The sequence below is a fragment of the Mesorhizobium sp. PL10 genome (assembly GCF_053714315.1).
The window spans coordinates 225,898-279,137 of sequence record NZ_JBSKBR010000001.1 but is presented as its reverse complement, the minus strand read 5'-3'; the positions used below and the strand labels follow the sequence as shown (position 1 = coordinate 279,137).

Below are 53,240 nucleotides of genomic sequence, written 5' to 3'. Positions count from 1 at the left end.
CCGTTCGACCATGCTGCGGCGGGCAGGGTCGGCAAGCGCCTGGAACATCAGGTCGAGTTGGGCGGGATCGTGCAGCATCGCGATCAGCCGTTGTTGTAGGGGAAGAATTTGAAGTATGGCTGCGCTTCCTCGATCACCCGGGCAAAGGACGGCCGCTTGAGCAGGCGGTCGTGGTAGCGTTTCACCGCCGGATACCTGTCGCCGAACGGCTCGACCTTGTTGGCATAGAACAGCGCCGGCGAGGCCGCACAGTCGGCCATGGTGAAGGTGTGGCCGGCCGCCCAGATTTTCGAACGCATCTCCTCCTCGACGATCGCATAGGCGTTGCGCAGTTGCGCCCGCGCCTCCTCGACCCCGAACGGATCGGTCTTGTCCTGCGGCCGCAACCTGTCGCCGACGATCTTCTGCATCGGCGCCTGCACGTAGAAATCGTAGAAACGGTCGGCCTGGCGGACCTGGAGAGCGAGGTCGGCCTCGGCCGGGATGAGCTCGACCGGTCCCGGATAGTGGGTAGCCAGATATTCGATGACGATGGTCGATTCCAGCACCGTGCGGTTGCGCGCATCGTCACGCAGCGCTGGCATCTTGCCGGTCGGCGACACCTTCAGGAACGCCGCCCGCGACTGCTCGTCGCCGAGATCGATGAGGACCGGCGTGAAGGGCGTCTCGTTCTCGTAAAACGCAATCAGCGGTTTCCAGCAGAACGATGCCAGCGGATGGAAATGGAAAGTCAGGGACATTTTTTGCTCGTCTGTTTTTCGAGTTCGCCATTGCTGGAGTTGCCGCGCCACCGAACACTGAAGGAATTACTTAACTATTGTCAAAGGTGGAGTGTGTGTCAAGGTTCCAACTCCACCGGCCGTCAGGGCTTGGTATGCGCGACGATGGCGGCAACAATTATCGGCCAATCGACGGGATGCAGTTCGTGGCCACCGCCTTCGATGCGGACCAGCCGTCCACCGGCGACGGCATCGGCAAGGGCTGCGCCGTGCTCGAACGGAAAGATCGGATCCGATGTCCCGTGGATGACGAGCAGCGGAACCTTGATCTCGCGCAGGCGCCCTTTCAGATCCTCGCCACCTTTCAGCATGAAATGGTTGGTCGCGCTCAAAAAGCCGCCGGATCGGTCATAGTCCTGTTCGATGAACGTCCGCATCGCCTTCTCGTCGAACGGATGCGCGGTGCTTGCGATGGCGTGGGCGTCCTTGACGATGAAGTCGATCACCTGCTCGCGGTCCGACCAGTCGACCTTTGTGCCAGCGGTCGAGTGCTCCATATAGGCTTCGGTCGTCCCCGGCAGATGCGATGTATCGATCCCCACCGGCGAACTGCTGATCACCGTCAGTGTGATGACACGTGAGGGATGTTTCAACGCCAGTCGTTGCGCGATCATGCCGCCCATCGACATCCCCACCACATGCGCTTTCGCGATGCCATAGCTGTCGAGGACACTGACGGCATCGTCCGCCATGTCGTCGAACGTATACGGTGGCTCGCCCGGCGCATATTTGGTCGACAGGCCGGTGTCGCGGTTGTCATAGCGGATCACGAAACGACCTTCGCCGGCGAGTTTTTTGCAAAGCGCCTCCGGCCACCACAGCATCGAGGCCATGGCGCCCATGATCAGCAGCATGGCTGGATCGCCGGGATCGCCAAACGTCTGGGAGACGATTTTGGGTGCTGCGGCCTTTGTCATGGGAATCTCCTTCGCCTATGCTCAAACTGATTGCGTTTTGCAATCGATTGCACGATAATAAAACTGATACGATAATGCAACTGGTTTTTACGGGGAGAGTCGGATGAGAACCGAACACCGCTCGGGATGCCCTATCAATCTGTCGCTGGAGGTGTTCGGCGACCGCTGGAGCCTGATCATCCTGCGCGATATGATTTTTGGCGGCAAACGCCACTTTCGCGAGCTGCTCAACGGCTCGATCGAGGGCATCGCTTCCAACATCCTGGCCGACCGGCTGAAGCGGCTGATGGAACTTGGCATGCTGACAAAGGCTAACGATCCCTCGCACAAGCAGAAGGCGATCTACAGCCTGACCGAGATGGCAATCACGCTGGTGCCGATCATGGCCTATCTCGGTGCCTGGGGCCGCGTCTGGCTGCCGGTCAGCGAGGAGCTGTCGATCCGCGCCGAACTGCTGGAGAAGGGCGGTCCGCCAATGTGGGAGCAGTTCATGGACGAGTTGCGGCACGACCATCTGGGCACGCCGATCGCAGCGGCGGGGCGGCCTTCTGTCCGTGCCACATTGCAGGCCGGATACGAGGCGGTGGTGGCGCGCAAGGCGTCGAGCGCCGCATAGGCCGCCGCCTGCTGACCAACTTATTTTCCCATTTATGGGGCGGCTCTGCTATCAAGGGACTGAAAAACATAATTTATGGGATTGGATAACGCTCTTGGTTGAGAACTCTAAGGATACCGCCCGCGCGCGGGCAGATATGCGTTTCAAGAAGCAGGAAGAGGCAGCCACGGTGCGGCAAAAGGCGATGGCGGAGTATGTCGCCGAGGCCGACGCCCGCCAGGCCAAGACCAACAAGCTCCGGGCATTGCGCCTTGCCAAGGAAGCGGAAGATCTGGCCAATGCGCCCGCCGCCCCGGTCAAGAAGCCGGCGCGGGCCAAGAAAAAAATCGCCTGACGATACCCATAGTCGATGGCAGATTGGGGCGGGCTGAGCATATCGGCCGGAATGCCGGTCAACGGCACGCCGCTGTAACCTCCGCCATTCCGCTTTCCCGCACGAAGCAATTTCAACCGTAACCGGGATTTCGCATCTCGCGTGTCAGGCCGATGATCGACGCGCGTTTGAACAGGAGACTGCCATGACCGCTTTGACCCTCGAAAAGGCCAAGCAAATCATCGACGCCGCTTTCGCCAGGGGCGCCGAGCTGAAGCTCAAGCCGCTCGGCGTCTCGGTGCTCGATGCCGGCGCCCATCTCGTCGCCTTCCAGCGTCAGGACGGCGCCTCGTTCCTGCGCCCGCAAATGTCGGCCGGCAAGGCCTATGGCGCGCTCGCCATCGGCATGGGCTCGCGCCGTGTCGAGGCCTTCGCCAAGGAACGGCCGCATCTCGTCGCCGGCATTTCCGACGTCTCGGGTGGTCGCGTCCTGCCGGTCGTGGGCGGCGTGCTGATCCGCGATCATACAGGCGCCGTCATCGGCGCTGTCGGCATTTCGGGCGATACGTCGGACAATGACGAGGCCGCCGCCATCGCCGGCATCGAAGCGGCTGGGTTCACCGCCGATCCAGGCTGAGGCTGAGCTCTAATTCAGATTGATATCCCTGCTGGCCGATCGCATCGACACCGAGAAGCCGGCCAGCACGTCGAACAACGCGATTACCATCAGCGTGAAGAAGACGGAGTGGGCCGCGCCCTTCACCAGCAGGAACTCGACCAGGAACGCCACGAAGACCAATGTCGACAACAGATGGTCCATGATCGAGGCGTTCGTGGTGCGCACCGACTTCACCATTTCGAGGAACAGGAAGATCAGTCCGATCACCACCATCAGGTCGCCGAGCGTCATCGAAAACACCCCGCCAGACATCATGCGGAATGAGAAGATTTCGGTCGCCCACGGATCGTCGCCGCTGCCGAATATTCCGAGGAGTCCGAGATTGTAGGCCACGAAGGGCACGATCAGCAGCGGGATGGCACCGAACATCAGGCGTCTCCTCTAGCAATTCCAGGAAAGTGTGAGCGGTCCGGAATTGCGTAAACAATGGGGGCACCTACTGTAGAATGCCCCGCAAGCACGCCGTCAAGATTTTTAGCTAACAGCCGTGAACACGGTCGAAGACCGGGTGCAACAACCGTGTCACCCGGCTCAGCGCCTGAACTGCCCGGTGCGCACGGCAGCGCCGATGGCGTTGAGGATGATGCTGCCGGCGGTCATCGAAGTGATTTCATTTACGTCACGCGCGGGCGCGATCTCAACGATGTCCATGCCGACGACCTGCCCCTTGGCGAACAGACCCTTGATCAGCTCGATCGTCTGCCGGTAGCTGACGCCGCCAGGCGACGGTCCCTCGACCGCCGGCATGACAGCGGGATCGAGGCCGTCGGCGTCGATGGTCAGGTAGTAGCGGCCGCCGTCCGGGATGCGGTTGAGCAGCGCCGCCGTGCCGATGTCCTGCCATTCATTGGCGGTGATGATGTTGGAGCCGTAGGCGCGGGCCGCCTCCACCTCCTCAAGCCGGGCGCTGCCCTGGCCACGGATGCCGAGCTGGAAAATCTTGTCGATATGCGCCATCTCCGACGCGCGGCGGATGGGGCTGGAGTAGCCTTCCATTACCCCGTTGACGTTGTCGCGCCAGTCGAGATGGGCATCGATCTGCACCAAGGTGATCGGCCCTTCGCCGTCAAGCGCCCGGAAGATCGGGATCGGAATGCCGTGATCGCCGCCGAGGGTGATCGGCAAGGCGCCGGCGGCGCGGATCTTGCGGATCGCCGCTTCGGCCCGCTCACAGTGGCCGCCGGCGGCATCGCCGGGGACATCGCCGACATCGACCACCTTGACGGCCTGTCCGTCGAACAGGGTTCCGCCAATATCGAAATCATAGCGGTCGAGTCCGAGGCTGATGCGTTGCGAGGCGCGCCGCACCGCGGTCGGCGCGTTGGTCTGGTCGTTGATCGTCTCGTCCATCGTGTAGGGACTGCCGTAAGGCATGCCGATGATGGCGACATCGGCCTTCAGCGCATCGAGATCCTCGACCAGCGGGAAGTTCAGGAAGGTCTGGAAGACGTCGCGCGGCGCTATGGTGAGCCTGGTCATGCGGTTTCCTCTGTCGCCCCACCATGGTGCAGGCAGGTGCTTCAGCCGCAATCGCGGCGACGCAACGCAATACAGCACCGCCATGGCGGCGTGTATCGCCAGCGACGGTCCGACCTTTGGCATAGAGATTGGCCCGAAGCTGCCGGGCGACCGCCAAACGCAAAAAGACCGGCCAATGGCCGGTCTTTTTGGCATTCAAACACTTCGAAAAGCTGGTCTCAGCTTTCCTTCGGCGTCAAAACCTGGCGGCCGCGATACATGCCGGTCTTCAGGTCGATGTGGTGCGGGCGGCGCATTTCGCCGGAATTCTTGTCCTCGACATAGGTCGGGGCCTTGAGAGCGTCGGCCGAGCGGCGCATGCCGCGCTTGGACGGAGAGGTTTTTCGTTTCGGAACGGCCATGGATATGCTCCACTACATGGTCAAAATGCCCCGATAGCCCTCGTGAAAGGGCCGCGTCAGGGCCATAATCTGAGAAAGTCGGGTGCCTATACACGCCCTGCGCCGTTTTGGCCAGCGCCGGCACGATTTTTTTTGAGTCGGCGGCGGTTCGTCCTAATCAAGACACCCGACATATGCGCCGGAACGGCCGGCACGGCGCTCGATCAGCGACGCCAGACGCCGCAAGCCCGGACCGGGCTTGGCCGGATTGCGGGCGATCGGGTTGGGCAGGGACACCGCGAGAAGGGCGGCCTGCCGCCGCGACAGCTGTTTGGCTGAAACGCCGAAATGATGCTGCGCCGCCGCCTCGATGCCGTAAATGCCCGGACCCCACTCGGCGATGTTGAGATAGATCTCCATGATCCGGCGTTTCGACATCACCGCGTCGAAATAGACGGCCAGCGGCAGTTCGACCACCTTGCGCACCGAACCTAGCGGCCGTGACCACAGGAAAAGGTTCTTCACCGTCTGCATGGTGATGGTCGAGGCGCCGCGCGTTGCCTCGCCGGCCAGCGCATCATCGACGACGCCGCGCAATTCGCCGAGATCGACGCCGCGATGGAAGCAGAACTGCCCGTCCTCCGACATGATCACCGAATTCGCCAGCACCGGCGACACATCGTCGATCGAAACCCAGCGCCGGTCGTAGCCGGAAAACGTCGCCAGGTCTTTGACCATCAAGGTCGATATCGGATGCACGAAGGACGGCAGGTAAAGGAAGGTCAGCACAATGGGTATCGCCGCCAGCACGGCGGCGGCGACCAGGCAGCGTCGTGCCAGGCGCTTCAGACCGGCGCGGTTCACGCGCCTCGGTCGCGCCATGTCCAGCCCTTCGATTTCATGATCGACGATCGGTTCAGTCAAGCCGCCCCACCCGCGCCAGTCTCCCGCCTCCGGCATAATGGCGCGAGGCTTCTTGCGCAACGTCTGAGTGTCGGCTACCGCTCCCGGCCATGACGAATGACGAGCAAATGGCTTTTGAGGCCGCACTTTTGGTGCGGGCGGCCGCGATCGAGACCGAGCTCAGGCTGCTGCTCGACGGCAGCACACTGGCCGGCGAGATCGTCCGGCCGCAGCGCCTGATGGCGGCCATGCGCCATGGCGTGCTGAACGGCGGCAAGCGGCTACGCCCCTTCCTGGTCATGGAAAGTGCCGCGCTTTTCGGCGCCGATGGCGAGGCGGCGTCGCGCGTGGCGGCGGCGCTGGAATGCGTGCATTGCTATTCGCTGATCCATGACGATCTGCCTTCCATGGACGACGACGATCTGCGCCGCGGCCAGCCGACGGTGCACAAGGCCTTCGACGAGGCCACCGCCATCCTGGCTGGCGACGCGCTGTTGACGCTGGCCTTCGACATCCTCGCCGATGAGGCGACGGCCTTGCCGGCGGACCGGCGCGTAGCCCTGGTGCTGGCGCTGGCGCGCTCGGCCGGCGCCGGCGGTATGGTCGGCGGCCAGACGCTCGACCTCGATGCCGAGCGCAACAGGCCCGACGAGGCCGGCATCATCCGGCTGCAGGCGATGAAGACCGGCGCACTGATCCGCTTCGCCTGCGAAGCCGGCGCGATCATTGCCGGCGCGGCACTGCAGGACCGCGACAGGCTGGCCGAATTCGGCTCGGCGGTCGGCCTAGCCTTTCAGCTCGCCGACGACCTGCTCGACCTGACCGCCGATGTCAGCCAGATGGGCAAGGCGACCGGCAAGGACGCCGCCGCCGGCAAGGCGACGTTGGTGGCGCTACACGGCACGAATTGGGCGCGCAGCCAGCTCCATGGGCTGGTCAAGCAGGCGCATGAATTGCTTGAGCCTTACGGTGAACAGGCAACCTTGCTGAAGGCTGCGGCAAGTTTCGTGGCAATCCGCAACAACTGACGTCGCGGCCAATTGGATAGCTGAAAACCGTTCTCGAAATTTGTCCGTTTTCACTGCCTTAATCAGGGTCACGCGATCGCCCCGAACCAAGTGGGTGCGCTATCTGACCTTGACGACCACCTTGCCCTTGGCACGTCCTGTTTCGACGTAAGCCAGAGCCTCCTTGGTTGCTTCAAAGGGGAAGACCCTGTCGACAACCGGGCGGATCGCCCCATCTTCGATGAGGGACGTGATTTTGCTCAGTTGCTCACCTTGCGCCCACATGAACAGGAACGAAAATTCCACGCCCCGGCGCTTGGCTTTGGTCCGGATACCGCGACTCAGCAGGCGCAGCAGCAGCCTTAGCATCAGGTTCAGTCCCTGCTTCCTGGCAAATTCGGGATCCGGCGGACCGGAGATGGAGATGAGCTTGCCGCCCGGCTTCAGTACATTCAGGGACTTTTCAAGCGTCTTGGCATCCTGGCTGTTCACCACGACGTCGTAGCCCGACAAGACTTTCTCGAAGTCGTCTTTCTTGTAGTCGACGACGACATCGCCGCCGAGACCCTTGACCAGTTCGGCACTCGCCGCGCTCGCCGTTGTCGCAACGGTCGCGCCGAGGTGCTTTGCCAGTTGGATAGCGAATGTCCCTACGCCGCCCGAGCCAGCCTGGATGAAGACTTTTTGGCCTTTCTTCAGGCCAGCCCTCTCGATGAGAGTCTGCCAGGCGGTCAGACCCACCAGAGGGATTGAAGCCGCTTCTTCCATGCTGAGGTTCGCGGGCTTCAGGGCCACATCGGCCTCATCGATTGCGATGAGTTCGGCGAATGTCCCGATCCGGCCGTCACGCGGCCGCGCATAGACACCGTCGCCGGGTTTGAATTTGCGGACTTTCGAGCCCACCCTGACAACCCGCCCAGCCACGTCGTGGCCGAGGATGAAGGGCCGGCGATAGGGCAGGATGAGCTTGAATTCGCCGGTCCTGATCTTGCAATCCAGCAGGTTCACTCCTGCGGCATGGACCTCGACCAGGACATCATTGTCCCGCAGCTCCGGCTCCGGCATCTCTGCCAGCCGCAGAATGCCTTTCTTGTTATACTTATCGACAACGAATGCCTTCATGGCAGTGACTTTCTGAAAGTGTCTGTTGGCGTGCCGTTTAGGCGTGAAATTCTCCGTCTCACCGCTGTTCAGACCGGCAAGCGGAACTGCTTGCGCAAGGTCTTGTCGAACATCGCCGCGGGGGCGAAGCGGCGCAGCAGGCTGACCTGGCGCGCTGCTTTTCCTGCGGTATAGCGCCGTCGCGGACGGGCATCGGTCGCCGCCTTGACGACCACATCGGCCACCACTTCCGGCCGATCGGCTTTGGGCATCACATCGGCAAGCAGCGCCTTGAGCCCGGCTCGCGCCTGATCGTATTCCTTCAGGAGAGAATCCGGCTCGATACCGTTCTGGTCGAAGACGGTACGCACGAATGCAGGCTCGATGACCGAGACGCGAATATTGAAGGCACGCACCTCGTGATCGAGCGATTCCGAATAGCCCTCAAGCGCGTGCTTGACCGCCGAGTAATGTGCTGAATATGGCGCGGGTGCCAACCCCAGAATCGAGCCGATGTTGATGATGCGCCCTTCGCCTTGCCGCCGCATCCACGGCAACACCGCATTGGTCATGCGGATGACGCCGAACAGATTGACGTCAAACAGGGCTTCCACCTGTGCCACCGAGGATTCCTCGGCGCCGCCGAGCAGGCCGATACCGGCATTGTTGACCAAGAGGTCGATCCGCCCGGTCTGCACCAGCACGGTTGAAAGGAGGGCGCTTACGGAGTCGCCGTCGGTCACGTCGCATGTCAGCATGGACACCTGCGCCGGACCGTTGCCGGACTTGCCGCGACTTGTCCCGAAGACGGTATATCCTGCCCGCGCCAAGGCCTCGGCGCTGGCGCGGCCGATGCCCGACGAGGCTCCGGTCACGATCGCGGTTCTTCCCGAAAATGCACCCATTTGATACTCCATAGACATGAGGGCTGGCTTTTTGCCGTTGGTTGAATTACAATCGTAATATCACATTACGCTCATAATGCAATAGCAGAGAGGAAGGCCGCCATGCGCTACGAAAAGGGCCGAAAGGATGCATCACGCGATCGGATCGTGGAGGTCGCAGCCCGGCGTTTTCGCGGTGACGGCATAGCTGCGTCCGGACTGGCAACCATCATGGGCGACGCCGGCCTGACGAACGGAGCCTTCTATCCGCACTTTCGATCCAAGGCGGAGCTTGTGCGTGAAAGCCTGGTGGCGGCTATGGAGATCCAGTCGCGGCAACTGCAGGAAGCATTGGCCGCCGGTGGCCCGGAGATGGGCATAGCAGCGTATCTGTCAGCCGAGCACCGGGATAATCCGGGAACGGGTTGCGCGTCGGCCGCTCTGTTGCCGGAACTCGCGCGTCAGTCACCCGAAACGCGCGATGCCTATACCGAACACCTGCTGGTTCTGGTGCGCCAGTTGTCTGCTGCGCTCCCGCGGACCGAGGATCCGGAAAGCGCCGCCATGGGTGTCTTCGCGACCCTCATCGGCGCCCTTCAGTTGGCTCGCGCGGTGGCAGGGACGGAATTGTCGGATCGCATCCTTGCCGCAGGAGCAGATGCTGCGCGCAGGCTGATCCAGACACCTGAGGGTGGGAAGGCAATCCTAGAGGTCGGCGGCGGCAACGGCGACAGCCCGTGACATCGTCATGGCGGGTCGCACACAGGAAGGGTCTGCTTTGGAGGCTTGCCGAACCGCTATTCGCTCCGTGATTTGAAGCACGGGTCTAATGCAGATGCCTGAGCTTGTCGGGATTGCGCATGACATAGACTGCCGCGATCTTGCCCTCCTCGATTTCAAGGGCGGTCGTCTGCAATTCGCCATCGGCTTCCCGCGTAACGAACCCCGGCAATCCGTTGACGAAGCCGACGCGCACCAGCGTCGAGCGATTGTCGCGCAGCCAGGCCGCGACCTGCCTGTACTGTTTCATGACCGCGTCGAAGCCCAGCACCGGGGCCAAAGCCGCCGGACGCTTGCCGCCGCCATCGGCGTGCGAACTGACATCTTCCGTCAGCAGTGCGCCTAGCGCCTTCATGTCGCCGCTTCGTGACGCCGCGAAGAAGGCTTCGGCGATTTCAAGGCCGCGTTGCTTCTCCACCTTGAAGCGGGGCCGCTCCTGGCGGACATGGCCTCGTGCTCGGGCGGCAAGCTGCCGGCAAGCTGCGGAGTCGCGCTCGATAGCTGTGCCGACCTCCTCGAATTCCAGCCCGAACACATCGTGCAGCAGAAAGGCCGCACGCTCGAGCGGCGAAAGCCGCTCCAGCGCCAGCATCAGCGGCAAGGTGACGTCCTCCAGATCGTCCTGTTCCACGACCGGCTCGGGCAGCCAGGGGCCGATATAGGTCTCGCGCTGGCGCCGCGCGGATTTGAGCTGGTCGAGGCAAAGCCGCGTCACCGTGCGGCGCAGGAACGCTTCGGGCTCGCGCACCTGCGACCGGTCGGTCCTCATCCAGCGGATGAAGGCCTCCTGCACGACATCCTCGGCGTCGGTGACCGACCCCAGCATACGGTAGGCGACCCGCATCAGCTTCGGCCGCAGCGGGCCGAAGCCCGCTGCCGCATCCTCGGTTTCAGCCTGAGTCATCAGGCGGCCGCCGCCTTGGCGCTGGAGCGGATTGCCGCAGCGTCAGAGTAGAGCCCGAAGCCGACAGCGATGCGGTTCCAGCCATTGATGATGTTGATCATCAAGGTGAGCTTGACCTGTTCTTCCTCAGTGAAATGCGCCTGCAAGGCTTCGTAGGCGCTCTCGCGATCCTTTCCTTCGCTAAGCCGCGTCAGCGCCTCGGTCCAGCCGAGCGCGGCGCGCTCGCGATCGCTGTAGCAAGGCGCCTCGCGCCAGGCCGGCAACAGATAGATGCGCTGCTCGGTTTCGCCATTCTCGCGCGCTTCGACGGCATGCAGATTGATGCAATTGGCGCAGCCATTGATCTGCGACGCACGAAGCTTCACCAACTCGTTCAAGCTGTGCTCAAGGCTGGCGGCGACGGCGAGTTCGGTCGAGCTGCGCTGCCATTGCTTCATCAGCGCAGGGGCAGCGGCGAACAGATTGATCTTGGCGGTCATGATTGGGCTTCCTTCTGTTGGAGTACGACATCATGACGAGACGGGATCGGCTGGTGTGACATGCGGACGAATTTTCGCCCAACAGCTGATGCGCGCTGGGATGACGCCGATCCGAGCTTCACAGCCTTGCCTCGGCGAAGATGCGGGACGCCCATTCCAGGAAAGCGCGTAGCCGGGGCGCAAGCTGTCGGTTCTGCGGATAGAGCGCCGATAATGGTGTCGGCGTCGGTGGAAAATCCCGCAGCACCTCGACCAGTGTGCCGTCCGCCAGATCCTTTTCCAGCCGATAGCGTGGTGCTTGCAAAAGGCCAAAACCCAGGCGCGCCAGATCGGCCGCGGTGTCTGAATTGTTGACCCTCACCCGGCCCGGCAGTGCAACCCGACGCACCGTCGCGCCGGTGGTGAACTCCAGCGGCAGCACGTCGCCGGTGCGCGAGGAGACGAAGCCGACGGCCTGATGGCCCTCCAGCGCCTCGGGCGATGCTGGCACCCCGTGGCGCTTCAGATAGGTCGGGCTGGCGCAGGTGATTTCGCCGATCATCGCCAATCGTCGCATGATCATGCCGCTATCCTGCAGGTCGCCGGCGCGAATGACGCAGTCGACGCCTTCGCGCACCAGGTCGACCAGCCGGTCGCCCTGGCCGATCTGGAGATCGATCTCAGGGTAGCGCTCAAGGAAGGCGGGCAGCTCGGGCAGCAGGAACCTCTGCGTCAACAGCGGGTGCGCGTCAACGCGCAGGAGGCCGCGCGGTTCGGTACTGCGAAATCCGGCCTCGGCGTCTTCGACTTCGCCCAGGATCGAAAGGCAGCGTTCGTAATAAGCCCTCCCATCGAGCGTCGTGGCGACGTGGCGCGTGGTTCGGTCCAAGAGCCTCGCGCCCAGATGATCTTCCAGCTGCTTGATCGCTTCGGTCGCGGTCGAACGCGGCAGGCCAAGATCGGCCGCTGCCGCGGTGAAACTGCGCCGCTCCACCACGCGCACGAACAGCTGCATCCTGTCGAGTCGATCCATACCGTATTGTTCGCCCAATCCGAATACTGCTGTCAACGCCAGGCTGATTATCCGGCGAAGACGACAATCTATATCGGCGCCAGCACAACGATTGGAGATCAACCGTGGACAAGTTTCACGCAAGAACGGCGATAGTGACCGGTGCTTCCAGGGGCATCGGCGCGGCGATCGCCAGACGGCTCGCCAAGGACGGCATTGCGGTCGTCGTCAACTATGCGCGCGGCAAGGACGAGGCCGAGACGGTCGTCTCGGTCATCGAAGCCGCCGGCGGCAAGGCGCTGGCGGTCCAGGCCGATATCGGCGAACCCGGCGGTATGGGTGTTTTGTTCGATGCTGCCGAAAAGGCTTTCGGCGGGACCGACATTCTCGTCAACAACGCCGGCTTGATGAAGCTCTCGCAGATTGCGCAGACCGACGACGCGGCGTTCGAACGCCAGGTCGCCATTAATCTCGGCGGGCCGTTCCGCGGCATGCGCGAAGGCGCGCGGCGCCTGAAGGATGGCGGCCGCATCGTCAATTTTTCGTCGAGCGTGGTAGGCTTCTACCAGCCCGCTTATGGCGTCTATGCCGCAACCAAGGCCGGCGTCGAAGCCATGACGCATATTCTGGCCAAGGAGCTTGGCCCGCGCCGTATCACGGTCAACGCCGTCGCGCCCGGGCCGGTCGAAACCGATCTCTTCACCGACGGCAAGAGTGCTGCGCAGATCGAGGCGATCACGAAACTCATCCCGCTCGGCCGCCTTGGCCAGCCCGATGACATAGCCGGGCTCGTCGCCTTCCTCGCCGGCCCGGACAGCCACTGGGTCAACGGCCAGATCATCCGCGCCAATGGCGGCGCGATCTAAGGATGCCGCACGACCGCCGGCCGTTCCGCGTCCATATCGATCCGTCAGACGACGGCGCGGCCATCGTCAACGGCGTCGCCGACCGCGTCAGGGCGCAGCTTCTGGAGCGCATCTGCCTTGCCGACCTTCTCCACCCGTCGCCATGACACCCAACCCGAAAGGAACCTAAAAATGCCCTTTGCCAACTTCAAGACGCCGCAGGCCGCCCTCACCAAGGCGCAGAAGGAAGACCTCATCCACAAGACCACGCAGATGTTCGTCGAGTATTTCGGCGAAGGCGTTCGCCCCTACACAATGGTGCTGATCGAGGAAGTCGCCGACGGAGGCTACGGCCGAGCCGACGAAGTCTTCGTCATTCCTGATGCCTACCGGGCCAAGGACGCCTGAGTTCGGGATATCGCATCCCGTCCATGCTTGGCACCCAGGAATGCAATGGATCCGGCGCGAACGAAATTTTAATGTAAATCAAGCGTAATCCCGACCATTAAAATGATGCGTATATGTTGGGGTTGCGCGTGCCGGAATACTCTTCCTTCATCCGTTCGATCCGGATCCGCTATATATCGGGATTGCTGATCTTCGCGCTGGCCTCCGCCGCCGTGATGTTTGCGCTCAATCGCGTCAACTCCTTTCGTCACGACGTCGACGCACTGAGCAGCAATCTCGTCGTCTTCACCCGTGATCTGCGCAATGCCTCCAGTTTTGCCGAAACCGCCAGCACCGCCTGGCGCACGGAAACCCGCGACGGCCTTGCCGCCGCCGCGCGCGGCCATTCGCAACGCCTGACCGGTGAGATCGAAACGCTCTCGGCCCAGCTTGCCGCGATCAAGCCGAGCCTGTCGGCCAGGACCCTCAACGAACTCTCCTCCGCTTCCGTCAACGGCGACTTGTTCTGGTCGTCGCGCGATATGGTGCGCAACTTCAACCTGATGTCGGCGGCGCAAAAGACCGACGAATGGAGTTCACGCGAAATCCTCAACCAGAACGATCTGTTCGTCCAGCCGATGCTGGTGCGGGTGCGCACCGCCCTGGACAGTGAACGCCATCTGGCCGACGCCTCCAGCGACCGGCTGCTTTTGTGGGCAAGCGGGCTGTTGTGTGCGGTTCTTGCCATTGTCGCCTTGTGGATCTTCCGGCCGATGGAAAAGGCGATCCGCCGCGCTTTCACCGAATCCGCCGCATCCTTGTTCAAGGCCGAAGCCGCCGATCGCGCCAAATCGGAATTCCTGGCCAATATGAGCCACGAGATCCGCACGCCGATGAACGGCGTGCTGGGCATGGCCGAGCTGCTTGCCAAGACCGACCTCACCGCGCGCCAGAAAACCTTCACCGACGTCATCGTCAAATCCGGCAATGCGCTGCTTACCATCATCAACGACATCCTCGATTTCTCCAAGATCAATGCCGGCCAGCTGACGCTCGATCCGGCGCCCTTCCGCCTTGCCGAAGCGGTCGAGGACGTCGCCACGCTGGTGTCGGCGCGCGTCGCCGAAAAGAACCTCGAGCTGATCGTGCGTGTCGACCCGCGCCTGCCCGCCCACGTCGTCGGCGATGCCGGACGCTTCCGCCAGATCGTCACCAATCTGCTCGGCAATGCGGTGAAGTTCACCGAAAAGGGCCATGTTCTGATCGATGTCGGCGGCGAGGTAGTCGACGGTCTGGTCCAGCTCAAGGTCCGCGTCGAAGACACCGGCATCGGCATTCCGGCCGAGAAGCTGGAGAACGTGTTCGAGAAATTCGCCCAGGTCGACGGCTCGTCGACACGCCGGCATGAAGGCACCGGGCTCGGCCTTGCGATTGCCGCCCGCCTCGTCGACCTGATGGGCGGCAAGATCGGTGTCGAGAGCGAAATCGGCCGCGGCTCGGTATTCTGGTTCGCCGTGCCGCTGCCGGCGCATCAGCAGGACACCCGCGACGAGATCGTGCCGGTCGACGTGACCGGCGCCCGAGTGCTGGTCATCGACGACAACCCGGTCAACCGCGAGATCCTGCTGGAACAGCTCAGAAGCTGGAGCTTCGACTGCGCGGCTGCCGAAAGCGGCGCTGTCGGTCTCGCCTTCCTCGACCGGGCCAGCCAGCTCGGTGCCGCCGTCGATTGCATTATTCTCGACTACCAGATGCCCGGCATGAACGGCGCCGACGTCGCCAAGGCGATTGCCGCAGACAGCCGTCTCTCCGCCATCCCGATGGTGCTGCTGACTTCGGTCGACCAGATCGATTTCGGCAAGATGGTCATCGATTTCGGCATTGCCGCGCATCTCACCAAGCCAGCGCGCTCGGCCATCCTGCTCGGCACCGTCATCTCGGTCATCCAGAAGGCCCGCGCCCAGATCGGCAAAGCCCAATTCGTTCGCGAGCCGGTTGTCGCGCAGGCAGCACCCGTGGCGCCGCCAGCCTTCACCGTCATTCGCGGTCCGGTGATGCCTGCGGCCACGGTGCCCGAATCGGTGACCACGCCGAACGGCCCCATCGATATCCTGATTGCCGAGGACAATGATGTGAACCAGCTGGTTTTCGGCCAGATCCTCAATGGCCTTGGCCTCAGTTACCGCATCGCCGGCAATGGGCGCACCGCCGTCGAGATGTATCGGGCGCTGCGGCCGAAGCTGATCCTGATGGACGTCTCCATGCCGGAGATGAACGGCTACGAGGCGACCCGCGCCATCAGGGCGGCGGAGGCGGCGACAGGCAACCATACGCCGATTATCGGCGTCACCGCGCACGCGCTGAAGGGCGATCGCGACAAATGCATCGAGGCCGGCATGGACGACTATCTGCCCAAGCCCGTTTCGCCCGACCGCCTCGGCAGCAAGATCGGCACCTGGCTCAGCGAGACTGTGGCGAAGACGGCTTGATCAAATCGCCGCGTCCAGACGATAGCGGCGCATCCAGTTGAGACTGGTTTCGTTCGAGAGCCTCGCGACGCCAGGCTTCACATCCTCCGCGTTCGGCGCCTGAACGCCGAGCGCTGCGCAGATGGCTATCAACGTAGCCGCCGGATCGCTTGAAAGCCGCTCATAGCCAATCCGCAGCGGTATTATCCCCTGCTCCGCAAACCATGTGTTCCAAGCCTTGTCATAGGCTTCGAGTTTGGCGAGCTGATGCTGGATCCGCTCGAAATCGTAGCGGGGTTCCTGCGGCGGCGCGGCCCGTTCGATCTCGGTTCCGTCAGGCGCGATATGCCAAAGCCCGGTCTGCTCCGCCTTGATCAGGGAGACCGCCTGCGCCAGCTTGTCCTCACGCGAAAGGTGGATGTAGAGGACACGGCCGAAAGCCTTTTCAAAACGCGCTTTGTCCGATGGCAGTGCGGGGAAAATCCCGTCGAGGATCACCGAAAGCTCATCCAGATTTTCCCGCATCAGCCGCAGGCCGAAGACATCTGTCCGGCCCTTCCCGGCCCTGATCGCCGCCTGGAGATACGCGACATCGAAGTCATGCGCGCTCATCGTCTCGGGACGCGGCAAATGCCACTCTTCGGCCCACTCGGTTACGTCCTGCCGCCGGTAGAACGAGTGCGGATCGCCGGCCGTCTTGGTCGATGCCAGCAGGCCGCACAGCAAAGTGCTCCCGGTTCTGGGCGTGCCGCAGATTATGTAGCCGTCTAACATGCACTACCCTTGTCGCTCACCAGAGCCAAGGCAAGCCCGGCCACTTCAGAGCCGGCCTATAGCTGAAATTCCTCCTTGATGCGACGGGCGCATTCGAGCGGCGTGAGTTGGCTGCTGTCGACTTCGAGATCGTACTCGATGCCATTGTGGACGCGAGGAAATTGCCAGCGTGCCAGTCCGGGCAGCCTGTCGGCCCGCGCCGCCTCGCGTGCCTCCAGCACCTCCAACGGCGCCATGACGCCGACCAAATGCAGATCGAAGCCCGACAACAGCTCGACATAGTCCGCTATCTCGTCATTGAAGATCACGTCGTCGACGATGAGATCGTTGCCTTGTCCGGCCATGGCGGCGATGGCATGGCGCATGCCGCGCATGGTGCGCTTGCCGACCGGTCCGCTTCTGATCACCACCGATGGCTTGCCGTCTTCCAGCACCGTCTCGAAGGAAAATCCTTCGGCATGATCCTGAAGCGCCTCCGGCAGCATGTCGATGAAGGCGTCCATCTGGACATGCAGGAAGGGCGCGGAGGTGATTGTCTGCAGCGCCTTGGCGATCGAGCTCTTGCCGGCGCTGCCGACACCATTGAGCAGGACAATTCTGGCTGTCATCTCTCAAACCTTCCAAAGAGCCGCCGCGTCTCCTCGCATGCCTACCGGTTGCGTACCACAATGCACGCGCCGCCGACGCTCTGCAGCTTCTGGCAGATGACATTGGCCGCAGCGCGGTCGTCGACACCGATCCTGACCGCATAAATGCCCCGCCGGCCGATCGGCGTGCGCACCCGGCTGACAACCGGATCATGCCCGGACAGCAGCGCTGGAAACCGGCTCCGCACCCGCAGCCATTGATTGATCGCCGCACCACGGCGGAAATTGCCGGCCACCTGCACGCCCCATGGCTTCACATTGATCGAGGCCATGGCGACTGTCCTCGACATGATCACCGGCAGCTTGCGGCAAGCCACGGCAAAGCTCATTTTCGCATCGAGCGGCTCGACCTTTCCGGCGTAGGCGCTGTCGGAGAATTTGTCGACCGGCTCGCCCATGACGTCGAAGACGTAAGCTTCGGTCTCCATCGGCAGGAAACCGCCGGACCCAAGCCAGCGCGACACCCGGTTCTCGCCGGCATTGTAGGCCGCCGCGGCCAGGCCGAGATTGCCGTAGCTGGTCTTCATTTCGGCGAGATATTTCGCCGAGGCCGGGATCGCCTGGTCGATGTCGAAGGGATCGGCCAGCCCTCGCATCTTGGCTGTGCCAGGCATGAACTGGGCGATGCCTTCGGCGCCCACCGGGCTTACCGCGTTGGGGTCGAAACGGCTTTCCTTCCAGATCAGCCGGGCGAAGTAATCCTTGGGCAGGCCGTTTTGTTCGGCATGCGTCTCGATGAGATCGCAGACGCGGCCGATCAACCGTTTCGCCGCCGAGCGCGATTGTGGTGGATCGGCGAGTGCCGGTCCGGCGCAACCCAGCCCGCAGAGCAGGACCACACCGGCTTTGAGCAGCTCGCGCATCGGCCTATTCGGCCGCGGCCTTGCCGTGCTGTCCAAACCGCTGCTCGATATAGTCGGCGACCATCTTTTCGAAATCGGCCGCGATCGACGGACCGCGCAGCGTCGCCGCCTTCTTGCCGTCGACGAAGACGGGTGCCGTCGGCGTCTCGCCAGTGCCGGGCAGCGAAATGCCGATATCGGCATGTTTGGATTCGCCGGGGCCGTTGACGATGCAGCCCATCACCGCGACCTTGAGATTCTCGACGCCGGGATATTTTTCGCGCCACACCGGCATATTCTTGCGCAAATCGGCCTGGATGTTTTGCGCCAGCTCCTGGAACACGGTCGATGTGGTACGGCCGCAGCCGGGACAGGCGGCGACGATCGGCACGAACTGGCGAAAGCCCATGGTCTGCAAGAGCTCCTGCGACACCTGCACCTCGCGGGTGCGGTCGCCATTCGGCTCCGGGGTCAGCGAAATGCGGATGGTGTCGCCAATGCCTTGCTGCAACAGAATGCCCATGGCGGCCGACGAGGCGACGATGCCCTTGGAGCCCATGCCGGCTTCGGTCAGGCCGAGATGCAGCGCATGGTTGGAGCGCGTGGCAAGCTCGGTGTAGACGGCGATCAAATCCTGCACGCCGCTGACCTTGGCCGACAGGATGATCTTTTCGCGGGCGAGGCCTATCTCTTCGGCGATTTCGGCCGACAGGATCGCCGACTGCACGATCGCCTCGCGGGTAACCTCCTGCGCCGTCAGCGGAAAGCCCTTCGCCTGGTTTTCGTCCATCAGCCGGGTCAAAAGCTCCTGGTCGAGCGATCCCCAATTGACGCCGATGCGCACCGGCTTGTCGTGCTTGATCGCCATTTCGACGATCGCCGCGAACTGACGGTCCTTCTTGTCCTTGAAGCCGACATTGCCCGGATTGATGCGGTATTTGGCCAGCGCTTCGGCGCAGGCCGGATGATCGGCGAGCAGTTTGTGGCCGATATAATGGAAATCGCCGACCAGCGGCACATTGATGCCGAGCCGTTCGAGCCGTTCGCGAATGCGCGGCACGGCGGCGGCGCTCTCGTCGCGGTCGACGGTGATGCGCACGATCTCGGAACCGGCCCGGTGCAGGGCCGCGACCTGCGCCACGGTCTGGTCGATATCAGCGGTGTCGGTGTTGGTCATCGACTGCACGACGACCGGCGCGCCGCCGCCGACGATCACGCCGCCGACATCGACGCCGACCGAGGTGCGGCGCGGAAAGGGGGAGGAAAAATATCCGGTCATGGCCGGCCGCCTCTTGATCACCCGAGCGACGCGTCCATGTCGACGCAGCCGCTCAAACAGTTATCAGCGCATTGCGCTGAGGTTCGGGCATGAGGTGGAGGAGCAAAGATGGCTTGTCAATGGCGAGCAGCCGGTAGCCTCGCCAAATCGAAGTGGCGCGGCGACCCGTCACAGACGGTGTCGACCGGCCAACAGTGTCAGAAATAGTAACAAGAACAGACCTCCGGCGGCGTGTCGCCACCGGAGCGATGGATACGCGCCTGGACGGCGCGTCTAATCCAGGAAGGGCGTCAGTGTGTCGTCGGTTTCGCCTTCAGTTTTTCAATCTCGTCCTTGAGTGCCAGCTTGCGTCGCTTGAGATTCACGATTTCGAGGTCGTCGACCGATGGATGATTCATCGCATCGTCGATCTCGCGTTCGATATCACCGTGTTTCCGCTGCAACTCATCAAGATGGGATGCAAGAGACATGATTGGTTCTCCCTTTCATGGTTTCCTCGATTGCAGCCGTCAAAGGCACGTCCACCGCAGTCAGTCGCATCTGTGACGGCACCATGACACTCTGCCACCATCCGGCGGCGATGTCGAATGCTGCGTGGTAGCATTCCACGACAATGTGAAATGTGGTATGGGCTGCGCGCCGGCTACAAAACCCCGCCGGTCCCGCCCAATCAGGCCCATCATTGGGCGCCGCAGACGTGCAGACGGTAGATAATGTCCGAACAGGAACAGGCTGATATCCGCCTCGAATTTTCTCGGCTGAAACAAGAGCATGCCGATTTCGACGCGGCCATCAATGCGATGATCGCCATGGGTTGTGATCCCTTGCAGATCCAACGCATGAAGAAGAAAAAACTGTTCCTCAAGGACCGGCTGATGGCGCTGGAAGACAAGATCATTCCGGACATCATCGCCTGAGCGATAGCCTCGGAGCCTGGCCCTTTATCCCGGCATCGAAAGCCTTGCGGCGCGTTCACGCAATAGTGCAACAAGCTCGTCGGTCTTTTGCTTCGCGGTGTCGATCGGAACCACCAGGCACATCGTTGCCTCAACCTTGCCTGTGACGGAAAACACCGGGGCGGCCAGGCATTTGGTGTAGGCGTCGACCAGCCCCGAAGTGATGCAATAGCCGGTCGTCCTGGCCGTCGCGATATCGGCGATGAAATCGTCGAGCTGCAGCCTGCGGCCATCCGGCAGCAAAAGGTCGTCGTCCGATACCATGTCCTGGATAGCAGTCCTCTCAAGCCCGGCCAGAAGCAGCCGCCCCGATGCCGTCCATGGCAGCGGGATCTGCAGGCCGGTGGCGGAGCTGATGCGGAACGGCCTGGTGCCAGGGCTGGAATGGACGATGGTGTAGCGGCCGCTTTGCAGCATGCACAATTCGGAGGTCTCGCCGGTCTCGCGCGACAGATTGTCGACCTCCTGCCGGCCTCGGCGGAGCAGGTCGTTGCCGCGGACATAGTCCATTCCGTAGAGGTAGAGCTTCTTGCCGAAATAGACCCGGTTGCCGTCGCCCTCCATTTCCAGGAGACCCGCATCGACCAGCGAACGCACCAGCGTGTAGGTGGTGGAGCGCGGCGCATTCACCCCCTTGGCGAGGTCACCAATGCCGATGGCGCGCTGCGTGACATGCAGGAACTCCAGTATCTCCAGCACCCGGTTGAGACCCTTTTCGCGCGAACCGGAGGTCTTGTCGCCGGCGGTGCCGGGCTCAGGCCGGTCGGTGATGTCATTGCCGTCTTGCATTGTTGATTCCCGGTGTTAGTATCTGTCTTGTATAGGATACATGTGTCTTTTGTAAGAGACAATCTGATCGACCGACGCATGTATCTGCAAGGGGAACACAATGAACAGGAGGTCGCAGTGAACGACACATCCAAGCGAGATTTTCTGAAACTGGGAATGGCCGGGCTGGCGACAGCCGGCGTGATGACAGCGGTCAGCGCCGAGAAGGCGGCCGCGCAGGCCGCATCCGACAGCGTGCTGCGCACCGCGCTCGACCGCGGCAAGCTGATCGTCGGCACCGGCAGCACCAACGCGCCGTGGCACTTCGAGAACGACGCCGGCGAACTGGTCGGCATGGACATCACCATGGGCCACATCCTGGCCAAGGGCCTGTTCGACGACCCGACCAAGGTCGAATTCGTCATGCAGGATCCGGCGCAGCGCATTCCGAATGTGACCACCAACAAGGTCGACATCACCATCCAGTTCATGACCATGACGGCGCAGCGCTCGCAGCTGATCAACTTCTCCAGGCCCTACTATGTCGAGGGCGTCGCTCTGCTGACGCTGCCGACCGCCGAGAACAAGACCTTCGACAAGCTGCTCGCCGGTGGCGCGGCGACGCGCATTTCGATCCTGCAAAACGTCGATGCCGAAAACTCTGTTCACATCGTCTTGCCGCAGGCGCAGGTGATGCAGATCGACACCCAGGCCAATGTGCTGCAGGCGCTGGAATCGAAACGCGTCGACGCTGCCGCTGTCGATCTGTCGACAGTGCGCTGGCTCGCCTCACGCAACCCGGACAAGTATTTCGATGCCGGCAAGAGCTGGTTCTCGATGCTGTACGGCGCGGCGGTCAGGCAGGGCGATCTCGACTGGCTGACCTTCGTCAACCAGACCTTCACCATCGCCATGTTCGGCCACGAGACGGCGCTCTACGATGCCGCGTTCAAGGACTATTTCGGCCAGGAGCCGCCGGCCCGTCATCCCGGCTTCCCGGTCATCTGACAACAACCGGCGGAAGGGCCGGCGCCCTTCCGCCTCCTTCTTCTCGGCAGCCCTCGGGCATTGCGGGAGACGCATGGGCTACACGCTCAACTTCAACCTGATCTGGCGGCATTTCGACAAGCTCTGGGGCGGGCTGCTGCTCAGCCTCGAGCTTGCCGTGATCTCGATCGCCATCGGCATTGTCATCGGCCTGGTGCTGGCGGTCTGGTACGTGTCGGCCGGACGCGTGGTACGCGCCATCATTGCGGCTTACGTCGAGTTCATCCGCAACGTGCCGCTGATCCTGCTCGTCTACCTCGTCTTCTACGGCCTGCCGACCGTGATCGACCTGGCCTACGACGCGCCGACCTCGTTCGTGCTGACGCTGTCGGTCTATAGCGGCGCCTATCTGGTCGAGGTGTTCCGCTCCGGCCTCGAAGCCGTGCCGCGCGGCCAGCTCGATGCCGGCAAGGCGATCGGGCTGACACCCTGGCAGCGGCTGGTTCACGTGCGCCTGCCGACCATGCTGCGCATCACCTTGCCGGCGCTCTCCAACACCTTCATCTCGCTGTTCAAGGACACGTCCATCGCCTCGGTCATCTCTGTGCCCGAACTGACCTATGGCGCCCAGTGGATCAACTTCAACACCTTCCGCATCGTCGAGGTCTACCTGGTGACGACCGCGATGTATCTGGTGACCGGCTACGCGCTGCTCTTCGGACTACGGCTCGTCGAGCGCCGGTTCAGGACGGCGCGCTGACATGCTTGGCCAGATCCTCTACGCATTGCCGTTCCTCGCCCAGGGTTTCGCCGTGACCCTGTGGGTATCGCTGCTGGTCGTGGTGCTGTCGCTGATTGCCGGCGTCGCACTCGGCGTCGGCCTGGTCTATGGCCCGGCGCCGCTGCGTTGGGCGGTGCGCATCTTCTCGGACACCATCCGCGGCATCCCGATCCTGGTGCTGATGTTCTTCGTCTATTACGGCCTGCCCGCGATCGGCCTGCATCTGCAATCCTTCTGGGCAGCGGTGCTGGCGCTCACTTTGTTCAAGACCGCGCAAGTCATCGAATATCTCAGGGGTGCCGTCGGCTCCATTCCCAAGGGCCAGTCGGAAGCCGCGATGGCGATCGGGCTGACCTTCCGCCAGCGGCTCACCTACGTCATCTTTCCGCAGGCCTTCAGGCGCTTCCTGCCGCCCTGGATCAACGGCGTCACCGATGCGGTCAAGGGCAGCGCGCTGGTCTCGCTGCTCGGCATCACCGACCTGATGCAGGCGATCAACCAGGTGATCGGCCGCACCTATGAGGCGATGCCGCTCTACATCCTCGGCGCGCTGGTCTATTTCGCCGTCAACTACACGCTTTCGCTCGCCAGCCGGCGGCTGGAGCGGCGCTTTGCCTTCATCCGGGAATAGAACCATGTCCGCAAACGGCAATACGCTTCTCGATGTGCGCGATGTCTCGAAGGCCTTCGGCCCCGTCGAGGTGCTGCGCGCCGTCAGCCTCGAGGTCCAGCGCGGCGAGGTGGTGACGGTCATCGGGCCTTCGGGCAGCGGCAAGACCACGTTGCTGCGATGCGTGAATTTCCTCGAGAGCTACGACAGCGGTTCGATCCGCATCGACGGCAAGGAGGTTGGCTATCGAGACGCCGGAACACGGCAGCGGCGCAGCGAGCGCGACCTGGCGGCGATGCGCGCCGAGACCGGCATGGTATTCCAGAGCTTCAACCTGTTTCCGCATCTGACAGCCGCCGGCAACATCATGCTCGGCCTCACCAAGGTGCGAGGAAAAAGTGAAGCCGAGGCGCGCCAGCTTGCCGAGCATTGGCTCGGCCGGGTCGGCCTCGCCCACAAGGCCGACAGCCTGCCGGCCGAGCTTTCCGGCGGCCAGCAGCAGCGCGTCGGCATTGCCCGCGCCGTCGCCATGGAACCGAAGATCCTGCTGCTCGACGAGATCACCTCCGCGCTCGATCCCGAACTGGTCGGCGAGGTGCTGGCGGTCGTGCGCAGCCTTGCCGAGGACGGCATGACCATGGTGATGGTCACCCACGAGATGGCCTTTGCGCGCGACGCTTCAAGCCGCATCGTGTTCATGGCCGATGGCGGTGTCAGCGCTGTCGGCCCGCCGAAGGAGATCCTCGCCCAAGAGACCACCAATGAGCGCCTGCGCTCTTTCCTGGCGCGGTTCCGCGCCTCGCATTTCTGACGTGGGCGGCTGAAGCCGCCCCAGGGAGAATTCTTCCATGACGCCTTACATCCGGCTCGCCGAACTCGGCCTGACGCTGCCCGAGCCGCCGACACCGATCGCCAATTTCGTCACCCATGCCGAAAGCGGCCGGCTGATCTTTCTCTCGGGTCAGGGACCGCTGCGCGCCGACGGCACGCTGTGCACCGGCAAGGTCGGCGACGACGTCACCGTCGAGCAGGCCTATGAGCATGCCCGCCTCACCGGGCTCAATCTGCTGGCCGTCATGCATGCCGCTGCCGGCGATCTCGGCCGCATCGTGCGCGTCGTCAAATTGCTCGGCTTCGTCAATGCGACGCCGACCTTCAGCGACCACCCGAAGGTCGTCAATGGCTGCTCGGACCTGTTCGCCAACGTCTTCGACAGGATCGGCGGCCACGCCCGCTCGGCGATCGGCGTCGGCTCGCTGCCTGGAAACATCACCGTCGAAATCGAAGCGGTCGTCGAGATCGCGGCCTGACAGTCAAGGAACTGCTCAAAATGAAAACCTATTCCGACACCGGCTCCAACATCACGATCCGCGAACGGCTGGGACTGAGGCCGATCATCAACGTCTCCGGCACGATGACGACGCTGGGCGCCTCGATCATCGTTCCAGAGGCGATCAGCGCCATGGCCGAAATCGCCTCGCAGTGGGTGGAGATGGACGATCTGCAGCGCGCCGCAAGCGTGATCACCGCTCGCCTGACCGGCGGCGAGGCCGGCTTCATCACCGCCTGCTGCGCCTCAGGCATCACCATGGCGATCGCCGGGGCGATGACCGGCACCAATTTGCTGGCGATCGAGCGGCTGCCCGATGACACCGAAGGGCTGAAGTCCGAAGTCGTCATCCAGCTTGGCCATATCGTCAATTACGGCGCGCCGATCGACCAATCGATCCGCGTGGCCGGCGCCAAGGTCATTCCGGCGGGCACCGTCAGCGTCACCCAGGACTACCATGTGCGCGAAGCGATCAACGATCGCACGGCGGCGGCGCTCTACGTCGTGGCGCACCATACCGTGCAATACGGCATGCTTTCCCTGGAGGAATTCTGCGACATCTGCCACGCCAGGGGCGTACCGGTGATCGTCGACGCGGCTTCCGAATATGATCTGCGCAGCTTCCTGGCGCGCGGCGCCGACATCGTCGTCTACAGCGGCCACAAATTCCTCTCGGGGCCGACCAGCGGCATTGTGACGGGACGCAAGGACCTGGTGCGGGCCGCCTATCTGCAGAACCGCGGTGTCGCCCGCGCCATGAAGGTCGGCAAGGAGAGCATCGCCGGCACAATGGCGGCACTCGAAGCCTGGGAAAAGCGCGACCATGCCGGCATCCGCCGGCGCGAGGAAGCGGCGCTCAATCTGTGGAAAGACGCACTGCAGGGCATTCCGGGCATCGCCGCCCACATCATTCCCGACCCCACCGCCAACCCGCTCGACCGGCTCCAGATCTTCGTCACACCCGAAAGCCGCTTCACCGCCGCCGGCCTTGCCTCGGCACTTGCCGCCGGCTCACCGCCGATCATCGTACGCAACCACGAGGTCGAGCGCGGTCATTTCTTCCTCGACCCCTGCAACCTGCACCCCGGCGAGGCCGAGATCGTCGCCGAGCGCATGCGCGCCGTGCTCACCGCGGCCGATCGACCGGCGGATGCGATGAAACAGCCGCGAAAGGATTCGTCTGGCGCCCTGCGCTGGCCGGATTGAGTGCGTCCACGAGGCCGAACGAAGGTGATGCAACGGTCTGATCACGCGACTGTGAACAATCGGATTTGCACGCTGCGGGAATAAACCGCGGCCACAACAGGTCTTCTCGGCATACGCCATCGCTGGCGTTGAGGAGACGGATATGCCGCACCATGACTGGGTCAGCGACCATGGCCACGGCGTCAGCCGTCGTCATGCGCTAGACCGCATGAGCGTCACCAGTCCCCTTTCCATGGCGCTTGACACCGGTGACGCAGATGACTTCACTTTCGCCTCAGCAGGCGGCCTTGCCTGCTCCTGCGGGGTTCGCCCGAAGGGCGAGATCACCGGCGCTGCCTGAGAGCGCACGGCCCGTCCGCCCCGGAGTATCGGATCATGGTGCTGCTGTGAGCGAGAAGGCTCTGGCCGAACGCTTCAACGAGGTGGTACTGCCGCATCTCGGCGACGCGCTAGCGCTCGCGCGCTGGCTGACCGGCAATGCCGCCGACGCCGAAGATGTCGTGCAGGACGCCTGCATCAAGGCGCATGCCGGCATATCAGGCTATGCCGGCGGCAACCCGCGCGCCTGGCTGCTGACCATCGTGCGCAACGCCGCCTACACCTGGATGGCGCGCAACCGGCCGCGCGGCATGATGGCCGTCGGCGATCTCGGCGATCTCGACGAAATGGCGGCCGCACACGGCACGAGTGTGCCGGACGAGGATGGCCCAGAGGCGAGCCTGATCGCCAGGGCCGACACGGCGGCGCTGGAAGCCGCGATCGCAACGCTGCCGCAGCCCTTTCGCGAGACGCTGGTGCTGCGCGATATCAACGGACTCAGCTACCGCGATATAGGGACGATGCTGAGCGTGCCGATCGGCACGGTGATGTCACGGCTGGCACGGGCCCGTGGCCTGCTTGCGTCTGAACTGGGGAGAGCGCCATGACCGTGCATGACGACGGACTGCCCAACGATCCCGAAGGCATCAGGCTGATGATCCACGCCCTGGTTGACGGTGAACTCGATGCGGCTGCCGCACTTGCCGTGGAACGCCGCATCGCCGCCAATCCCGCGCTTGCCGCCGAACACGCCCGCATAGTTGCCTTGCAAGGCGCGGTCAGCCGCTTGCCGCGTCCCGATGTCAGCGATGCCTTTCGGGCCCGCATCGCGGCGATTGGAGTTGCATCGGCGGAACAGTCCGCGCAGGACGAGGAGCCGGAGCGGGGCACATCGTCGGCGCTGCCGGGTTTGATCGCCGGGACTGGCGCAGGCCAGCAGCGGCGAGCGGCCGACACGCGACCTTCCCAGGTGCGGCCAGCGCCAAGGGCGCGCCGCTTCAGCTCATTCGACTGGCGCGCCATCGCGGCGTCGATCGTGATGACAGCGGTGCTGGCCAGCGGGGCGACACAATGGGTGATGCTCAATCGCACCTCCGACAGCATCGCTGCGGAAATCGCCGGCGACCATCGCCGCAGCCTGCTCGCCGCCAGCCCGATCGACATCGTCTCGTCCGACCGCCACACGGTAAAACCGTGGCTCGACGCCCGCATCGGCGTGTCGCCGCCGGCGCCCGATCTTGCCACGGATGGCTTCGCGCTGATCGGCGGTCGGGTCGAGGTGGTCTCCGGCCGTCCCGTGCCGGCACTGGTCTACCGCCACCGCGAACATCTGATCACGCTGGTCGCCGAACCGCAGCAAGGTGGCCGCGTCACCGAGCCGAAGGACGTTTCCTCGGGCGGCTTTTCGATGGTGCACTGGAGCGACGGCACCTTCTCCTATTGGGCGATCTCCGACATGGAGCGGCTCGAACTCGACGATTTCGTCGCCCGCTTCCGCAAGGCGGCCGTATAGAGTGATTGTGGCTGCCGAGCTCGGCGGCGGCCGCCTATCCTTGCGGCTTTGCGCGAATTCCGCTAAGGCGCGCCTTTGCCGCCGGGAGCATGCGCTTGACCGACCACCGCGCCGACGTCGCCATCATCATGGGCAGCCAGTCCGACTGGGCGACGATGCGCCACGCCGCCGAAACGCTTGAGGCGCTGGGCATCCCGCACAAGCGGCTGATCGTCTCCGCCCATCGCACCCCCGATCGGCTCTATGATTTCGCCAAGGGCGCCAAGGCGGCCGGCTACAAGGTGATCATCGCCGGCGCCGGCGGTGCCGCCCACCTGCCGGGCATGACCGCGGCGATGACACCGCTGCCGGTTTTCGGCGTGCCGGTCGAATCGAAGGCGCTGTCCGGCCAGGATTCGCTGCTCTCCATCGTCCAGATGCCGGCCGGCATTCCTGTCGGCACACTCGCCATCGGCAAGGCAGGCGCGGCCAATGCGGCCCTTCTGGCGGCTGCCGTGCTGGCACTCCACGACGAGCGGCTCGCCGCCCGGCTGGATGCCTGGCGCGCCGCCCAGACCGCCAAAGTCGCCGCCGAGCCGACGGACGCGCCGTGAGCCTGCCGGCGGGATCGACCATCGGCATTATCGGCGGCGGCCAGCTCGGCCGCATGCTGGCTGTTGCGGCGGCCCGCCTCGGCTACCGCACCGTGATCCTCGAACCGCAGGCCGATTGTCCCGCGGCTCAACTTGCCAACCGACAGATCACCGCTGCGTATGACGATGCGGCCGCGCTTGCCGAACTGGCAGCAGCCAGCGCCGTCGTCACCTACGAATTCGAGAACGTGCCGGTGGCGGCTGCCAGTGCGCTTGCTGCGAAGGTCCCGGTCTATCCGCCGCCCAGGGCGCTGGAGGCTGCCCAGGATAGAGTCGCGGAAAAGCAGTTCCTCAACGGCATCGGCATCAAGACCGCGGATTTCCGCGCCGTCGACAATGACGACGAGCTGACGGCGGCGCTGGGAGAGTTCTCGGGCAGCGGCATCTTGAAGACCCGCCGCATGGGCTATGACGGCAAGGGCCAGCGCGTCTTCCGCAACATGGAGACGGGCGGCTTTGCCGGCACCTGCGAGGCGATGGGCAATGTGCCGCTGATCCTCGAATCCTTCGTCGCTTTCGAGCGCGAGATTTCGGTGATCGCCGCGCGCGGGCTGGACGGCGCTGTCGCCGCCTACGATCCGGCCGAGAACGTCCACCGCGACGGCATCCTGCATACCTCGACGCTGCCGGCCCAGATCAGGCTGGACACGGCGGCGGCGGCACAGGCGGCAGCGGCAAAGATCCTGTCGGCCCTCGATTATGTCGGCGTCGTCGGCGTCGAGTTCTTCGTTCTTGCTGATGGCTCCCTGCTGGCCAACGAGATGGCGCCGCGCGTGCACAATTCCGGCCACTGGACGGAAGCCGCCTGCACCGTTTCACAGTTCGAGCAGCATATCCGCGCCATTGCCGGCCTGCCGCTTGGCAACCCTGGCCGGCATTCCAACTGCGTCATGGAAAATTTGATCGGCGACGATGTCCTGCACGTGCCCGCTTTGCTCGCCGAGCCCGATCTGATGCTGCATCTTTATGGCAAGGCGGAAGCGCGCCCGGGCCGCAAGATGGGCCATTTCACCCGCATCAGCCGTCGTAGCTAAGCAATTCCAGGAAACTACGCAGCGCCTTCCGGGATGGGTAGCGCTTTGCCCGAGGGGGTGTGGACCTCTATTGCAGCTCGTTGTTCAGGTCCTCCTCCTCGTCGGGGCTGGCGCAGCTCGCATCGCCTTCCTGACAGTTGGTGCCCGAGGTGAGCTGTTTGATGCGCTGGTCCGTCAGTTCGGTCAGGCATTGCGAAACCTCCATCGGATGGATGGAGCCGCCTTCGCTGTCTGTTGTGTTATAGGCGCATTCGGCGTCGCGGAAGGCGATCCAGGCGCGCTGCGCGACCTGCAGCAGCTTCCTGCTCTTGTCGTCGTTGCGGCCGACCAGATCCTTGTAGGCCTGGTTGAGCTTGGCATCGGCAGCCTGGTAGTCCTCGCCGGCACAGATATTCATCATCTGCTGGCTGTCGTCGTTGCGGTCGCATTCCTGCGCCTGTGCGGGGGCGGCAGCGGCCAGAACGGCAAGGCAGGCGGACACAAACAACAGGCGCATGGACGTCTCCAAATCGGCTTGCAGGCGCCGCACCATTCCAGCCCGTCTTCGGCGGCGCAATGGCGTCGAGCGGCGATGGCGGATATTTCATGGCCAAGGCCGTTCCCAGCCTTTATGCAGCACGCTTGCGGTTGACACGGGCAAGGCTCCTCGTTTATGAGCCACGCAAGTTCAAAGGCGCGTCTCCTGGCGCGCCTTAATAATTCGGCCCCGACGGGGCCCAGATCACGGGCAAGACCATGAAGATCAAGAATTCGCTCAAGGCGCTGAAGGCGCGTCACCGCGACAACCAGCTGGTTCGCCGCAAGGGCCGCATCTACATCATCAACAAGACCGCTCCGCGCTACAAGGCGCGCCAGGGTTGAGTTTTCGGCCGGAGGCACGCTGCCTCCGTTCATATGATGGTAATTGCCGGATATCCGGCACTTTCACGCTAATTTCAGTTTGACGATCCGCTCTCCGGGGTTAGATTCCGGCGATGCGGATTCTTTTTGCATTTTTGGCCGCCGGTTTCCTGTTCAGCGCTGCTGCGGCACGCGCGGACGACCTGCCGCCGCCCGCCGCCGCGACACCTCCCGTCGCCCTGACGAAAGAAGCGCGGCTCGACCAGCTGTTTGCCGACCTGAAGCGCGAACGCAATGAAAAGGCGGCCGAGCGCATCGCCGGACGCATCTGGGGCGAATGGTTCCAGTCCGGCAGCGCCTCGATCGACCTGATGATGCAGTGGTCGCAAAAGGCGATGGATGACCAGAAGTTCGACGTCGCACTCGACTTCCTCGACCAGGTCGTCACCTTGCAGCCCAAATATGCCGAGGGCTGGAACCGGCGCGCCACCGTGCATTACATGATGAAGAATTTCGGGAAGTCGATGTCCGACATTGACCAGACGCTGCAGTTGGAACCACGCCATTTTGGCGCGCTTTCCGGCCTGGCACAGATCATGGCCGCCACCGGCCACAAGCAATCGGCGCTCGAAGCCTGGCAGAAGGTGCTGGCCATCTATCCGATGATGCGCAGCGCCCAGGACCAGGTCGCGACGCTGTCGGAAGATCTGGCGGGCGAAGGAATTTAGGAAGGGAATAGGCAGTAAGGCAGTATGTGAAGGGCCTGGATAACTCCCCCTACTGCCCTACTGCCCTACTGCCCTACTGCCCTACTGCCCTACTGCCCTACTGCTTAGAACTAAGCCCCCTCCACGCCCGTATCTCCGCGCATGAACCTCATTTACGCTGCCTTTGCCTTCCTCCTCGCGCTGGTCTTTGCTCTCGTCGGTGTCACCCGCGCCGGAGCGTGGCTGATCGAGTGGCGCAATCCGCCTGCCGGCGAATTTGCCGACATTGACGGCGCCCGCATCCATTATGTCCATGTGCCGGCGCCGCAAAATTCCGAGCTTCCGGCAATCGTCTTCATCCACGGTGCCAGCGCCAACCTCAGAGATCAGATGCTGCCGATCAGGCCTTTGCTCGAAGGTCGCGCCGAAATGGTCTTCCTCGACCGGCCGGGTTTCGGCTGGTCGGCACGCGGCCCCGGCAACAATGAAAGCCCGTCGGCCCAGGCCGACACCATTGCCATGCTGATGGACCGTCTCGGCATCCACAAGGCGGTCATCGTCGGCCATTCCTTCGGCGGCGTGATAACGGCAGCCTTTGGCCGCCAGTACCCGGACAAAACATCGGGTCTGGTCTTCCTGTCGCCCGTCAGCCATCCTTGGCCGGGCGGCGCGACCGCCTGGTACTACAAGCTGACCGCTACCCCCATCATTGGCTGGCTGTTCTCGGAGACTTTGACCTATCCGGCCGGCACGCTGCAGATGAACAGCGCCACGGCCTGCGTGTTTTCGCCCAACAAGGTGCCGGACGGCTATGTCGGCAACGCCTCGATCCCGCTGGTGCTGCGTCCCGGCGCCTTCCGCGCCAACGCCATCGATGTCGCCGGCCTCTACGACTTCGCGCTCAAGGCCGCGCCGCATTACCGCGACATCAAGGCGCCGACGATCGTCATCTCAGGCGATCGCGACAAGGTGGTCTATGCCTCGATCCATTCGGTCGGCCTTGTCAGGGATATCCCCGGCGCCAAACTGATCTGGGTCCACAATCTCGGCCACAAGCCGGACTGGATCGCGCCAGACCTCGTCGTCGGCGCCATCGAAAAGGTTGCCGGAAAGGACGTCGACCTTCAGGCGCTGGCGAAAACCGTGGAAGCGCGGATCGCCGGCGATGCCTATTATGAGGGGCAATGCCCCGACATCACGGTGCCCGACGCGCAACTCGCTCCGACCTGATCGCCATGTATGTCCTGAAGCACGGCATCAAGAAGAACCCCGAGAAGCGATGGGCATTGCCGGACCGCATCTTCTTCGGTTACGGCGCGTGCGCCTTTCTCGCCGGCACCTTTCTCGAGCATCCCCCGCTGGAGGGATTTTACGGCGAACGGATCCTTCCAGGCGACGGCTTTTCTGGAAACTATGTGACGAATGGCGTGATCGCGTTCGATTACCACGGCTACTCCGCCCGCGGGCGGCTGCTGAAACACCACGAAAGAGGCTGGGCTTCACGCAGCCCCGGATGGCACTGCGCGATCACCGAAGTCGATTTCGATCTGCTCGACACAGTCGAACTCAACCGGCGAAAGATACTGGGTCCGGACCAGTACCTGCACGACCCCGTTCCCCGGGCCCGGCGGTTCCTTCGGCGCATCGATCACGCCGAAGCCGCGGCAAGAGCGCTGCGAACTGTGGCGAGTGGAAGCCTCTCTCAGCCTATGTTGCGGCTGGCCTGTACGTCCGATCCGACATAGGCGATGCGCAGCATGTTGGTCGAGCCCGGCGTCCTCAGCGGCACACCTGCCGTGATGATGACGCGGTCGCCCGGCTGGCCGAAACCCTCTTCGAACGCAATGCGGCAGGCGCGGTCGACCATGTCGTCGAGGTCGATAGCGTCGGGCGAGACGACGCAATGCGTGCCCCACAGCAGCGACAGCCGCCGCGCCGTGTTGAGGATCGGCGACAGCGCGATGATCGGCACCTGCGGGCGCTCGCGCGCCGCGCGCAGGCCGGTGGTGCCCGACGCCGTATAGGTGATGATCGCCGACAGTTTCAGTGTTTCGGCGATCTCGCGCGCAGCGAGCGAAATGGCGTCGGCGCCGGTCGCTTCCGGTTCCGAACGCTGTGCGTTGATGATGCCGGCATAGGTCGGGTCGGTTTCGACCTTGGTGGCGATGCGGTTCATCATCGCCACCGCCTCGACCGGATAGGCGCCGGCGGCCGATTCCGCCGACAGCATGATGGCGTCGGCGCCTTCGAACACGGCGATCGAAACGTCGGAGACTTCGGCGCGGGTCGGCACTGGTGCGGTGATCATCGATTCCAGCATCTGCGTGGCGACAACCACCGGCTTGCCGGCGCGGCGCGCCGCGCGCGTGATCTGCTTCTGGATGCCGGGCACGGCTTCCAGCGGCATTTCCACACCAAGATCGCCGCGCGCGACCATCAGCGCGTCGGACAATTCGATGATCTCGGCCAGCCGGGCAACGGCCTGCGGCTTTTCGATCTTGGCCATGATCAGCGCCCGGCCACGCGCAATCTTGCGGGCCTCGGCGAGATCTTCCGGCCGCTGCACGAAGGACAGCGCCACCCAGTCGACGTTTGCCGCCAGCACCGCATCGAGGTCCTTGCGGTCCTTCTCGGTCAGCGCGCCGACCGGCAGGTCGGTGTCGGGCAGGCTGACGCCCTTCTTGTCGGAGATCGTGGTGCCGGCGACGACCGTGCAGGTGATCGACTTGCCGTCGCTCTTCATCGCCTTGAGCTCCAGCTTGCCGTCGTCGATCAACAGACGATGGCCGGCCTCCACCGAGCTCAGGATTTCTGGATGCGGCAGGTAGACCCTGGTCGAATTGCCGGGCTCGGGATTGTTGTCGAGCGTGAAGGTCTGGCCAGGCGTCAGCACCTCCTTGCCGTTGGCGAACTTGCCGACGCGCAGCTTCGGCCCCTGCAAATCGGCCAGGATGCCGATCGGACGGCCGACCTTTTCCTCCGCCGCACGGATGCGGGCGACCAGCGTGCGCATCAGCTCGTGGTCGGTGTGGCTCATATTGATGCGGAAGACATCGGCGCCGGCTTCGAACAGCTTCTGCAGCATCTCCTCGGATGAGGAGGCCGGACCGATGGTGGCGAGGATCTTGACCTTGCGGCTACGTCTCATTGACTGTTTGTTCCCGGGGCGGCTGGAGCGCCTCCCGTTGTGGACTCATCGGTCAGCTGGACCATCCAGCTTGCCTGCTCGCCCGTGTCATATTCCTGGAATCCGGCGCGCTGGAAGCCCCGGGCGACGCAATCGGTAACGCCGGCGATCTTGAACTCTTTTTCGGCCACGCACATGTTGATCGGGCCATCCCAGCGCCCGCCACGCTCGGCGTCTTCTGCATAAAGATAGTAAAACCTTGATGACAGCGGCCCTTCGATCAGCGTCTTGCAGCTCGATCCTTCGATGTGCCACCACCCCTCGGTGATCCAGCCGGCCTTGGCGCGGTAGCCGATGCCGACGCCGACCAGGTTCTGCGTTGCGTTGCAGACGCGGAAATCGGCGCGGGCGGGCGAGGCCGCGACCAGCGCGGCGAGGCCCACGGTCAAGGTCAGAAGCGGCACGGCAAAGGCGGTGCGCGCACGCGGCCTGCCGGCGGAACCCATCCCGAAACCCCTCAACAACGTCATCTGCATCTCTCAACGCCCCTTTTCGGAAAAGTCCGGGCGCATGTCAACGCGCCGTTCTGTCCAATTCCAATCGATTTAGATAGGCCCCCGGCGCGCGATTTGCCGCGCATGACCGGATTTTCGCAGAAACCGTGGCCAAACAACGGCATTGCGCCATCGTCCTCTTCGTGGGTAATGACGATAGCACCCTCCCCGGAAGCCAGCGAACAGACCATTTCCAGCCAATGACCCGATCCACAGTTTTCGCGCCTGTCGATATTGTCGAGGGCGACCGCAAGCGAGGCATGGTGCTTGTCGCCGACCATGCCCGTCGCGACCTGCCGGAGGAGTATGGCAGCCTCGGCCTGCCGGCGGTGGAACTCGAGCGCCACATCGCCTACGACATCGGCGTCGAGACGGTAACGCGCGAACTGGCGGCAGCGCTCGACGTACCGGCGGTGATCGCCAATTTTTCGCGCCTGCTGATCGACCCCAATCGCGGCGAGGACGACCCGACGCTGATCCGCCAGCTCTATGACGGCACCATCGTGCCGGGAAACTACCCGATTGCGGCGGAAGAACGCGAAAGACGGCTCGACGGTTTCTACCGGCCCTATCACGACGCCGTCGGCGCCATGATCGCCTCGGTGGCGCAGGCCTCGGGCAAGGCGCCTTTCATCTTCTCCGTGCACTCCTTCACGCCGGTCATGCAAGGCGTTGTGCGCCCGTGGCATGTCGGCATCCTTTGGGATCTCGACGACCGCGTTGCACGGCCGCTGATCGACATGCTGGCCGAGGATAAAGACCTCGTCGTCGGCGACAACGAACCCTATGACGGCGCGCTGCGCGGCGACACCATGTTCAAGCACGCCATTGTCAACGGCTTTGCCCATGCGCTGATCGAGATCCGCCAGGACCTGATCGCGGACAGCAAGGGCGCGCAGGACTGGGCCGAACGGCTGGCGCCGATCGTTGACGCCATCGATCGTCGTCCCGATATACATCAGGTGAAGATGTTCGGCTCGCGCACCGGGCCGCTGTGAGGACCAATAAAATGACCGAACTCAGCGACGAACAGAGACGCGATTTCGAGGCCGCCGCCTTCCGGCGGCTGGTCGGGCACCTGCGCGAACGCAGCGACGTGCAGAACATCGACCTGATGAACCTCGCCGGCTTCTGCCGCAACTGCCTGTCGAACTGGTACCGCGAAGCCGCTGAGGCCGAGGGTGTCGATCTATCCAAGGATCAGTCGCGCGAGATCGTCTACGGCATGCCCTACGCCGACTGGCAGGCGCTGAACCAGACCGAGGCTTCGGACGCCAAGAAGGCGGAATTCGAGGCGAGACGGCCGAGGGATCATTAGGGCACGGCGGGCACGCTAATAGGCGTCCACGCGCCCGCGATTGGCGGAGCCCTACGCGACTTCGTCATCCTAGGGTGGAGCAGTCGCGCAGCGACGTCGCGGAAACCCTGGGATCCATGCCGCGACGGCCGGCACGGACACAGCAGCTCAGAATGATGGTCGCGCTCACCAGGCCTGATTCTGCGCCGTAGCATCGCACAGACGGCACGGAATGGATCCTCGGGTCTGCGCCGCGTCGCTACGCTCCTTGCTCCGCCCGTGGATGACGAAGGGATGGGGCGTTTTCGCCAATCTCCAACGTCTGATGGTCCACCGAACGGCACCGACTCCATTGGCCTCTGGTCAAGCATTTCCTCAATCACAGCGCTTGACTGAAAATTGAATCGATCTAATTTTCCGTTCAAAGCCAGTTTTTTGACCGGATTCGAGACATGGACGCGCAAAACGCGATGCAGAGCGCCATTCGCGGGCGATGGGCCGTAGCCGCCATCTTCCTCGCCAACGGCTTCCTGACCGGCAGCTGGGCGCCGCAGATTCCGGTGTTCCTGACCCGGCTCGACATCACAAAATTCACGCTCGGCCTGCTGATCCTGTTGTTCGGCGTTGGCGCGGTGGCGGCCATGAGTTGGTGCGGCCATTTGATCTCCAGGCACGGCTCGCGCACGGTGCTGCGCTGGTTCGGCCTGTGTGGCAGCCTCGGCCTGCTGGTCGTGGCGCTGGCGCCCAACGTGCCGCTGGCGGCGATCGCCATGGTTATCTTCGGCGGCTCGATCGGCGGCATGGATGTCGCCATGAATGCCAATGCCGTGGTGGTGGAAAGAAGGCTCACCCGCGCCATCATGTCGTCGTCGCACGGTTTTTGGAGCCTCGGCGGTTTCGCCGGTGGCGGTTTGGGCGGTTACGCCATCCAGACTTACGGCCACCTCGCCCATGCGGCTGTCGTCACAGTCGTCGCCTTTGCCGTGATCGCCGTGGCGGTCGGCTACCTCATCGCCGAGGACAAGCCGCAGGCCGCCGAACATCACAAATTTTCCCTGCCAGCCAATCCGCTGGTCTATCTGGTCGGGCTGATGGCGCTGCTGACCATGATCTCGGAAGGCGCCGTGCTCGACTGGGCTGCGCTGTATCTCAGGCAGGAGCTCGGCGCCGACCTCGCCGTTGCCGGCCTCGCCTATGCCGCCTTCTCCGGCGTCATGGCGGTCATGCGCTTCTTCGGCGATGGCGTTCGCAACCGCTTCGGCGCGGTGTCGACGCTGCGCGGCTCGGCTATCGCCGCGGCCGCCGGCATGCTGATCGCCGGCCTGTCGCCATCGCCGTGGATCGCCATCGCGGCTTTTGCCTTTTGCGGCTTCGGCATCGCCAACATGGTGCCGATCATCTTCTCTGCCGGCGGCAACCAGGAAGGCATGTCGTCGGGCACCGGCATGAGCGTCGTGACCACCATGGGCTATTCCGGCATATTGGTGGCGCCGTCGGCGATCGGCTTCGTTGCCGAGCATTCGAGCTTCGGACCGATCTTCGTCGCCATGTCGGCGCTGTTGATCGTCGTACTGTTGATGGCCGGGCTCGCTCACCGCGCCGAGTTCGCGGCCGCACCCGCCGAATAGCGCTTGAGCTCCTCATAGAGGAAATCGGCGACGCGGCGGATGCGCACACTGGTGCGCACGTCGCGATGCATCGCCAGCCACACCGGCAGGCTGGGCAATGGCATTCCGGGCAGCAATTTTTCCAGCAATGGATCGCTGTCGGCCAGCGGCTCCTGGCCGAGACCGATGCCGTTTCCCGCCCGCAACGCCTCCCACAGAACGATCTGGTTGTCGGTCCTGAAGCGGAAGCTGCCGCGGGTGACCGGGATGCCAACTTGCGTAAAGCCGCGGATCATCTCGTCGCTGCGGTCGAAGCCGATCAACGGGTGATCTACCAGGTCGGCGGGCTTGAGCGGGCGACCGTGCCTGTCGAGATAGGATTTGGCCGCGCAGCAGCACAGCGCAATATCGCAGACCTTGCGCGCGATCAGTTCGTTCTGCGCCGGCTTGACCATACGGATGGCGATATCGGCATCCCGGCGCAACAGGTTCTCGACCTGGTTCGAGGCAACGATCTCGACCTCGATGCCCGGCTCCTCGATGGCGAGCCGTGCCGTCATCTTCGGCAGCACATAGGCCGCCACCACCTCGCTGGCGGCGATGCGCACTGTGCCTTCGATCGCCTCGACCGAGCCCAGCGCCAGCAGCGAAAAGGCGCTCGCCTGCTCGCTCACCGCCTTGCCGCGTTCGAACAGCGTGGCGCCGGCTTCGGTCAGCGCATAGCCGCGCCGCCCGCGCCGGAACAAGGTGACGCCGAGCGCCTGTTCGAGTTCGCCGATGTGACGCCCAAGCGTTGGCTGGCTGGCCGACAGCTTGCGCGCCGCAGCCGACAGGCTGCCGGTTTCCGCCACGGTGACGAAGCTCTTGATCAGGTTCCAGTCAATCTCATGCATTCATTTGTGAATATCAAAACGCCAATTGTAGTCAATTTTCATTCGCATATGAAGGCATCATATTCCGTGTGCAAACACAAACACGGAGAAGAAAGATGACCAGGATCGCAATTCTGGGTGCCAATGGCCGGCTCGGCCGCGTGGTCGGCAAGGCCTTCATCGACGCCGGCTTCGACGTCCGCGCCATCACCCGCACCGGCAAGGTGCCGGCCGAACTGAAGGGCGCCACCGCCACTGCCGGCGACGCGCTCGACCGCGAGGCATTGATCCGCGCTACGGAGGGCGTCGACATCGTCTTCAACGGCCTCAACCCGATCTATACCGACTGGGGCAAGTGCCTGCCGATGGCGGAAAACGTCATGGCCGCCTGCCATGCCAATGGCGCGCTGCATCTCTTCCCCGGCACCGTCTACAACTATGGGTCGCCGATGCCGCAGGTGGTGAGCGATGACACGCCGTTCTGCCCGACCACCGAGAAGGGCCGCATCCGCTGCGCCATGGAAGCGCTGTTTCGCCGCGAGGCTGACGCCGGCCGGGTGCGCACCATCATTCTGCGGGCCGGCGATTTCTTCGGCGGCACCGGCAGCGGGTCATGGTTCGACCTCGTCGTCGCCGCCAAGATGAACAAGGGCGTCTACACCGCGCCTGGCCCGGCCAATCTCGTGCATGAATGGGCCTATCTGCCGGACTTCGCCGTCGGCTTTGTCGGGCTGGCGCGCAACCTCGACAAGCTCGGCTTCTACGAAGCGCTCAATTTCCCCGGCCATGCCGTCACCGACATGGATATCAAGGCCGCGGCCGAGAAAGCGCTCGGCCATCCACTGAAGCTGGCCTTCATGCCCTGGTGGGTGCTGCGCGCCGGCAGCCCTTTCGTGGCGATGTGGCGCGAGATCGTCTCGATGTCCTATCTTCGCTTCGAGCCGCACCGGCTCGTGTCCGACCGGCTGGAAGGCATCATCGGCGAAATCCCGCACACGCCGCTGGATGAGGCCGTGGCCGAGGCCTTGAAGGACATCGGCATCAACCCCGGTCGTGCACAAGACGCGGCGTAGACAGATCCATCAGCCCTGGACCAATCGCTGGAAACGAGGAACCGGATGGTCTTTATAAGGTGATTGTTTATAACGGTCGGCGAGATCACAATCACCAAGGGGAGACGATGCGTTACATACGTCCGCTTTCAATCGAAGATGCCGTTGGCGTGCTGGCCGGCGCTTCCGGCCCATCAGCCATTCTTGCCGGAGGCAGCGACCTCCTGGTGAGGATGAAGGGTGGGTTTGTCGAACCCGACCTGATCGTCGACATCAAGGCAATCGACGGCTTGAGCGATATCAGGGAAACAGCCGATGGCTTCAGCATCGGCGCCGCCGTCCCCTGCGCGGTGCTGGGCGAAAACTCGGGGCTGAAGAAGGCCTGGCCTGGCGTCGTCGAAGCGGCGAAGCTGATCGGTTCGAAGCAGGTGCAGGGACGCTGCACCATCGTTGGCAATCTCTGCAACGCCTCGCCTGCCGCCGACAGCGTCCCGGCTTTGGTGGCCGCCGGCGCCAAGGCAGTGGTAGCCGGCCCCTCGGGTAAGCGCACCATTCCCGTGGAGGCCGTGCCGACCGGGCCTGGAAAGACATCGCTCACCAAGGGCGAGATCATCGAGGCGATCCTGCTCGACAAGCGGGCGCCGCGTTCGGGCGACGCCTATCTGCGCTTCATTCCGCGCACCGAGATGGACATCGCGGTGGTCAGCGCCGGCGTTAACCTGACGCTCGATGAACATGGCGTCATCACAGCGGCCCGCGTCGCGCTGGGCGCCGCGGCGCCCACCGTGCTTTTGGTGGAAGAGGCAGCCGAGGCTCTCATCGGCAGGAAGCTGGATGAGGCAGCCCTTGAGCGGCTCGCCAAGGTCTGCGCTGGGGCCTGCCGCCCCATCGACGATAAGCGGGGCACCATCGAGTTCAGACGAAAAGTTGCGGGCGTGCTGGCCAGACGAGCCGCCACGACCGCCTACGCACGTGCAGGAGGCAAGTGATGGCCGGTGTAGCAGTTTCAACGACAATCAACGGCGATCACGTCGAGTACCTTTGCCAACCCGACGAGACGTTGCTCGACGTCCTGCGCGACCGGCTCGGGCTGACCGGCGCCAAGGAAGGCTGCGGCACTGGCGACTGCGGCGCCTGCAGCATCATCCTCGACAACCGGCTGGTCTGCTCGTGCCTGGTGCTCGGCGCGGAAGCCGAGGGCCGAATTGTCGAGACCGTCGAGGGCATGGCGCACGGCGACAAGCTGCATACGTTGCAGGAGAAATTCCTTGAGCACGCGGCGCTGCAATGCGGCATCTGCACGCCGGGCTTCCTGATCGCGGCCAAGGACCTTCTGGCCAAGAATCCAGATCCGACGGAAGAAGAAATCCGCTTCGGCCTCGCCGGCAACCTCTGCCGCTGCACCGGCTACGACAAGATCGTCCGCGCCGTCCAGGACGCCGCCAACGTGATGAAGGGAGCGTAAGCCATGAATTTCGATCCACGCTTTTCCGGCCGCAAATTCTCATCCGTCGGCACGCGGCCCATCCGCCCCGACGGCGTCGACAAGGTGACGGGCCGCGCGCGCTACGGCGCCGACTTCAACATGGCGGGACAACTGGTCGGGCGCGTGCTGCGCAGCCCGCACGCCCATGCGAAGATCCTCAAGATCGACACCTCCAAGGCTGAAAAGCTGGCCGGCGTGAAGGCGGTGATCACCGCCGCCGACCTGCCGGACCTCACCGATGGCGATGCCGCCATGTACGACGTCCTCGACAACTGCATGGCGCGCACCAAGGCGCTCTATGACGGCCATGCCGTGGCCGCGGTCGCCGCCGTCGATGCCCGCACGGCGCGGCAGGCGCTGAAGCTGATCGTGGTCGACTACGAGCTCTTGCCGCATGTCACCGATGTCGACGAGGCGATGAAGCACACCGCCCCCTTGATCAACGACACGATCTTCACCGAGGGTCTCGAGGAAAAGCCGGTAAAGCCTTCCAACGTCACCAAGCGCAGCCAGTTCGGCCATGGCGATGTCCACCAGGGCTTCGGCCACGCCGATGTCATCGTCGAGCGCTCGTTCAAGACCGAGCAGACGCATCAGGGCTATATCGAGCCGCATGCCTGCGTGGCGAGCGTCTCGTCCGACGGCACCGCAGACCTCTGGGTCTGCACGCAAGGCCATTTCGTCTACCGCCAGCACTGCGCGCAACTGCTCGGGCTGGAGGCCTCGAAACTGCGTGTCACCTCGTCGGAGATCGGCGGCGGCTTTGGCGGCAAGACCCATGTCTGGGCCGAGCCGGTGGCGCTGGCGCTGTCGCGCAAGGCCGGCCGCCCGGTGAAGCTGGTAATGACCCGCGACGAGGTGTTCCGCGCCTCGGGCCCGACCAGCGCCACCTCGATCGACGTGAAGATCGGCGCCCGCAAGGATGGCACTATCACAGCCGCCGAGGCGACGCTGCGCTACACCAGCGGCCCCTATGCCGGCACCTGGGCCGAGATCGGCGCCATGACGGCGTTTGCCTGCTACAAGCTCGATAACGTCAAGACCGTCGGCTACGAAGTGCTGGTCAACCGGCCGAAGACCGCGGCCTATCGCGCGCCTTCCGCACCGATGGCGGCGTTTGCCGTGGAAAGCGCTGTCGACGAACTGGCCAAGGAACTCGGCATGGATCCGGTCGAGTTCCGCATCAAGAACGCCGCGCAGGAAGGCACACGCTCCTCCTATGGCCCTGTCTACGGCCCGATCGGCATCGGCCCGACGCTGGAGGCGGCCAAGACCCATCCGCACATGAAGGCGCCCTTGGCCAAGAACCAGGGCCGCGGCATGGCCTGTGGCTTCTGGTTCAATTTTGGCGGCCAGACCTGCGTTGACTTGAACATCGGCATGGATGGCTCGGTGTCGCTCGCCGTCGGTACTGTCGATGTCGGTGGTTCTCGCGCCTCGCTGTCGCTGGTGGCGGCGGAGGAGCTCGGCATCGACTATGCCCAGCTCAAGGCTGTGGTCGCCGACACCTCCAGCCTCGGTTACAACGACATGACCGACGGCAGCCGCGGCACGTTCTCGTCCTCCATGGCGACGATCTCGGCCGCCCGCAACGCGATCAAGATTCTGCGCGACCGCGCCGCGCAGATGTGGGACATCCCCGTCGACGACGTGGTCTGGGAAAACGGCCACGCCATCGCCAAGGGCGAGAAGTACGGCAACCTTGGCAAGCTGTCGCTGAAGGAGATTGCAGCTGCTTCCGGCAAGACCGGCGGGCCGATCGCCGGCCATAGCGAGCTCGTCGCCGACGGCGCCGGCGTCTCCTTCGCCACCCACATATGTGACATCGAGGTCGATCCCGAGACGGGTGCGGCGCGCGTCGTGCGCTACACGGTGATCCAGGATGCCGGCAAGGCGGTGCACCCGACCTATGTCGAGGGCCAGTACCAGGGCGGTGCGGCGCAAGGCATCGGCTGGGCGCTCAACGAGGAGTACATCTACGGCAAGGACGGACGTCTGCAGAATGCCGGCTTCCTCGACTACCGCATCCCGGTCTGCTCGGACCTGCCGATGATCGACACGCAGATCCTCGAGATTCCCAACCCCAACCACCCCTATGGCGTGCGCGGCGTCGGCGAGACCTCGATCGTGCCACCGCTGGCGGCGATCGCCAACGCGATGTCGAACGCAGCCGGCGTGCGCATGACCCACATCCCGATGTCGCCGCCCCGCGTCCTCGCCGCGATCGAGGCGGAACGGGAAGGCTAGGGCGAGGTCTGGCAAATGGTCGAAGTCACCCTCTGGGGTGCGCTGGGCCAGCTCGCCGGCGGCCAGAGCAAGGTCGAGGTCGAGGCCAAGGACATAAGGGAGCTGTTCAGGAAACTGGCTGAACAGTATCCCGGCATCGAGCCGTGGATCGAGAAGGGCATCGCGGTGGCCATCGACGGCACGATCTATCGCGATACGTGGAGTAAGGAGCTGCCGCAGGGAGCGGAGATTTTTCTGCTGCCGAGATTGGCTGGGGGGTGAGTGGGACATGGCGCTGATGAACAGCGAATTCTCGAAGTCCCGTGAAACTTCACCGCCTCCATCATTTGTCACCCATACTTATGTTACGCGCCCTGCGAGCGCGATTTTATGCTCGCTGTGGCTCCAGGCGGATGTTTGTCATAGTCAGCGTATGACAACGCGAAGCTTCGCAGTTTAGCTCTGGTTTCCACCACGAGGAAAGGCCGATAGACAGCGAAGCTGGCGGATTGGCGTTGTCGATCAGTGATCCTAATATCCAGCTTTCCGAAGAATCAGTGCCGCCGGATGGCGAGAAGCCAAACACAATGGGCTGGCGGAAGCTTAAATCTCTGGAATTTTGAAATGCGTCCCTCGTTGAAATAGGGAGCACCTGAGTTAAATGGATGAAATCGCCAAAATTGACCGAAGGATCGTTATCCGCAACGCGGAGAACGAGTGGGAAGGCCGGGCGCGGAAGGTTAGCGATCTCCGGCGGGAACCGTTCGTTGTCTTGCTTGGCGAACCCGGCATCGGCAAGTCGACGGTTTTCCAGACCGAGGCTAAACTGGAGGGCGGAACCCTTCTCCGGGTGCGTCAGCTAGTCAACGGCCACCGGCCTCCGCCAGGAGGCACGCTTTTCATTGACGCGCTGGACGAATATCGCACCGATGGGAGTGTCGCCGACAAGGCCGATAAACTATCGATCGCCATCGCAGAATCAAAAGTTCGCCATTGGCGCCTGTCATGCCGATCGGAGGATTGGCGCAACGCCGCGGATATTGCGGCGATACAGGCAACAACTGGAGGTACGAATATTGTTGTTGCCCAACTTCTTCCGTTGGATGAGGAGGAAGCGAGCTTCCTACTGCAGGCATGGGGCGAGGCCAATCCGGAGGGATTCGTGAGCCAAGCAGCGCGGATGGGCGTCACCGCGTTGACCGAGAACCCGCTGAGCCTGAAGCTTTTGCACAAGGCAGTGCAGCGCACTGGCAGTTGGCCATCGTCGCGCTTTGCCCTCATGTCCGACGCTACTTGGCAGTTAGCTCATGAGCACAATCCTGATCGCGAATATGAGCTGAGATCGTCACCAGGCGCAATCATTCACGCCGCCGGTCGGGCTACCCTCATTCTGCTGGCGAGCGGAGCGCTAGCCATTTGGCGCTCGAATGCGCCGCCACCAAATCAGGAGGACAGGCGAGCGTTTCTGACCACCCATGACGTTGAGATTTCGCTCGAGCTGTTCGGGAATATGCTTGACACGCCGCTCTTTCGCGGCGCTGGCAACATCTTTGAACCGATGCATCGAGTGGTGGCTGAGTACCTTGCGGGAAAGACGCTTGCAGATGCGGTGACGGGCGGCAGCGATCGAGCGGCCCTCCCCCTTTCGCGAGCCGTCGCTATGGTTACAAGCGCGGATGGTCGGCCTCCGACCGAATTGAGGGGCCTTTATGGGTGGTTTGCGGCGCATCTGGCAAAATCCGGGGATGCAATAGGCGCGCGACAGCTGATTGAGGCAGATGCCGTAACCGTCCTAGCTTACGGCGACGCCGCAGCCTTCCGAACTCCGGAGCGCCGCTCCATTTTAGTGAACATCGACCGGGATGATCCGTATTTTCGATCCTCGGAAACTGGTGTCACGGCCTACGGTGGCTTGGCCGGAGAAGACCTAGCGGACGATTTTCGCGAGATACTCATGGCGGCGGCGACCTCGCAGAGGTTTTTAACAGTGATGGACGTCCTCACGATCGGTCCGCCAGTCCACTCGCTGCGGTCGCTTCTCAAGGACATCGCATTGGATTTGACGCGGCCAGGTTGGCATCGTTGGCGTGCGGCGGATGCGTGGCTGAATGGAGTGCCTGCCCCGCATGCTGCGCGTCTTGAACTGCTGGACGAGCTCGACGGGGAGCCGCCATCAACCGGCAGGGAGATTCTGCGGACCCACCTTGCGGGGGAACTGCCGGTCAGATTGCTCAACGTCCAGCGCGTGCGCTCCATCTTGCGAGATTTCGAGTCCTCACCGGACGACAACACTGTCGGACACCTCTTCGCCTTCGAAACGCGACTGAAGGACGAGCCTTTACCTGCACTGTTTGCAGAACCGACTGATTCTTGGCGGGCGCCGGAGGGTCAGCGCCAGCGACGCAGCGAAGTTGATCACATCCTAGATAGGTTACTGGCGGCATACATACGAACCTGTGAGCCGACGAGCTCAGAAGTCTGGCAGTGGGCAAGGAACGTCGGGGGCGACGAATTCATTTACCTGGGAGAGGAGACGCTGAAAGCGCTTTCCGACTGGCTCGTGGCAGACGACCGGCGTGAGATTGACATTCTCGACTTGGTGCTCGGCGAGTATCAAGCCGGTGATCGGCCTTGGTTGCCTGGAAATGACTTCTTCCGACTGGCACGGCGCAGCGCCTCACAGGCGTTGGTCCGGCACCTGCTCAACAACGCTGCTTCAGTATCGTCTGCCGTCGAGCGTAAGTGGCTAGAGCAAGTCGCAGTGCATCTCGCAAATGGGCCAAATCCAAACACCGCCGCCTTCTGGTACGTCTATGATTATCTCCTTCGCGGGAGGGGCACAAAGCGGCTTCTCCGCGAACTTACTGTTAAGAAGATTAGCCAGCATCATTTGAGGTACCTTAAAGGACGGATCAAAGAGCGGCGGCAGAAGGACAAGCGCAGGCAGAAAGACCTCGACATTCTCACGAAAGAGCTTGCAGCTCTTCGTGGTGGCAAGAGCAAGAACCTTATCTGGGCGGCAGACAGGTATTTCCAAGGCGCCTCGGATGACACGCCGCCGTCGATCTGCACGCTAGAAGCTGACCTGGGCGCCCCCATTGCGAAAGCCGTTCGTGACGGCTGGGCACGAATTGCGACGCAGCCGATCGAATATCTCGACGCGGCTGTTCTCGGCCGAGCGGCGGGCCAAAACAAAGGCTATGGCATCGAGCATGCAGTTATCGCCGGCATCGACGTTCTTCTTCAGGAACAACGAGCGCCGGCACTTGCGACGGCACCCCTTCTATCAGCAATTATCGCACTCAAATCCGATTTTATCGTTGGTTCCGAGAAGCGGCGTGACGCCATCAACGGTTGGGCTGTTCGCAGACTTGAAAACAATCCTGCCGCAGGAGCCCGAGAACTGTCGACATTCTGGAGTGCGATACTTGAGACAGGTGGTACCAGTCTTGACGGGTTATGGGATCTCACTCGACAGGGTCGAATTGGACGTGCGGTCCCAATGGCTCTCGAAGCTATCCTTGGGGCCACGCCTTTGATGCATGAGAATGCGCTCAAGCAAGCCCTGATTGCTGCGTTCGATGCTATCGATTCCGTCCGGCTTCAACAACTTGCTGACGCAGCGCTTGGACGCGGTGAACTGAGGGGGCGACAAAGACTTCTTTGGAGTTTCGTTCGCTTCGCTCTTGATCCGGCCCGATGGCGATCTCAGTTCCTTCAGGAATTTGATGGTGCGACCGCCAGCGACATCGCTTTTCTGGATTGGGACGGAGAGATGGGAAAGGTGACGAACAGCCTAGACCACCAATTGGTCCGCCTCGAAACGATAGCCCGCGTCGCAGGCGCACGATCGACGCCAGAAGACAGATTTGGAAGCGGCTGGGTGACGGATGTACATCACCTTGCGGATACAGCTTACGAAGGGATCATGGCCCTTTCAGCGAGTGCCGAAGCGCAGGCTGGCCCATTCCTCCAAGGACTGGCGACCGAGACCTTCCTGGCTGCCTGGCAACAGACAATCCTTCACGCAGTTTCCCAGCAAGCGCGATTGAGAAGAGACGCCGACTTTCGTCATCCAACGGCTCTACAGATCGCTGAAGCGATCTCCGGTGGCCCACCAGTGAACGCGTCCGACTTGCGGGCAATTACAACGGAGGAACTGAAGCGGCTGCGGGACGAATTGCGCAAGTCCGATACTGGTGACTGGAAGATGTTCTGGAATCGAGATGGGGACATCCCGAAGGCGCCGCTTCACGAGAACGAATGCCGCGACTACGTGTTGAGCAGGCTCCGCGACCGGATGTCAAAATATCGCATTGCGGCTGCGCAGCCAGAGGCACAGCGCGCCCATGAAACGCGTGCGGATATGCTCATCCTGACTGGCGCAGGCAGAAACCTGCCGGTCGAGGTCAAGCGCCACTACCATGGCCACCTATGGACGGCGGCGGCAACGCAGTTGCAGGGCTATGCGTTGGCTCCCGGTTCGGATGGGTTAGGCATCTACCTCGTAATCTGGTTTGGCATCGACATACAACCTACGCCGCCCCGGCCAGATGGAGGCGGACTGCCATCGACAGCGGCGGAGATGGAATCAATGCTTATTTCAGATCTGTCCGACGATTTGCGCAAGAGAACAGATGTCATCGTCTTTGACGTCTCGCGGCCGGACGCGGTCGCAAGACGCGTAACAACCCGCTCTGGTCAGCGTGGGCGCAATAGGCGCTCACCGTTGGTGCAAGATTGAATGTGGCTCGACCTTGGCTACGTTTCGCCCCCCAGCCTCGTAAAAGGCGTCTGCCCCGCCGGCCATCGCCCCTCATACCCCCAGCGTCGGCTCCGTATTCACCTCCAGCGCCTCCTGCGCCTCGTCGTCCTCGCCCAGCACGTCGCCATGTACCGCCAGAGCTCGCCCGATCCAGATCGGGCCGATCAGATGGTCGCGTTTGAGGTTGGTGGGTGGATGAGGTTGCTGAGGCCGCCGTGGGTCAGAATCCGCCAGGGCACCAGCGTGGCGAAAATTTCGATGGCGAGGGAGACCTGGTACATCGCGTGCTCATGCGGGCCGACCGGCCCGTCGAGCCAGGTGCCCAGACGCACGCGGAGGCGTTCGCCGATGCGAAGAGAAAAGTTTCGAAGATGTGGAGAAATCATATCGGCCAAGGCAGAATCGTTGGGGTCAACACCACCGGACCGTCACCGGCTCCTATTGTCGCGGGGGATCGAGGTAAGGCACCTCGCCACCGGCGTTCATCTTCGTAACAGCCGCATGCAACCTCCGCCGGGTCGGCACCGGCGGAACCACTCCCCGCTCTCAGGTCACCACCGAAAGCCCTGCCGGCTGCGACACGCCGGGGAACGGCCCGATCCTGGCCGGACGCAGCCCGGACTGGAAGAGGTTGCTGTGGAGGTTGGCGACCCACTGCTTGCCTTCGGTCGTCAGCTCCAGATAACGGATCGCGTCGCCGATATAGGGCTCCACCTTCAGCGTAAAGAAATCGGTGAAGATGGCGCCGAGATCGGCGGCGGTCTTGCAGCCGAGCTTTTCCACCATTCCGGTCTCGGAGAACTCGGCAAACAGCGCCGGCAGCTTGCGGTGGTAGAAGGGGTCGGCGAGCTGGCCGATAAGATCCGCGGCCCTGACCAGCGCCGGCTCGGTGTTGGTGGCCTGGTAGGCCGGATCGTCCGGTACAGGAAAGCGCGTCATCTCGATCGCCGCGATAATGCGCTCCTCATTGACGAACTTCGAGGAACCAAAACGTTGGCGCGCATAGATCTTGGCGCGCTCGATATGATAGGGCGCAAGCACCGCGTCGGAGGCGCCGCGCGGTGGCGTATGGCGGTCGCCGGCCTCGTTGATGACGAAGCTGTCGTCGGTGTCGCCCGGGCATATGCCGTGCACCATGCCGATGTCGTGGACAAGCAGCGCGCAGGTATAATGCAGCCAGTCATCCGGGGTCAGGGATTCCGAAAGCAGCCGGCCGCGGATGATCTGCTGGCCGGCGAGCGTAACCATCAGCGTGTGCTCGATGTTGTGATAGAGCGCGTTCGAATTGCCGATGCGTTCCAGGACAAGGCGGGCCGCCCCGCCTATGTAGCTCGCATACTCCGAATTGCGATGCGAGAAATACTGCAGATAGAGTTCCGACAGATGGTCGCCGAGCCGGTCGGCCATGATGGAAATCGGATTGAGCATGACAATCGTTCCTGGCCAATTTAAGCACGACACGTCGCGTGCGGCAGCCATCCTAGCACGGTTCCGGTGTGGATTTTATCACAGCGTCGGTGATGCGCATCGAGGCGACAGCAAGCATCTTTGCGCTTGCCTTGAAGCCATCCTATTCTGCAGGGTAGTCGCGGTTGTGGGCATAGAATGTCGGTACTGCCTTTCCTGAGAATTTACGCGCCGCTCAACGCGGTGCTGGCTGCGCCCGGGCTCCTGGCGGTGGCTGCGCTGACGACACCCAACATTTCCGGACGAAGCAGGCTGGCTCTGGTTGCCCTGCTCGCCGTCATTTGGGGCGCCTATCTTGTGCAGATGGTCGCGACGCTGCTCAAGCGCCGTGCGGGAGACCTTCACGACAGGACGCCGGCAATCGCCATCGATGTGCTTGCGGTCCTGGTTCCATTCGCGGCATTTCTGCTCGTCGGCACGCCCGACTGGAGCCTCTACTGTGCCGTCTGGCTGCTGAAACCGCTGCGCGACTCGACCTTCTTCCCGGTGCTGGGCAGGGTGCTGGCCAACGAAGCGCGCAACCTGATCGGCGTCACCACGCTCTTCGGCGTCGTTCTGTTCGGTGTCGCGCTCGCGGGCTATGTCATCGAGCGCGACATCCAACCGGACAAGTTCGGCAGCATCCCCCAGGCCATGTGGTGGGCTGTGGTCACGCTGTCCACCACCGGCTATGGCGACGAAATTCCGCAAACCTTCGCTGGCCGCGTCCTTGCCGGGGCGGTCATGATGAGCGGCATCGGCATCTTCGCGCTCTGGGCCGGCATTCTTGCCACCGGTTTCTCTCAGGAAGTTCGCCGCGGAGAATTCGTCCGCAATTGGCAATTGGTCGCCGGCGTGCCGTTGTTTCAGAAGCTCGGCCCGGCCGTGCTGGTCGAGATCGTGCGCGCGTTAAGACCTCGCACGGTGCCGGCGGGCGCCGTGATCTGCCGCAGAGGCGAGCCCGGTGATCAGATGTTCTTCGTCGTGGAGGGGCGCGTCACCGTCGCGACGCCGAACCCGGTGGAGCTTGGACCGGGCGCCTTCTTTGGCGAGATGGCGCTGATCAGCGGCGAACCGCGTATGGCGACCGTCAGCGCCGCAACGGCGGTCTCACTCCTGTCGCTGCACGCGGTGGACTTCCAGATGCTGTGCAGCAGCAGCCCGGAGATCGCGGAAATCATCCGCAAGACCGCACTCGAGCGGCGCAGCGCAGCACCGACGGCTTGACCTTCGGCTCTTACCCCTAAGCCGTCAGCGTCGGCTCCGTATTCACCTCCAGCGCTTCTTCAGCCTCATCCTCCTCGCCGAGAACCTCGCCATGCACTCCCAGCGGGCGGCCTATCCAGATCGGGTCTACCAGGTGGTCGCGCTTGGGGTTGGTAGTGTTGGGGTGGATGAGGATGCTGAGACCGCCATGGTTCAGCATCAGCCACGGAACCAGCGACGCGAAAATCTCGGTGGCGAAGGAGACTTGGTACATAGGCTGCTCGTGTGGGCCGACCGGCGCGTCGCGCCAGTTGCCCAGCCGCACGCGGAAACGTTCGCCGATGCGCAGGCGCAGCCATTCGGCGTGCTGCCGCTCGGCCTGCCCGTCATAGTAGATGTGGGCGTGGTAGCTGGCGATCTCCGCGAGCGGCCTTGGCGGGGTGTCTGCGTTCACCTTGATGGCTCCTTCGAGGATTGTCGTGTGCGGCAGCGTATACGCAAGGGAGCGGCCCGTCATCTGCGCTCGATTGCAGGGCAATCGTTTAAAGCGGCGCCGAGACGGAGCGGGGGAGCGCCATCAGCTACTGCGATAGCCCTAATCAAATCCTGCCCATCAACACCAGTATCAGCAGCACCACAAGCACAACGCCGGCGATCCCTGACGGGCCGTAGCCCCAGGAACGTGAGTGCGGCCAGGCCGGCACGGCGCCGATCAGGATCAGGATCAAAACAATGAGGAGAATGGTGGTGACGGTCATGAAGACTCCCTCGCCTTGCTATTCGTATACGAGGGGACAATGCAAAAGGCCGCCCGGTTGTTCCGGGCGGCCTTTTGTCTGGTCGATGAAAACTGGCCTATTCGGCGGCTTTCGGGAAGGCGATTGCCGGTTCGTCGAGCGGGCCTGGCTTCGGCCCCGAGGACGCGCCCGGCTTCCTGTCGCGGCCGGATATCCGGCGGAAGAACGCATAGAAACGGCTGTTCTTGCTGCGCGTGAAGATCATCAGCATGGACGGCGTCACCACCAGAGTCAGCAGAGTGGCGAAGGACAGGCCGAAGACGATGGCCGAGGACAGCGAAATCCACCATTGCGTCGACGGCGCGTTGATCGTCGTCTCGTGATGGAAGATTTCCAGCCCAAGACCGAACGCGATCGGCAGGACGCCGAGGATGGCCGACACCGCCGTCAGCACGACCGGGCGGGCACGCTCGCGGCAGGTCTGCAGCACAGCCTCCATCTTGTCCCAGCCTTCTTCGCGCAGCCGGTCATAGGTGTCGATCAGCACGATGTTGTTGTTCACCACCACGCCGGCCAGCGCGATGACGCCGATGCCCGACATTACGATGCCGAACGCCTCGCCTGTCAGAAGCAGTCCGAGGAACACGCCGATCGTCGCCATGACCACGCAGGACAGCACCAGAAGCACGCTGGTGAACTTGTTGAACTGCATCAAAAGCACCAGGAAGATCAGGAAGATCGCGGCCCCGAAGGCCTTGCCGAGGAAGGCGCTGGCTTCGGCGCTGTCCTCGTTCGAGCCGGCGAGCTTCCAGCGTATGCCGCTGTCGAGCTTCATGTCGGTGACCGCCTTGGTGACCTCCGCCTGCACCGCAGCAACCTGCGTGCCGGCGGCGACGTTGGCCTGCACCACCACGGTGCGCGCGCCGTCGATGCGGTTGAGGATGCCGACGGTCGGCTCGGGCTTGCGCACGACGAAGTTCGAGATCGGCACCGAGCCTTGCGAGGTCTGCACCCTGAGCTCATCGAGCGTCGACAGCGTGCGCCGGTCTTCGGGCAGGCGCAGCCTGATGTCGACGGCATCGTCGGCGCCGGCCGGCCGGTATTCCGAAAGCTTCAAGCCGTTGGTCACCAATTGCACCACCGTGCCGACCGAAGTCGGGCTGATGCCGTACTGCGCCGCCTTGGCGCGGTCGACCTCGAGCGCCCAGTCGACGCCGGGCGGCGGCAGGCCGTCGGAAATGTCGATGACGCCAGGCACCTTGGCGATGCGCGCCGCAACAGCGCGGGCCTGGTCGTCGAGCCCCTTGGGATCGATGGCCGAAAGCCTGAGCTGGATCGCCTTGCCTGTCGGCGGACCGGCTTCCGGCACGCGAACCTCGACATCGACGCCCGGAATGCCGGCCATGACGGTGCGCAGTTCGTCCAGGATCTGGTTCGCCGATTTGCGCTCGCGCCAGTCGATGAACTCATACTGGATGACGCCGACGACGTCTTCCGGCACATCCTGCCCGCCGCCTTGCGTCTTGCCGACGCGGGTGTAGACCGATTTGACGCCGGGCCAGCCAAGCAGCCTGTTTTCTGCGATCTTGGTCGCCGTATCCATTTCAGCCAGCGAGAGATTGCCGCGGGCATGCACATAGAGCAGGCCGTAATCGGGCTCGACACTCGGGAAGAATTCGACGCCGGCGCCATATTTCGAATAGGCGAAGCCGACGCCGGTCAAAAGCAC

61 protein-coding genes and 1 pseudogene (2 of these 62 only partly in view) are annotated in these 53,240 nt (G+C 63.3%); 35 read left to right on the top strand and 27 right to left on the bottom strand.

Translation table 11 applies throughout. From position 1 onward, the window contains the following. The 3 genes from ACWGTO_RS01390 to ACWGTO_RS01380 all read right to left on the bottom strand — a co-directional run. Positions 1-78: the start of an ArsR/SmtB family transcription factor gene (locus ACWGTO_RS01390; RefSeq protein WP_454573088.1), read on the bottom strand. Its footprint begins 252 nt before the window's first position; the window shows 78 of its 330 coding nt (coding positions 1-78); the start codon lies at positions 76-78; the stop codon falls past the left edge of the window. A gap of 5 nt (positions 79-83) precedes the next feature. Continuing rightward, complete coding sequence (locus ACWGTO_RS01385) at positions 84-740, bottom strand: glutathione S-transferase family protein (RefSeq protein ID WP_454573087.1); 657 nt, start codon at positions 738-740, stop codon at positions 84-86. A gap of 122 nt (positions 741-862) precedes the next feature. After that, positions 863-1,696, bottom strand: coding sequence for an alpha/beta fold hydrolase (locus ACWGTO_RS01380; RefSeq protein ID WP_454573086.1), 834 nt, complete (start codon positions 1,694-1,696; stop codon positions 863-865). A 103-nt stretch (positions 1,697-1,799) separates the two neighbouring features. Here ACWGTO_RS01380 and ACWGTO_RS01375 point away from each other — a divergent pair, with 103 nt between their 5' ends. From ACWGTO_RS01375 to ACWGTO_RS01365, 3 genes are all read left to right on the top strand, one after another. Next, entirely contained in the window at positions 1,800-2,312 is a 513-nt protein-coding gene (locus tag ACWGTO_RS01375; RefSeq protein WP_454573085.1) for a winged helix-turn-helix transcriptional regulator, read from the top strand. A gap of 94 nt (positions 2,313-2,406) precedes the next feature. Further along, positions 2,407-2,646 (top strand): hypothetical protein, encoded by a 240-nt coding sequence (locus ACWGTO_RS01370; RefSeq protein ID WP_142869345.1) that lies wholly within the window; start codon positions 2,407-2,409, stop codon positions 2,644-2,646. A gap of 184 nt (positions 2,647-2,830) precedes the next feature. Beyond that, on the top strand, positions 2,831-3,262 hold the full coding sequence (locus tag ACWGTO_RS01365) for a GlcG/HbpS family heme-binding protein (protein ID WP_454573084.1): 432 nt from the start codon (positions 2,831-2,833) through the stop codon (positions 3,260-3,262). Positions 3,263-3,271: 9 nt separating this feature from the next. Here ACWGTO_RS01365 and ACWGTO_RS01360 read toward each other — a convergent pair whose 3' ends face one another. From ACWGTO_RS01360 to ACWGTO_RS01345, 4 genes are all read right to left on the bottom strand, one after another. Further along, a complete protein-coding gene (locus ACWGTO_RS01360; protein ID WP_142869343.1) occupies positions 3,272-3,673 on the bottom strand; it encodes a hypothetical protein in 402 nt (133 codons plus the stop codon). A 162-nt stretch (positions 3,674-3,835) separates the two neighbouring features. Continuing rightward, positions 3,836-4,783 (bottom strand): agmatinase, encoded by a 948-nt coding sequence (locus tag ACWGTO_RS01355; RefSeq protein ID WP_454573083.1) that lies wholly within the window; start codon positions 4,781-4,783, stop codon positions 3,836-3,838. A 218-nt stretch (positions 4,784-5,001) separates the two neighbouring features. Then, positions 5,002-5,184, bottom strand: coding sequence for a 50S ribosomal protein L32 (gene rpmF / locus ACWGTO_RS01350; protein WP_008834724.1), 183 nt, complete (start codon positions 5,182-5,184; stop codon positions 5,002-5,004). Positions 5,185-5,337: 153 nt separating this feature from the next. Next, positions 5,338-6,045 carry a biosynthetic peptidoglycan transglycosylase gene (locus ACWGTO_RS01345; protein WP_454573497.1) on the bottom strand — a complete coding sequence of 236 codons (708 nt, stop codon included), beginning with the start codon at positions 6,043-6,045 and terminating at the stop codon, positions 5,338-5,340. 131 nt (positions 6,046-6,176) lie between these two features. Here ACWGTO_RS01345 and ACWGTO_RS01340 point away from each other — a divergent pair, with 131 nt between their 5' ends. After that, entirely contained in the window at positions 6,177-7,094 is a 918-nt protein-coding gene (locus ACWGTO_RS01340; RefSeq protein WP_454573082.1) for a polyprenyl synthetase family protein, read from the top strand. Positions 7,095-7,193: 99 nt separating this feature from the next. Here ACWGTO_RS01340 and ACWGTO_RS01335 read toward each other — a convergent pair whose 3' ends face one another. Beyond that, complete coding sequence (locus tag ACWGTO_RS01335) at positions 7,194-8,195, bottom strand: NADP-dependent oxidoreductase (RefSeq protein WP_454573081.1); 1,002 nt, start codon at positions 8,193-8,195, stop codon at positions 7,194-7,196. A gap of 68 nt (positions 8,196-8,263) precedes the next feature. After that, positions 8,264-9,079, bottom strand: a complete 816-nt coding sequence (locus ACWGTO_RS01330; RefSeq protein ID WP_454573080.1) for an oxidoreductase — start codon at positions 9,077-9,079, stop codon at positions 8,264-8,266. A gap of 102 nt (positions 9,080-9,181) precedes the next feature. Here ACWGTO_RS01330 and ACWGTO_RS01325 point away from each other — a divergent pair, with 102 nt between their 5' ends. Then, positions 9,182-9,799, top strand: coding sequence for a TetR/AcrR family transcriptional regulator (locus ACWGTO_RS01325; RefSeq protein WP_454573079.1), 618 nt, complete (start codon positions 9,182-9,184; stop codon positions 9,797-9,799). 85 nt (positions 9,800-9,884) lie between these two features. Here the strand turns inward: ACWGTO_RS01325 and ACWGTO_RS01320 are convergent, their stop codons facing one another. From ACWGTO_RS01320 to ACWGTO_RS01310, 3 genes are all read right to left on the bottom strand, one after another. Further along, the gene (locus ACWGTO_RS01320) at positions 9,885-10,742 is read right to left on the bottom strand and encodes a sigma-70 family RNA polymerase sigma factor (protein ID WP_454573078.1); all 858 of its coding nucleotides are present in this window, start codon (positions 10,740-10,742) and stop codon (positions 9,885-9,887) included. Next, positions 10,742-11,221, bottom strand: a complete 480-nt coding sequence (locus ACWGTO_RS01315) for a carboxymuconolactone decarboxylase family protein (RefSeq protein WP_454573077.1) — start codon at positions 11,219-11,221, stop codon at positions 10,742-10,744. The genes ACWGTO_RS01320 and ACWGTO_RS01315 overlap by 1 nt, the downstream gene beginning before the upstream one ends. Before the next feature lie 118 nt (positions 11,222-11,339). Beyond that, on the bottom strand, positions 11,340-12,233 hold the full coding sequence (locus ACWGTO_RS01310) for a LysR family transcriptional regulator (protein ID WP_454573076.1): 894 nt from the start codon (positions 12,231-12,233) through the stop codon (positions 11,340-11,342). Between the two features lie 104 nt (positions 12,234-12,337). Between ACWGTO_RS01310 and ACWGTO_RS01305 the strand changes: the two genes are divergently transcribed. The 4 genes and pseudogenes from ACWGTO_RS01305 (at position 12,338) to ACWGTO_RS01290 (ending at position 15,933) form a co-directional block, all read left to right on the top strand. After that, positions 12,338-13,078, top strand: a complete 741-nt coding sequence (locus tag ACWGTO_RS01305) for an SDR family oxidoreductase (protein ID WP_454573075.1) — start codon at positions 12,338-12,340, stop codon at positions 13,076-13,078. A 5-nt stretch (positions 13,079-13,083) separates the two neighbouring features. Further along, a pseudogene (locus tag ACWGTO_RS01300) lies at positions 13,084-13,224 on the top strand (oxidoreductase); the annotation flags it as partial. A gap of 25 nt (positions 13,225-13,249) precedes the next feature. Beyond that, a complete protein-coding gene (locus ACWGTO_RS01295; RefSeq protein ID WP_454573074.1) occupies positions 13,250-13,465 on the top strand; it encodes a tautomerase family protein in 216 nt (71 codons plus the stop codon). A 113-nt stretch (positions 13,466-13,578) separates the two neighbouring features. Continuing rightward, complete coding sequence (locus tag ACWGTO_RS01290; RefSeq protein ID WP_454573073.1) at positions 13,579-15,933, top strand: response regulator; 2,355 nt, start codon at positions 13,579-13,581, stop codon at positions 15,931-15,933. On the opposite strand, the gene ACWGTO_RS01285 is transcribed toward ACWGTO_RS01290, so the two are convergent. From ACWGTO_RS01285 to ACWGTO_RS01265, 5 genes are all read right to left on the bottom strand, one after another. Further along, positions 15,934-16,686: a Stf0 family sulfotransferase gene (locus tag ACWGTO_RS01285; RefSeq protein WP_454573072.1), complete on the bottom strand. Its 753-nt coding sequence runs from the start codon at positions 16,684-16,686 to the stop codon at positions 15,934-15,936. It abuts the gene before it with no gap. A 56-nt stretch (positions 16,687-16,742) separates the two neighbouring features. Continuing rightward, positions 16,743-17,294 (bottom strand): chloramphenicol phosphotransferase CPT family protein, encoded by a 552-nt coding sequence (locus ACWGTO_RS01280; protein WP_454573071.1) that lies wholly within the window; start codon positions 17,292-17,294, stop codon positions 16,743-16,745. 41 nt (positions 17,295-17,335) lie between these two features. Continuing rightward, a complete protein-coding gene (locus ACWGTO_RS01275) occupies positions 17,336-18,196 on the bottom strand; it encodes a transglycosylase SLT domain-containing protein (RefSeq protein WP_454573070.1) in 861 nt (286 codons plus the stop codon). Between the two features lie 4 nt (positions 18,197-18,200). Next, the gene (ispG, locus tag ACWGTO_RS01270; RefSeq protein WP_454573069.1) at positions 18,201-19,454 is read right to left on the bottom strand and encodes a flavodoxin-dependent (E)-4-hydroxy-3-methylbut-2-enyl-diphosphate synthase; all 1,254 of its coding nucleotides are present in this window, start codon (positions 19,452-19,454) and stop codon (positions 18,201-18,203) included. A gap of 290 nt (positions 19,455-19,744) precedes the next feature. Further along, complete coding sequence (locus tag ACWGTO_RS01265) at positions 19,745-19,924, bottom strand: YdcH family protein (protein WP_095487303.1); 180 nt, start codon at positions 19,922-19,924, stop codon at positions 19,745-19,747. Between the two features lie 243 nt (positions 19,925-20,167). On the opposite strand from ACWGTO_RS01265, the gene ACWGTO_RS01260 reads away from it, so the two are divergent. Next, positions 20,168-20,371 carry a YdcH family protein gene (locus tag ACWGTO_RS01260; RefSeq protein ID WP_112559568.1) on the top strand — a complete coding sequence of 68 codons (204 nt, stop codon included), beginning with the start codon at positions 20,168-20,170 and terminating at the stop codon, positions 20,369-20,371. A gap of 24 nt (positions 20,372-20,395) precedes the next feature. Here ACWGTO_RS01260 and ACWGTO_RS01255 read toward each other — a convergent pair whose 3' ends face one another. Next, positions 20,396-21,199 (bottom strand): IclR family transcriptional regulator, encoded by an 804-nt coding sequence (locus tag ACWGTO_RS01255; protein ID WP_454573068.1) that lies wholly within the window; start codon positions 21,197-21,199, stop codon positions 20,396-20,398. Between the two features lie 117 nt (positions 21,200-21,316). Here ACWGTO_RS01255 and ACWGTO_RS01250 point away from each other — a divergent pair, with 117 nt between their 5' ends. From ACWGTO_RS01250 to ACWGTO_RS01200, 11 genes are all read left to right on the top strand, one after another. After that, complete coding sequence (locus ACWGTO_RS01250; protein WP_454573067.1) at positions 21,317-22,186, top strand: transporter substrate-binding domain-containing protein; 870 nt, start codon at positions 21,317-21,319, stop codon at positions 22,184-22,186. Between the two features lie 73 nt (positions 22,187-22,259). Beyond that, positions 22,260-22,925 (top strand): amino acid ABC transporter permease, encoded by a 666-nt coding sequence (locus ACWGTO_RS01245; protein WP_454573066.1) that lies wholly within the window; start codon positions 22,260-22,262, stop codon positions 22,923-22,925. Between the two features lies 1 nt (position 22,926). Then, positions 22,927-23,577, top strand: a complete 651-nt coding sequence (locus tag ACWGTO_RS01240) for an amino acid ABC transporter permease (protein WP_454573065.1) — start codon at positions 22,927-22,929, stop codon at positions 23,575-23,577. 4 nt (positions 23,578-23,581) lie between these two features. Beyond that, a complete protein-coding gene (locus ACWGTO_RS01235; RefSeq protein WP_454573064.1) occupies positions 23,582-24,367 on the top strand; it encodes an amino acid ABC transporter ATP-binding protein in 786 nt (261 codons plus the stop codon). A gap of 37 nt (positions 24,368-24,404) precedes the next feature. Beyond that, positions 24,405-24,866, top strand: a complete 462-nt coding sequence (locus ACWGTO_RS01230) for a RidA family protein (protein WP_454573063.1) — start codon at positions 24,405-24,407, stop codon at positions 24,864-24,866. 20 nt (positions 24,867-24,886) lie between these two features. Continuing rightward, a complete protein-coding gene (locus ACWGTO_RS01225; RefSeq protein WP_454573062.1) occupies positions 24,887-26,092 on the top strand; it encodes an aminotransferase class V-fold PLP-dependent enzyme in 1,206 nt (401 codons plus the stop codon). 142 nt (positions 26,093-26,234) lie between these two features. Further along, positions 26,235-26,432 (top strand): hypothetical protein, encoded by a 198-nt coding sequence (locus ACWGTO_RS01220; RefSeq protein WP_454573061.1) that lies wholly within the window; start codon positions 26,235-26,237, stop codon positions 26,430-26,432. 46 nt (positions 26,433-26,478) lie between these two features. Beyond that, entirely contained in the window at positions 26,479-27,018 is a 540-nt protein-coding gene (locus ACWGTO_RS01215) for a sigma-70 family RNA polymerase sigma factor (RefSeq protein ID WP_454573060.1), read from the top strand. Next, on the top strand, positions 27,015-27,923 hold the full coding sequence (locus ACWGTO_RS01210) for an anti-sigma factor family protein (RefSeq protein WP_454573059.1): 909 nt from the start codon (positions 27,015-27,017) through the stop codon (positions 27,921-27,923). Before ACWGTO_RS01215 ends, ACWGTO_RS01210 begins: the two co-directional genes overlap by 4 nt. Before the next feature lie 95 nt (positions 27,924-28,018). Next, positions 28,019-28,516 carry a 5-(carboxyamino)imidazole ribonucleotide mutase gene (purE, locus tag ACWGTO_RS01205; RefSeq protein WP_454573058.1) on the top strand — a complete coding sequence of 166 codons (498 nt, stop codon included), beginning with the start codon at positions 28,019-28,021 and terminating at the stop codon, positions 28,514-28,516. Then, the gene (locus tag ACWGTO_RS01200) at positions 28,513-29,589 is read left to right on the top strand and encodes a 5-(carboxyamino)imidazole ribonucleotide synthase (protein WP_454573057.1); all 1,077 of its coding nucleotides are present in this window, start codon (positions 28,513-28,515) and stop codon (positions 29,587-29,589) included. Before purE ends, ACWGTO_RS01200 begins: the two co-directional genes overlap by 4 nt. A 67-nt stretch (positions 29,590-29,656) precedes the next feature. On the opposite strand, the gene ACWGTO_RS01195 is transcribed toward ACWGTO_RS01200, so the two are convergent. Beyond that, positions 29,657-30,085: a lysozyme inhibitor LprI family protein gene (locus ACWGTO_RS01195; RefSeq protein WP_454573496.1), complete on the bottom strand. Its 429-nt coding sequence runs from the start codon at positions 30,083-30,085 to the stop codon at positions 29,657-29,659. A gap of 239 nt (positions 30,086-30,324) precedes the next feature. On the opposite strand from ACWGTO_RS01195, the gene ykgO reads away from it, so the two are divergent. From ykgO to ACWGTO_RS01175, 4 genes are all read left to right on the top strand, one after another. Then, complete coding sequence (gene ykgO, locus ACWGTO_RS01190; protein WP_006203764.1) at positions 30,325-30,450, top strand: type B 50S ribosomal protein L36; 126 nt, start codon at positions 30,325-30,327, stop codon at positions 30,448-30,450. 113 nt (positions 30,451-30,563) lie between these two features. Continuing rightward, complete coding sequence (locus ACWGTO_RS01185) at positions 30,564-31,157, top strand: hypothetical protein (protein ID WP_454573056.1); 594 nt, start codon at positions 30,564-30,566, stop codon at positions 31,155-31,157. A gap of 141 nt (positions 31,158-31,298) precedes the next feature. Continuing rightward, positions 31,299-32,366: an alpha/beta fold hydrolase gene (locus ACWGTO_RS01180; RefSeq protein WP_454573055.1), complete on the top strand. Its 1,068-nt coding sequence runs from the start codon at positions 31,299-31,301 to the stop codon at positions 32,364-32,366. Positions 32,367-32,371: 5 nt separating this feature from the next. Next, on the top strand, positions 32,372-32,881 hold the full coding sequence (locus tag ACWGTO_RS01175) for a hypothetical protein (RefSeq protein ID WP_454573054.1): 510 nt from the start codon (positions 32,372-32,374) through the stop codon (positions 32,879-32,881). Here ACWGTO_RS01175 and pyk read toward each other — a convergent pair. Beyond that, the gene (gene pyk, locus ACWGTO_RS01170) at positions 32,839-34,284 is read right to left on the bottom strand and encodes a pyruvate kinase (RefSeq protein WP_454573053.1); all 1,446 of its coding nucleotides are present in this window, start codon (positions 34,282-34,284) and stop codon (positions 32,839-32,841) included. The two genes, ACWGTO_RS01175 and pyk, sit on opposite strands and share 43 nt — an antisense overlap. Further along, positions 34,281-34,769, bottom strand: a complete 489-nt coding sequence (locus tag ACWGTO_RS01165; protein WP_454573495.1) for a DUF1036 domain-containing protein — start codon at positions 34,767-34,769, stop codon at positions 34,281-34,283. Before ACWGTO_RS01165 ends, pyk begins: the two co-directional genes overlap by 4 nt. Before the next feature lie 248 nt (positions 34,770-35,017). Between ACWGTO_RS01165 and ACWGTO_RS01160 the strand changes: the two genes are divergently transcribed. From ACWGTO_RS01160 to ACWGTO_RS01150, 3 genes are all read left to right on the top strand, one after another. Further along, on the top strand, positions 35,018-35,815 hold the full coding sequence (locus ACWGTO_RS01160; RefSeq protein WP_454573052.1) for an N-formylglutamate amidohydrolase: 798 nt from the start codon (positions 35,018-35,020) through the stop codon (positions 35,813-35,815). Positions 35,816-35,826: 11 nt separating this feature from the next. Beyond that, positions 35,827-36,135 (top strand): DUF1244 domain-containing protein, encoded by a 309-nt coding sequence (locus ACWGTO_RS01155; RefSeq protein WP_454573051.1) that lies wholly within the window; start codon positions 35,827-35,829, stop codon positions 36,133-36,135. A 431-nt stretch (positions 36,136-36,566) separates the two neighbouring features. Beyond that, positions 36,567-37,742: an MFS transporter gene (locus ACWGTO_RS01150; protein ID WP_454573050.1), complete on the top strand. Its 1,176-nt coding sequence runs from the start codon at positions 36,567-36,569 to the stop codon at positions 37,740-37,742. Here the strand turns inward: ACWGTO_RS01150 and ACWGTO_RS01145 are convergent. Next, positions 37,706-38,614: a LysR family transcriptional regulator gene (locus ACWGTO_RS01145; protein ID WP_454573049.1), complete on the bottom strand. Its 909-nt coding sequence runs from the start codon at positions 38,612-38,614 to the stop codon at positions 37,706-37,708. The genes ACWGTO_RS01150 and ACWGTO_RS01145 overlap by 37 nt on opposite strands. Before the next feature lie 95 nt (positions 38,615-38,709). Between ACWGTO_RS01145 and ACWGTO_RS01140 the strand changes: the two genes are divergently transcribed. The 6 genes from ACWGTO_RS01140 to ACWGTO_RS01115 all read left to right on the top strand — a co-directional run bounded on the left by ACWGTO_RS01140 (position 38,710) and on the right by ACWGTO_RS01115 (position 48,101). Next, positions 38,710-39,666 (top strand): SDR family oxidoreductase, encoded by a 957-nt coding sequence (locus ACWGTO_RS01140; protein ID WP_454573048.1) that lies wholly within the window; start codon positions 38,710-38,712, stop codon positions 39,664-39,666. Positions 39,667-39,773: 107 nt separating this feature from the next. Next, positions 39,774-40,634 (top strand): FAD binding domain-containing protein, encoded by an 861-nt coding sequence (locus ACWGTO_RS01135; RefSeq protein WP_454573047.1) that lies wholly within the window; start codon positions 39,774-39,776, stop codon positions 40,632-40,634. After that, entirely contained in the window at positions 40,634-41,110 is a 477-nt protein-coding gene (locus ACWGTO_RS01130; protein ID WP_454573046.1) for a (2Fe-2S)-binding protein, read from the top strand. The genes ACWGTO_RS01135 and ACWGTO_RS01130 overlap by 1 nt, the downstream gene beginning before the upstream one ends. A 3-nt stretch (positions 41,111-41,113) precedes the next feature. Beyond that, positions 41,114-43,378: a xanthine dehydrogenase family protein molybdopterin-binding subunit gene (locus ACWGTO_RS01125; RefSeq protein WP_454573045.1), complete on the top strand. Its 2,265-nt coding sequence runs from the start codon at positions 41,114-41,116 to the stop codon at positions 43,376-43,378. Between the two features lie 15 nt (positions 43,379-43,393). Next, complete coding sequence (locus ACWGTO_RS01120; RefSeq protein WP_023712829.1) at positions 43,394-43,639, top strand: MoaD/ThiS family protein; 246 nt, start codon at positions 43,394-43,396, stop codon at positions 43,637-43,639. A 379-nt stretch (positions 43,640-44,018) separates the two neighbouring features. Continuing rightward, entirely contained in the window at positions 44,019-48,101 is a 4,083-nt protein-coding gene (locus ACWGTO_RS01115) for a hypothetical protein (protein WP_454573044.1), read from the top strand. 185 nt (positions 48,102-48,286) lie between these two features. On the opposite strand, the gene ACWGTO_RS01110 is transcribed toward ACWGTO_RS01115, so the two are convergent. Together ACWGTO_RS01110 and ACWGTO_RS01105 are read right to left on the bottom strand one after the other, a co-directional pair. Beyond that, a complete protein-coding gene (locus tag ACWGTO_RS01110) occupies positions 48,287-48,508 on the bottom strand; it encodes a DOPA 4,5-dioxygenase family protein (RefSeq protein ID WP_454573494.1) in 222 nt (73 codons plus the stop codon). Positions 48,509-48,668: 160 nt separating this feature from the next. Next, the gene (locus ACWGTO_RS01105) at positions 48,669-49,550 is read right to left on the bottom strand and encodes a metal-dependent phosphohydrolase (RefSeq protein ID WP_454573043.1); all 882 of its coding nucleotides are present in this window, start codon (positions 49,548-49,550) and stop codon (positions 48,669-48,671) included. 177 nt (positions 49,551-49,727) lie between these two features. On the opposite strand from ACWGTO_RS01105, the gene ACWGTO_RS01100 reads away from it, so the two are divergent. Further along, complete coding sequence (locus ACWGTO_RS01100; RefSeq protein WP_454573042.1) at positions 49,728-50,795, top strand: cyclic nucleotide-gated potassium channel; 1,068 nt, start codon at positions 49,728-49,730, stop codon at positions 50,793-50,795. A 16-nt stretch (positions 50,796-50,811) separates the two neighbouring features. Here the strand turns inward: ACWGTO_RS01100 and ACWGTO_RS01095 are convergent, their stop codons facing one another. From ACWGTO_RS01095 to ACWGTO_RS01085, 3 genes are all read right to left on the bottom strand, one after another. Next, positions 50,812-51,228, bottom strand: a complete 417-nt coding sequence (locus ACWGTO_RS01095) for a DOPA 4,5-dioxygenase family protein (RefSeq protein WP_454573041.1) — start codon at positions 51,226-51,228, stop codon at positions 50,812-50,814. A 145-nt stretch (positions 51,229-51,373) separates the two neighbouring features. Continuing rightward, positions 51,374-51,532 carry a DUF3309 family protein gene (locus tag ACWGTO_RS01090; protein ID WP_454573040.1) on the bottom strand — a complete coding sequence of 53 codons (159 nt, stop codon included), beginning with the start codon at positions 51,530-51,532 and terminating at the stop codon, positions 51,374-51,376. Between the two features lie 97 nt (positions 51,533-51,629). Further along, positions 51,630-53,240, bottom strand: the 3' portion of a protein-coding gene (locus ACWGTO_RS01085) for an efflux RND transporter permease subunit (RefSeq protein ID WP_454573039.1). Its footprint extends 1,557 nt past the window's final position; the window shows 1,611 of its 3,168 coding nt (coding positions 1,558-3,168); its start codon lies beyond the right edge, outside the window; its stop codon occupies positions 51,630-51,632.

What these genes read in the sequence shown, in the direction of transcription:
- ACWGTO_RS01255 (WP_454573068.1), bottom strand. Translation starts at nt 21,199, where the DNA reads ATGCAAGACGGCAATGACATCACCGACCGGCCTGAGCCCGGCACCGCC.
- ACWGTO_RS01365 (WP_454573084.1), top strand. Translation starts at nt 2,831, where the DNA reads ATGACCGCTTTGACCCTCGAAAAGGCCAAGCAAATCATCGACGCCGCT.
- ACWGTO_RS01280 (WP_454573071.1), bottom strand. Translation starts at nt 17,294, where the DNA reads ATGACAGCCAGAATTGTCCTGCTCAATGGTGTCGGCAGCGCCGGCAAG.
- ACWGTO_RS01195 (WP_454573496.1), bottom strand. Translation starts at nt 30,085, where the DNA reads ATGCGCCTGTTGTTTGTGTCCGCCTGCCTTGCCGTTCTGGCCGCTGCC.
- ACWGTO_RS01320 (WP_454573078.1), bottom strand. Translation starts at nt 10,742, where the DNA reads ATGACTCAGGCTGAAACCGAGGATGCGGCAGCGGGCTTCGGCCCGCTG.
- ACWGTO_RS01295 (WP_454573074.1), top strand. Translation starts at nt 13,250, where the DNA reads ATGCCCTTTGCCAACTTCAAGACGCCGCAGGCCGCCCTCACCAAGGCG.
- ACWGTO_RS01385 (WP_454573087.1), bottom strand. Translation starts at nt 740, where the DNA reads ATGTCCCTGACTTTCCATTTCCATCCGCTGGCATCGTTCTGCTGGAAA.
- ACWGTO_RS01315 (WP_454573077.1), bottom strand. Translation starts at nt 11,221, where the DNA reads ATGACCGCCAAGATCAATCTGTTCGCCGCTGCCCCTGCGCTGATGAAG.
- ACWGTO_RS01135 (WP_454573047.1), top strand. Translation starts at nt 39,774, where the DNA reads ATGCGTTACATACGTCCGCTTTCAATCGAAGATGCCGTTGGCGTGCTG.
- ACWGTO_RS01110 (WP_454573494.1), bottom strand. Translation starts at nt 48,508, where the DNA reads ATGATTTCTCCACATCTTCGAAACTTTTCTCTTCGCATCGGCGAACGC.
- ACWGTO_RS01155 (WP_454573051.1), top strand. Translation starts at nt 35,827, where the DNA reads ATGACCGAACTCAGCGACGAACAGAGACGCGATTTCGAGGCCGCCGCC.
- ACWGTO_RS01145 (WP_454573049.1), bottom strand. Translation starts at nt 38,614, where the DNA reads ATGCATGAGATTGACTGGAACCTGATCAAGAGCTTCGTCACCGTGGCG.
- rpmF (WP_008834724.1), bottom strand. Translation starts at nt 5,184, where the DNA reads ATGGCCGTTCCGAAACGAAAAACCTCTCCGTCCAAGCGCGGCATGCGC.
- ACWGTO_RS01240 (WP_454573065.1), top strand. Translation starts at nt 22,927, where the DNA reads ATGCTTGGCCAGATCCTCTACGCATTGCCGTTCCTCGCCCAGGGTTTC.
- ACWGTO_RS01325 (WP_454573079.1), top strand. Translation starts at nt 9,182, where the DNA reads ATGCGCTACGAAAAGGGCCGAAAGGATGCATCACGCGATCGGATCGTG.
- ACWGTO_RS01160 (WP_454573052.1), top strand. Translation starts at nt 35,018, where the DNA reads ATGACCCGATCCACAGTTTTCGCGCCTGTCGATATTGTCGAGGGCGAC.
- ispG (WP_454573069.1), bottom strand. Translation starts at nt 19,454, where the DNA reads ATGACCGGATATTTTTCCTCCCCCTTTCCGCGCCGCACCTCGGTCGGC.
- ACWGTO_RS01360 (WP_142869343.1), bottom strand. Translation starts at nt 3,673, where the DNA reads ATGTTCGGTGCCATCCCGCTGCTGATCGTGCCCTTCGTGGCCTACAAT.
- ACWGTO_RS01340 (WP_454573082.1), top strand. Translation starts at nt 6,177, where the DNA reads ATGACGAATGACGAGCAAATGGCTTTTGAGGCCGCACTTTTGGTGCGG.
- ACWGTO_RS01175 (WP_454573054.1), top strand. Translation starts at nt 32,372, where the DNA reads ATGTATGTCCTGAAGCACGGCATCAAGAAGAACCCCGAGAAGCGATGG.
- ykgO (WP_006203764.1), top strand. Translation starts at nt 30,325, where the DNA reads ATGAAGATCAAGAATTCGCTCAAGGCGCTGAAGGCGCGTCACCGCGAC.
- ACWGTO_RS01290 (WP_454573073.1), top strand. Translation starts at nt 13,579, where the DNA reads ATGTTGGGGTTGCGCGTGCCGGAATACTCTTCCTTCATCCGTTCGATC.
- ACWGTO_RS01180 (WP_454573055.1), top strand. Translation starts at nt 31,299, where the DNA reads ATGAACCTCATTTACGCTGCCTTTGCCTTCCTCCTCGCGCTGGTCTTT.
- pyk (WP_454573053.1), bottom strand. Translation starts at nt 34,284, where the DNA reads ATGAGACGTAGCCGCAAGGTCAAGATCCTCGCCACCATCGGTCCGGCC.
- ACWGTO_RS01210 (WP_454573059.1), top strand. Translation starts at nt 27,015, where the DNA reads ATGACCGTGCATGACGACGGACTGCCCAACGATCCCGAAGGCATCAGG.
- ACWGTO_RS01310 (WP_454573076.1), bottom strand. Translation starts at nt 12,233, where the DNA reads ATGGATCGACTCGACAGGATGCAGCTGTTCGTGCGCGTGGTGGAGCGG.
- ACWGTO_RS01225 (WP_454573062.1), top strand. Translation starts at nt 24,887, where the DNA reads ATGAAAACCTATTCCGACACCGGCTCCAACATCACGATCCGCGAACGG.
- ACWGTO_RS01380 (WP_454573086.1), bottom strand. Translation starts at nt 1,696, where the DNA reads ATGACAAAGGCCGCAGCACCCAAAATCGTCTCCCAGACGTTTGGCGAT.
- ACWGTO_RS01375 (WP_454573085.1), top strand. Translation starts at nt 1,800, where the DNA reads ATGAGAACCGAACACCGCTCGGGATGCCCTATCAATCTGTCGCTGGAG.
- ACWGTO_RS01125 (WP_454573045.1), top strand. Translation starts at nt 41,114, where the DNA reads ATGAATTTCGATCCACGCTTTTCCGGCCGCAAATTCTCATCCGTCGGC.
- ACWGTO_RS01235 (WP_454573064.1), top strand. Translation starts at nt 23,582, where the DNA reads ATGTCCGCAAACGGCAATACGCTTCTCGATGTGCGCGATGTCTCGAAG.
- ACWGTO_RS01100 (WP_454573042.1), top strand. Translation starts at nt 49,728, where the DNA reads ATGTCGGTACTGCCTTTCCTGAGAATTTACGCGCCGCTCAACGCGGTG.
- ACWGTO_RS01245 (WP_454573066.1), top strand. Translation starts at nt 22,260, where the DNA reads ATGGGCTACACGCTCAACTTCAACCTGATCTGGCGGCATTTCGACAAG.
- ACWGTO_RS01150 (WP_454573050.1), top strand. Translation starts at nt 36,567, where the DNA reads ATGGACGCGCAAAACGCGATGCAGAGCGCCATTCGCGGGCGATGGGCC.
- ACWGTO_RS01260 (WP_112559568.1), top strand. Translation starts at nt 20,168, where the DNA reads ATGTCCGAACAGGAACAGGCTGATATCCGCCTCGAATTTTCTCGGCTG.
- ACWGTO_RS01345 (WP_454573497.1), bottom strand. Translation starts at nt 6,045, where the DNA reads ATGGCGCGACCGAGGCGCGTGAACCGCGCCGGTCTGAAGCGCCTGGCA.
- ACWGTO_RS01185 (WP_454573056.1), top strand. Translation starts at nt 30,564, where the DNA reads ATGCGGATTCTTTTTGCATTTTTGGCCGCCGGTTTCCTGTTCAGCGCT.
- ACWGTO_RS01115 (WP_454573044.1), top strand. Translation starts at nt 44,019, where the DNA reads ATGGATGAAATCGCCAAAATTGACCGAAGGATCGTTATCCGCAACGCG.
- ACWGTO_RS01165 (WP_454573495.1), bottom strand. Translation starts at nt 34,769, where the DNA reads ATGGGTTCCGCCGGCAGGCCGCGTGCGCGCACCGCCTTTGCCGTGCCG.
- ACWGTO_RS01230 (WP_454573063.1), top strand. Translation starts at nt 24,405, where the DNA reads ATGACGCCTTACATCCGGCTCGCCGAACTCGGCCTGACGCTGCCCGAG.
- ACWGTO_RS01140 (WP_454573048.1), top strand. Translation starts at nt 38,710, where the DNA reads ATGACCAGGATCGCAATTCTGGGTGCCAATGGCCGGCTCGGCCGCGTG.
- ACWGTO_RS01120 (WP_023712829.1), top strand. Translation starts at nt 43,394, where the DNA reads ATGGTCGAAGTCACCCTCTGGGGTGCGCTGGGCCAGCTCGCCGGCGGC.
- ACWGTO_RS01090 (WP_454573040.1), bottom strand. Translation starts at nt 51,532, where the DNA reads ATGACCGTCACCACCATTCTCCTCATTGTTTTGATCCTGATCCTGATC.
- ACWGTO_RS01265 (WP_095487303.1), bottom strand. Translation starts at nt 19,924, where the DNA reads ATGTCTCTTGCATCCCATCTTGATGAGTTGCAGCGGAAACACGGTGAT.
- ACWGTO_RS01355 (WP_454573083.1), bottom strand. Translation starts at nt 4,783, where the DNA reads ATGACCAGGCTCACCATAGCGCCGCGCGACGTCTTCCAGACCTTCCTG.
- ACWGTO_RS01105 (WP_454573043.1), bottom strand. Translation starts at nt 49,550, where the DNA reads ATGCTCAATCCGATTTCCATCATGGCCGACCGGCTCGGCGACCATCTG.
- ACWGTO_RS01275 (WP_454573070.1), bottom strand. Translation starts at nt 18,196, where the DNA reads ATGCGCGAGCTGCTCAAAGCCGGTGTGGTCCTGCTCTGCGGGCTGGGT.
- ACWGTO_RS01335 (WP_454573081.1), bottom strand. Translation starts at nt 8,195, where the DNA reads ATGAAGGCATTCGTTGTCGATAAGTATAACAAGAAAGGCATTCTGCGG.
- ACWGTO_RS01285 (WP_454573072.1), bottom strand. Translation starts at nt 16,686, where the DNA reads ATGTTAGACGGCTACATAATCTGCGGCACGCCCAGAACCGGGAGCACT.
- ACWGTO_RS01220 (WP_454573061.1), top strand. Translation starts at nt 26,235, where the DNA reads ATGCCGCACCATGACTGGGTCAGCGACCATGGCCACGGCGTCAGCCGT.
- ACWGTO_RS01330 (WP_454573080.1), bottom strand. Translation starts at nt 9,079, where the DNA reads ATGGGTGCATTTTCGGGAAGAACCGCGATCGTGACCGGAGCCTCGTCG.
- ACWGTO_RS01130 (WP_454573046.1), top strand. Translation starts at nt 40,634, where the DNA reads ATGGCCGGTGTAGCAGTTTCAACGACAATCAACGGCGATCACGTCGAG.